Genomic DNA, 47223 nt, shown 5'->3' with positions numbered 1-47223 from the left:
GTTTAACATAAACTGATTTTTTAAGATGAAAACTTATATGCCCTTAAATGGGCTCAGGTGGAGTCGCAATAGCGGCTCTGCCAACTGTGATATGCCTCAAAGTGCCGTTTTCGGACGGCCTGGGGGGTACTTTTACGAGGTTTACCTTGTACAAGGAGCAACGCTGCTTGTTTGTCGTGAATGGATAACTAATGATTGGTTGTTTGTCATGTTAGGACTTATGGGTACAATTATTATGGCAAAAGGAATGAGCATGGTAAATAACTGGATAGTAAAACGTATTTGATTTTATGAAAGATAATCAATATGAAATATATTCCTGACGATATTGTAGTTAAAATTAATGGGCTTCCAATATTAAATGTTGCAGAGAAACTTGGACTTTCTGTAAACAGCAAAAGAACCACCCTTTGCTTTATGCATAATGACCGTTCTCCAAGTCTGCATTTCAATGTGAGAAAGAACACTTTTTATTGCTATGGCTGTTCAAGGGGAGGGAATGTTATATCTCTTGTCATGAATAGGTTAGGGCTATGTTTTGTGGATGCAGCACAATGGTTGATTCAAGCATATGGAATAGACGTTCCCTATGGCAGAAAAGATTATAGAAAGTTGAAAATTTCTGTTGCTTTACCAAAAGCCCAGAAGGTCAAATCCGAATATGTGCCTGACGTAGAATTGTTGTCATGGATAATGGATGTTGCGAAACTTTCTGACATCGCAAAGGATTTCCTCTTTCATGTCAGAAGATATAAAGAAGAGGTTGTAGAACAGAAAGGTATCAAATCTATTACCGATGCCAACAAATTTTATAAAGTTGTTGTTGATAGATTTGGACTCGATAGATGTAAAAAGGCAGGAATCGTAAAATGGAATTTCAAAGAGTATAGATATGAAACCGTCTTTGAATGTCCTTGCTTGCTGTTTCCGTTTTATGATGAACGTGGTATAATTTATACAATTCAAGGGCGCAGCTTGCGAGAATATCCAACCAATAGGTTTTCTTTTCCAAATCATTCAGATAGCTTTATTTTCAATCTGCAGGATGTTTTAAATGCTGATACCGAAACACCAATATTTATTGCTGAAGGTGGAACGGATTGTTTGGCTTTACTTTCGGAAGGTAAGAAAGCTATAGCAATACCAGGAGCAGGAGCGTTTAAAGAAGAATATATAAAGTATCTCAAGGATAAGAATCTGTTTATGTTTGCCGACAATGATGATTCTGGTAAGAGCTTATTTGCAAGAATAGATAAGGCCTTAAGAGTTTACGGCAATTATCTACATCAGATGATTTTGAATCCTAAATACAAAGATTATTCAGAATATTATGCAGAAAAAAGATAGCATCATATATGAAGTCGCCAATATTGAAAATCTTATATTGGCATGGAGAAAGGTAGAACAATCATTCCATCATGGTAATGTGTGGTTTGACGAAATCGAAATATCTAAGTTTAAGTTTTTGTTGATTGACAATGTAAGGAGAATACGACAGGACTTGTTAAATGGTACTTATAAACAGAAACCGCTTCTTCCAGCTCCGTTCCCTAAAGGTAACGATGTAGAAGGTAACCTTCAGGTAAGGCAGTCCTTTTTGGTGAGTGTTGAAGATCAGGTGGTCTGGATGGCTGTTGTTAATGTTATCGGTCCTGTTTTTGAAAGAGAAATGCCTGCTTGGAGCTATGGAAATAGATTAAACAACAAGGTCTGGAAGGAAGATGGAAAATGGAAAATAGGAGATGTTATGAAATCATCTACTCGTATTTATCGACCATGGAACCGTTCATGGCCATTGTATCGTAAGCAATTGGCTGCTTCTTTGAAGTGTATGGCTTTTGCTAATATAAAAGACATACCTGCTCTTACAGAAGAAGAACAACAAATAGCTGATGAAAATAATTCGATACAAGGAGAAAAATCTTATCTGAAACTTCCTTATCTTGAAAAGAATTATTTTGATATAAAAGCAGACAAGGAGAAAGGCGGGTTGTATTGGGCAGGTATAGACTTGGAAAAGTTTTATCAATATGCTACTATGCAGGAAATAAGTGGTATTATTTGTGACTATTATTCTGATGATGAAGATTTTTGTCGTCTCATAGAAGTACTCTCTGATTTTAAAATTGACACTCTAAATTACAGCCAAAAGGATCTTGAAAAAATCCAGTTAGAAAAAACCTTTTTAGGCTTGCCTACAGGCCTTGCTGTTGCAGGATTCTTAGCAAATGTTTTTCTTCTTGATGTAGATAAAAAAATTGTAGCTAAACTTGAAGGGAATAAGACCGTAATACATTTTCGATATGTGGATGATCATGTTTTTGTTTCTACATCCCCAATTGAGCTTTATAGATGGATAAAAGAATATGATGAACTAATCAAGAAAAAAGGTGTAAAGATTAATTTTGACAAACTTGAACCTAAAGAGTTGTCAAAAGATATATTTGTGCAAGAACTCTCTGACAATGAGATAGAAGAGAAGATGAAAAAGGCTTCTTTGGACCCATTTTATCCTTCTCCTCTCATTACAGAAACGCTCCAAAAAGTTTCTGAGATATCTGGGTTGAACTTGGATTTGCTTTCGGATAAAGAATTTGATATGGTATTCAAGGATTTGCAAATGTTGATGGTTGCTGATATTCCTGAGCAAGAAATTAAGAAGAATACTCGTGTTTCTTTTGCTTGTTCCATGTTGACCCGAATGGTTGCCGATTGGGATTGTGACTTGGAAAAGGTTTATGAACTCAGAAAGCAATGGATCGATCGAGTTAAGGTTTATGAAAAGAATTTGTCCGACAAAGAAAGAAAAGAGCAAAGTCAAAAAATAGATAGTATGTATCAGCTGGCCTTTTCTAATGGTACTATTGATAGATTTGATGAATTGATAGCTCAAATAAAGGGTTTACCTCTTGATTTGACGCCAACAACTGTTTTGAAAGATGTAATAAATAATGGAAGCGTTAAGTCTAATTCCAAAAAGGAAAAAATATATCGTTTGCTGACAAAGGCTATAATGGAGATACCTGATAAAAGTAAAATATGGTTGAGAGCATTTGATTATTGTACTTATAATATTCCTGAGAAAATTATAGATTTATATAAATTGCTTCGCCATATAGAAAATGAAAAGAAACTTCATCCCCTTGGATGTGAATATTTATATGCTATGCTTCACTTGCGGATGGCGCATAATCTGGTGAAAGCAATAAGTCGTCTATTGGAAGATCATTATATTACTCCTACTCAAAAAAGGAATGATAGATCTTTTATAGAGAGTGTTCTAAAAATTAAGCCAAAGGAATCAGAACATTATATAGTTATTGATTCTTTGGCAATTCTTAATACGACAAAGCTACTTTATAAGGCTTTCGTCAACAAACTTAATTTGTTAAAAATAGAAATAAAAGGTGATTTTGGAGATGATATTGTTTATCATGATGAGTCTTTGCCATTTAACTTTTGGTTGTTATGGGGATTAGATCTCATTAATTCTAAAGTGCCAACCTCTGACATGAAGATAAAGACTGTTTTTGGACAATATTTTAATAAAATTTGTCCAGAGAAGAGTTTCTTCTTACCTTTAATATGCAGATGTTTAATGGATTTCAAAGAGGCTGATTTTGAGAAAATACATTTTGCTAACCCACCATATTCTTTGCCAAAGGATTTTAATTCATTTGAGTTCTTTTATGTAATCAGCAAACTTCCAGAAGCTAAAAGTTTTGGAGAAAATTTTGAAGGATATGATAATTTCAAGACCCAAACTAAACCAGATGATTGTTCTAAAAACACTACTATATCTGTATGGTTAGATTTTTTGAATGGAGAATTGTTGAAGAATGAAAATTTTAGGCTTGATGTCAGATTCTCAGAATTAATGGCATCAAAAATTGCGTTGGCTATTAGTGAGGCTGCAAATAAAAAATTATGTGATGGAAAGAAAATAAAAATACATCCTCTTTCTGTTACTATCAGTACAAAGAAAAGAGATAAAAAATTTAGTGAATATGGTAGTTGGCATTATTGGAGAGACAATTCAGTACATGCTGAAATAAAAGATAAAACCTATATAGATGATACATGTTATTGTTATACAGACAAAGTTTTAGGAAATGTGTTGAGATCAGAAGAAGCTCTGTTATATGCTATTGGATTACTTTTCTTACAACTTCTTACAAAGCAAAAAGTGTTGCCATGGATATTTTATCGTCCAGAGTTTGGATTTGAATGGGATAGTGTATTGCTAAGAATACTTTATGATGGAGCAATTTCGACGAAAAACTATTTAATCGTTCGTTCCTGCCTTTCTGCTTATAATCGGGAAATTTTGAAGATGTTACATGATAATACAGGAGAAAACGATATTCCTCCTTTATATGGGGTTAAATGTCTTGGTTTACAGGATTTAATAAAGGAATTGAGAGATTCTGTCAGTATCTTGGAAGATAATTTAGTGTCTGTAGCAAATGAAGAGTCAAGACAATTGACTGAGATAAGCTTATATTGATATGAAAGAACATTTGAAATTGGCGATTATTCAACCTTCAACTGATGACAGCGTAGCTTGGAATTCGCATAATCCACGATATCCTTTTATGGATATATCGGAAGCTGCAAGAACTTGGCATCAGATTCATATAGCCCTATCGCAATATGAAAGCATGGTAGAGTCTGCTAAGCCTGATATAGTAGTGATTCCAGAATTGGTTGTCGCTAAGCAATATGAAAGGCAATTGAAGAAAATTGCGAGAAATATTGGGTCAATCATTATTGCTGGTCTTGATTTTAAGAAAGACAAACAAAAGATAAGTAACAAAGCAATGATTATTGTTCCAAGTCATTGGCCGCATAATAAGGGTACTTGTTTTGAAACAATACTCACTTTTGGTAAAAAATATGCGGCACGTAGAGAAATGAAATATGTGAATGGTGAATGGAATTCATGTGATAAATTTTATATTTTGGACACCAAGGAATATGGAAGAATAGGCTTTGCAATATGTGCTGATTTCTATGATATAGAAAGATATACACTATATAAGGGAAGAGTACAACATCTGATTATATTGGCTTTCAACCAAGATGTCAAGTCTTTCTATTTCTTGGCAGAGTCTATTTCCAGATTGGTATATTGTAATGTTGTAATCTGTAATACTGGTTATTATGGAGGCTCTGTTTGCTTTACTCCAGCAAAGGATGATTTTGAAAGATATTGTTATAAGCATGAGGGCAAGGAATTGTTTACTTCTCAAGTTGTAAAATTACCTGTCGAATCGCTTTGGAAGGCCCAAAACGAAAATTCCGATGCCCTAAAGAAATATAAAAGTCCTCCTCCGGGCTATAAATATTATAAAAAAGAAAATTTAAAAACAGAAAAGAAATGAATTATAGATGGCAAGAAACGATAAAAATCCTAATTCCTGGATTTTATCTTACAATTGGTATGTTGGTTTGTTTGCTTGTTGCGGATAACCCTTTGGGAAATGGTTTGTTTTTAGTTGCAGAAAAACTATCTGTATATGTATTAGTATTACTTCTTTTTGTCGCCTTTATTGTAGGTTTTGTGAATGAAGTAATCAGTGGCGAAATCGAATATTTAATGTATCGATTAGGAGTGCCTCGCCCTTCTCTTTTGATATTAAAAAATGTTTTTTGCAGGTATTGTGTTTATGATATTTCAAAATTAAAGGAAAAACTTAGCATAGACCATGACGAAAGAATTAATAATGAAAAGGCTGCTACCTGTTTAAGAAAAGCAAAGCAGTCTATAGACATGGAAATATGTAAAGAACTATATTATCAGTCTGTTTTATCCAGAAATCTTTTCGTCGCTCATTTGATAGTAGCTTTCTTGATACTTATCTTTGTTTCTTTCTCTTTCAAAATATTATTTTTTCTCTTAGTCTTATCTATTTTATTGGGGTGGCAATGGTGGAAGATGAATCTGGTTTATGTGAAGAATATCTTTGTTGAGTTTTTGAGAAGTAAGGATTAATTGCTTTTTAATAATATGAACATTTCCGACATCTTGATACTTCGCTTGTTCGTGTTGCGTATTGGTAAGAAAAATGCGAATCCGCTATATCGTATCTTCTATGGGGTGGTATCGCCTTCTGACGAGGTCATGAAGAAACCATCTGTGAGCGAATTTAATAAGTTGAAAAAATATTGTGATAAATGGTTCTTTGTGAGTACTGTCAAGATGGCAGGGGAGAAAACACGCATCTTAGGAGTGTATCAGGAACTTTTGCATGGTATTTCTATGAAAGATGCTTTTGCTCACATCGGTGTTGATACTTCATGTTTTGACTTTGATGTTTATTATCAGCAATCTTATGTTGAGGTTCCCTGGAATGTGGATAAGATTTCTTCGCAGATTATCTATTCCATGATGGCCTGCATGATGGAACCTGCTCGCTTGTTCGAATTGGACGGAAGGATACCAATATATGCTTCAAAAGGATTAAGCGATTTAGACAATTGGCTGCAAGAAAACACCCATCTCCCTTTCGGAAAGGATTATGACCATGTTGGTAATTTGGAAGTCCTTTTAACTCAAAGTCGGGATGCTTGTGGCAAACAGCTCATTAATTGCAGTCTCGTAGATGACAGGATGGGGCTACAAGTAGTGGTCAATAAAGAATTGTTGCATGGTGTTTCCCGTGTGGTGGTAAATGCTCGTATGATGTCTGATAATAAGGTGTTCTGTGATACGATTTCTTCTAAGGACACTGTCATGGGAAGTGATTTGAAAATAGATATACCTTCCAACATACCGATAGATTCTGTTTTTACAAAGGTGTGGCTTGGAGATGGTGCTACAAGTTGGTTGGTGTATGATTCGGCTCTTGCAATTATTAAGCAGATTTCCTTTACGATGACAGTTATCGGTCAGCAGATAAAAGCTTCTACAGACTGGTTGGAAAGATTAAAAAACAATCTTCCGGATAATAAAAAGTCTATCGTCAATAAAGCAGGAAGAATAGAGCATGGGGCAGAAGAAACACATATAGTAGGGAATAGGAAGAAAAGCTGGACAGATAGAGACAGGACTTTCAAGAAGATATTGAAAACTAAGGATATGTTCTTTCCTAAGGGCTGGAACTCTGAGAGTAATGAAATTGGGAAACTTTCTTTCTTAGAATGGTTCAAGGAACAATGTAAGGGCTGTTCTACTGTTTTCTTGCAAGATCCATATTTTGAGGATGTTGCCCTGTATTTCTTGGCATCTATCACAACAAGCCCTGAAATTGTTGTACTAACGCAAACTCGATTGAAAACAAATTCAGATAACACCAGCTCTTTTGTGCCAATCGATGAGGAGGGTGAGAGAAAGAAGAATATTTTGAATTACCTCAAGTCTTACCCAACTTTATTTGGAAGGATGAATCTAAAGATAATCGATGTTCCTGTGGGTAGTGCTATTCTGCATGATAGATATATGTTCTTTTATCGAGAAAATGGTAGTGTAGATGCTTTTGCATTATCCAATTCACTACAAGGGGCAACCAATAAGCAACCGCTGCTTGTTACTCAGATAGGAGGATTGGCTTGGGAACGCCTCAACGAATATATTTCAGAGCAGCTAAAACAATATAAAACGGAAATAATATATGATTCGCAGCAAAAGGAGAAATCACTTCCTGTAGATAAGAAAATCGCAGACAAAGGCTTCTATCTGTGGTTGAAAGGAATGTGCAAGGATGCCGATCAAATAGACTATAACAGAGTGCTGGAAGATATCTTGTACGGAAATACTTTAGAGAAAATCTCTACTGTTGGCTATTGTCTTGCAACGACATCTCATGAATATGACTTTGTCAAAAGGATAGTTGAAGTTTTCAAAAATGACAGAAGGCTGATAGATTTATTGAAAGACTACATTTTGGTGCATCATTATGAAGATTATCCTATTGGATTTATCGGATGTCGCATGGGGTATGCAAATCGAGATCTTTCTGAGTTATTAATAAAGGAGCAAGATGAACTACTGACTTTTTCATCAATGTATATGGTGAATAATTGTTGGGAAGAAATGTTTGGCTATGGAGTTTGGGGACAGTTCTTTGCCTGCAATATTCTTATAAAGATTTCAGGACGCGATGCTTTGGATGTTTTGAGACAATTACGCCCGACGTTGAAATCCATAAAGACGGATATTTCCATAGAGCCTGTGGCTAAGGTGTCTAACTTGTTGCTGCATGAAATATTTCAGTATGTTTTGTCGACTGATGGGGAAAGCCTCTTACAACTAATGCTAACTGATTATGAAGACTGGATGCGAGGTCTCGGTATGCTGGCTTTGGTGTCAAAAGAAGATGAGTCTTTTATACGTAAATGCATCGGCGTTCTGAATGAGGATGAGCAGATAAAACTGTGCCAGTTTGCGGTTATGAGCAATAGATCAAAATGTAAATTGTTGTATTATCAGAAACTTGTTAGTTTATTGTCTTCATGTTCTAAAGAAAAGTGCTTTGACATGTTTTGTCAGATTATGATGGCACCAACTGGAATAGATTCTAAATGCGGTTATGCAGAACATGTCGTCTCTCCATTGCTGTCAAAGGCTATTTTTAATAGAGATGAGGTAGGACGTTTGGTGTTTGATCAATTGTTCGACGGGGCTGTAGATTTAGATTCACATAAAAACAATCAAGATACGTTTGCAAAATTGTATTCCATAATAGGTGGAGATACAAAACAAGTTGTTGAAAAATCGCGGTCACTTTTGAAGAAATATTTGATAGCTAAGAATAAATATGTAGTCCATAGTTCGGATTCATTATATGATTATTCACACGCTTTGAAAAACCTGAAGTATATATTGGTGTCGGTGTGTCAAGGGTATCGTGAAAAATGGAATATTTCGTTACCAGAGATACAATCTGTAATTAACGATATAGATCAACGATTATCCAATGTGGGGATGATAGAGTAATCTTCCTTGAATAATACTTATGAATATATAAAAGTTATGAAACATAATCCAAGAGTTTTAGTTGTAGCCACTAGTAGAAAGACTCGTGGTGGTATTACTTCGGTAGTGAAAGCTCACGAGACTGGGGAACAATGGAAGAAATTTCATTGTCGCTGGATACAGACTCACAGAGATGGTCCAGCGTGGAGGAAAGTGTGGTATCTCGTTACTGCACTTATCGAATATATGCTGTTGCTTCCGTGGTATGATATTGTGCATATACATGTTGCTACGACTCAGTCTGCAAGGAGAAAAAAGATCTTCTTTGTATTGGCTAAGTTATTACATAAGAAGACTATTTTGCATTTTCATCCTTCAAATGAGAAATTCCTTTATGAGCCTAATAACCAGAAGCTGTATCGTAATCTCTTATCTAAAGCAGATCTGGTGCTGGTGCTATCTGAGCAATGGCGTAGATGGATAAAAGATGCTCTGGGCTTGACAGAACATATACAGGTGCTTTATAACCCTTGTCCGATAGTAGAACGTAAGCCAGAACTGAAGCAAAATGAAATTTTGTTTGCTGGAACGGTGATACCTCGCAAGGGATATGCTGACTTGATTCGGGGCTTCGCTAAGATCGCAAAAAAGCATCTTGACTGGAAAGTTGTGATTGCTGGCAATGGTGAGATAGATAAGGCTAAAGCTGTTGCAAAAGAGTGTGGTATAGAAGACCAAGTTGTGTTTTTAGGATGGGTGAATGGTCATGCTAAAGACCTTGCTTTCCAACGAGCTTCCATTTATTGTCTTGCAAGCGATGGCGAGGGCTTCCCAATGGGTGCGCTTGACGCCTGGGCCTATGGCATTCCTTGTGTGGTAACCCCAGTGGGTGGTTTGCCTGACATCGTGATTGATGGTGAGAATGCTTTGGTATTCCCTGTTGGCGATGTTGATGTTTTGGCAAACCAACTGGAAAGAATGATTAGTGATGATGCATTTCGTGAAAAAATTGCAAGTGCCTCTTTAGCGTTGGCACATACGACATTCAATGTCAAGAATCTTAATCGTGCTCTTGAGGATATTTACACTAAACTGTTGAAGTGATAAGAACACACCGCGAAAGATGAAATACAATAAAGATCATTGCAACATTCCCGGGTGCAACCATAGCATATATAGAAACTATATGTGCAAGGAGCACTATGACTTTTATTTGACCGATGATAAATGCAGGGAAATAAGTGATAATGTTATTGCGGTATATGAAGGAAAAGGTTCTTGGAAGCAAAAGGCATTGGCTTTTAGAGACAATGTCGTTCATCATGCTTTTGATTATCCTATGATACGGTACGAACATTTTCCGCTTGAACATGTGTTCTTGCTTGCTTTGCGTCGTTTTGACAAGCATGACAAGGAACGGTGTGCTCGCGTGATTGAAGATTTCGATATCCCTGCCAATGAAAATATTGCAATGTTCAAGAGGATTGTGAATGTACAAAATGTAGATGATGTGAAGATTAAACCTCTCGATTTTTACTTGCTTTCTAAGCAAGAATTGATATCGGTCGTTCCTTTCCTGATCTTTATATTTTGCGTTTTATCGTCTTATCTGTTGTTGCGTCTTGCACAGCCTTGGACAGGAGAGTTCTTTGGAATGACATATCAAGAAACAGTTTGTTTGTATAAACAGGTATTGCCTTATCTCTTGTTGTTGATGTTGGTTCTTTGGAGCGGAATTAGATTGGCTTCATTTTACAATTACTTTGCTCGTAGAGCTTACAATTTGAGCTTGTTTGAAAATGTTGATGGCAATATCAATATGCTAAGTCAGATAAAATATGTAAAGGACAGAAACCTAAAAGCTGGTTCTTATAAGTATTCTGTTTTGGGCAGCTTGATAGGAATCAGTTCGTTAGTTGTATACAACTATTTTTCTAACTCTTCTTTCCATATATGTTCTTTTGCATTTATGCTAAGTGGGGTGATGATGGTGGCATCGCTGCTTTATGTATACAACATGACTGTTTTGTATTTCCCTGTTTTTGAGGCATTAAAGCATCAAAAGTTAAAAATCGATTTATATAACCCTGACCACAATGGTGGACTTGCCAAGATTCACAACTTTCTTTTTAAGACGTTCGTTTATAATGAAGGCCTGATTCTCATAGTCTTGTGGCTCTGTTTTAAGTTCGCCAATTGGTGGGTTGGGTTTATTGTATCTCTGTTGTTCATAATGAGGGTAAACCATGCCAGATGGAGCGCAAAACTGTATATATCATCTCTGAAAGCTTTTTATAGAGCCAAAAAGGTTGAAAGAGAAAAGTTGCTCTTGCAGAATGATGACAAGGCTTTTGATAATGTTGAGAAGCTGGACAAATTGTATGGAGTCAAGGTCTTGAGATATGTATGGAACATTGCCCTTATCGTAGTGTTACCATATTTAACCAACAATGCTGATGACATAATTAAGTGGATAGGAACACAAATTCCTATTATCTGGAATGCAGTATTGATAAGATAATGTTTTTCCTAACTGAAAAAATATACAAAGTTCTTAATAAAAGCATGATTGTGTTATGGATATGATATTAAAATATGCAAGAGGTACATCTTATTCTCAACTATATAAAAATGAAGAGAATACAGTTAAATAGTTGATAAGTGGACTTCCTACATGTGAGTCTGTAATGTGATTGTCATTTTTAGTTCTCCAAAAGATAACATTCCGGCACTCTTAAATACTGTAATATCTCTTTTGAAGTGTAATAATCAAGAACATCGTAATTTAACCAAAGAGGCGAAGAGTAGAGGCTGTTTTTACAAAATTTCTAATCTTGCAAAAGAAATGATAGATGACGTGGTTTTAAAGATTGTAGCTAGCATATTAGTCAATAAAATAATATAATTGAATACAAACGAATCTGATAAAAAAGAGTTATAGTTATGTCAGTAGCTTCAACATTATATGGTTATCACGTCCAATATCTCTATACATTGTATCGGATATTGGAGTCTGCAGATTCTAAAGAGGTATTCATGCCTGAAGGAAGAGAAGATTTAGACATATATTTGTGTGGCAAAATTATTGAGACCGTACAGGTGAAATGTTATTCTGGGGCAATCGGGTATGCGGATCTGTTTTCCAAGGCAAAGTCCACTTCTTTGTTTTCTCGTGGCAAGGATAGTTTAGAAGCTAATTCTGAGGTTAAAATCTCGTTTGTGGCGGTAGGGCATGGCAATGACTGGGGGTTGATTTCTGATAAATTGACCAAGGCCTCGTCTCTTGTAAAGCTGCTCAAAAAAGAGGAAAGTCTTCATCTGGATTATGCTTCTTCCAAGAAACTGGCTTCCAAAATCCTATGGCAGTCTAAATCGGAAGCTGAGTTGGAAAACTGTGTTGAATCTGTCTTGAAGAATCGTTTTCCATCGATAGATCCTTTAATTGTAAAGGATTATTTGATTCAGTGGATTTGCTATCTTGTGATAAATCGGAAGTCTGCTACCTATGACGATTTGTGTTGCCAGGTTGGGCGGATTATTCAGCTTTCTGTGCGCCAAAAGGAATTCTTTACTCAATTTGGACTAACGGTGATTCCGCTTTTTCAGTCAGATTATCAAGAAGATGCTAATTCTGAAACATCTTATTATCAAGGTGTATCTGCAAAGGAATTTCATATTGCCAAGAATTATGATGTAGTAAGGGAAGAAAAGTTGCAACAGCTGTATGATAAGCTGAAAGACAATAGTCTCGTTTTCATAACGGGTGTCTCAGGTTCTGGAAAAAGCAGTTTGGCTTATCGCTTTTTGAAGATTTGTGGCTGTCCTTTACGATATGAGATTAAGTATGTAAATCAGAATAACATATCGCAGATTATTGCTACCATCAAAGACATTTCTAAAGGCTTGAAGAGTGAAGCTTTTGTATATTTAGATGTGCAACCATACGATACTTCATGGATTCAAGTGATAAATGAAATAGAGAATACTCCATATGTCAAATGCATAGTTACAATCCGACAAGATGATTGGAATAGATGTTTCAATAAGGTAAACACAACTCTTCATTTCTCTACTCTTGCTGTAGATTTAACTGAGTCTGAAGCAAGGGATATCTTTGATAATCTATGCGAAAGACGCTTGTGTCGTGTTGATATATTTGACGAGGCATGGAATGATTGCGGTCACCCTCAAACATTGCTCGAATATGTGTATTTCCTGACACAAGGTGTTCCTCTTAGATCAAGAATATCTGGACAGATAGCCAGTCTGGATAAAGATAATGCCTTCCTCCTTCAGTATGTAGCTGTGTCAAATGTCTTGCAGGGTAATATTTCTGTGGATGTCATTCGTAACTTGTGTCATCTTTCCCCAATAGAGTTTTCTCGATGTATAGACCAGATGAAAGGTGAATTTTTTGATTATAATGATGATGGGTTTTCAGATGTTCACCCCATTAGAACTCATATCATAGTTGAAGAGGTGTTTAGGAATTCTAACAATGGGTTATGGGAGATTGGTATGGAATTGTTTGAGCATATAAATGAAAACACCAATCCTTTGTTCCTTATGACCCTTTTAGATGAAGGTAAATATACGCCGGATTCTCTTTTAAGGGAACTGGATGGAAAGAAGATAAACTCTATGCAAGCGTATATTGTGGCAAGGACATTGGTGTGGTGTGGAGTGAAGTATTATATTGAAAACAATAAAGCTGCATTTGATTGGTTAAGGCAAACTGCGCCTCTGTGTTGGCAGTACTTGGTGCCTGTTAACTTCACGGAAATAGAACTTGATGAGTCTGTAGATAAAATGTTTGGTATCCATATTGGAATTACTATGGATGATGTTAGTAAAAGATTTTCATCGCAAACTGAAGTCTTTTACTTTTTACGTAGATGGCTTGATAGTTCTATTTTCTTGGAGAAACCTAACGAGTGGCGTGACTATTATTGGTTGGCAAAATTCTTAATAATATGTAATCTACAGCTCTCTTACAAGCCTGATTTCTCAGAGTTTATGATAGAGGCTGAAAATTCGAATGATTTGGATGAGATGGCAGATGTACTTCTTGGTCTTAAACTGGCTGGTTATGATTCTACCACATATAATCAACTTGAAGAAAACTTCGTTAAGCAATTTCGAATCCAAAATAATATCTTGGAGTTTGGTATTTATAATAATGAGGTCAAATGTATTTCTTTCTTCGATTATTTTACTGCGGGAGAACATTATGGAAATGGGGATATGATGCATAACATTAATATGCATCATATTGATTTGCTTAGGAAAGCCTTTACTAATGCAGATGTATATCATTCAGAAATTATAAAAGATGATATTTTTAAAGATATAGATTTGCCTTTTGAAAAACATATAAGTAGAGGAAACCTGCCGCTTGACGAGATGCAAGAACCACGCATAATGATGGTGCATCTATATGAAAGAAGCTATGTTCTTCCGTCCAGAAAGGCTTATTGTGACCAATTAATTACTTTGCGTAAACTATTTGTTGATGTTATAAAAGAATATTGGCAGGCTATAGATGAGATTCACAGGGTTGATAAAGCGCACAATGTCAAAATGGACTTTGCTTATAAAAATGTGTGTGATAAGATTTTAAATGTTAACATAGAGTTGCCTGTATCTGAAATAAATAGATTCGGATTAGGTTATGAAAAAAATAAAGAGGAGAATGATGATGTCAAACGTTCAAAAGATAATTTGAAGGAATTAAACTCCTTTTATTCACATTATTCTACTTGTTTGACAATCTTCTTCAGACAGTGCTACCAACCCTCACTTGGGTTTATCAATGAAGTACAAAGAATGACTATGTTATTGTCGGATGCCCAGGAAAAGATGAGAAAAATGCAAAACTTATTTCATCAGGTCTTTGATGGTTATGTTGACGGCGTTGAGATCAAACAACTTGATGAGAGGGAAAATTATCAGATGTTGTGCCTTATAACTGTTTATCAATGGTTGGCTCATAAGAAGCCTTATATGTCTTGCAGACAATTATTAAAGCAGATAAAGCCTAAGAAGCTGGCGGATTGTCAAACATTTGATTTGAATGATAGTGTAAGCGAGAACGAGTCTTCGTCAATTGCTGAAGCTATCGAAAATTTAGAGCTGCTACGGAACCTTCAGTTGAATAATATTTATAGTAGATGCTCTCATCTTGATGTCTTGGCAACACAAATCGTTGACAAGTATCTTCAACGATATGATGATACGATAGAGAGTATGAGAAATATATAATAATTTGCTGTTTATTTCAAAGGATGATTATAAATTCTCATTTCTTTACCTTTTTGCACGAAAGTTATGACGGTTATTATCTTTGTTATCTAAAAAGAAATTCATGTTGGAAATCTTATGAAAAAAACTAATGTATGAAAATCTTAATCAATGCATACGCTTGCTCTCCGGGTATGGGGAGTGAGCAGGGAATGGCATGGAACTGGGTGAGCAATCTCGCCAGGTTCTGTGAGTTGTATATTATTACCGAAGGGGAGTTTCGGGACAAAATAGAGGAGGTGGTGCCTACCTTGGAACAGGGGAAGAACATGCACTTCTATTATAATCCGGTATCGGAGGATATCAGAAAGATGTGCTGGAACCAGGGTGACTGGCGTTTCTATAAGTATTATCGGGAATGGCAGTGGAAGACGTATCTCTTGGCTAAGGATATCTGTAAGGTGGAGAAGATTGATGTACTGCATCAGCTCAACATGATCGGATTCCGTGAGCCAGGCTATCTCTGGAAACTGTCGCAAGAGAATGGGGTGCCGTTTGTTTGGGGTCCTATAGGTGGCCTGAAACAGTTCCCTACGGCTTACCTGCAGGGTGCTGGCTTGAAAATGAAAGTATTCAACCGCTTGAAGAACTTCCTGAATATCTGGCAATTGAAGCATGATAAAAGGGTAGGTAAGGCTTTCAAGACAGCTAAGGTGCTGGTTAGTTCCATCCCTGACTCTTATCGTGCTATCAAGAAGTATAAAGGGTTTGAGTCTGTTGTCATTCCAGAAACCGGTTGCTTCTTGTCGGATAATGTCTCTATGGATAGATTCGATGATCAAGAGTTTCATGTAATGTGGGTCGGAAAATTTGATTTCCGTAAGCAGTTGCCGTTGGCATTAAGAGCAATTGCCATAGCGAGTAATCCAAATATTGTCTTAGACATTTTTGGTGGTGGTTCAGATGAGCAAATAGCTTCGGCAAAAAAACTTGCAGATTCTATCGGTATTAAAGAAAAGGTTGTATGGCATGGCAATCAGCCAAACGATGTTGTTAATACTGCTATGCGAAATGCTCAACTTTTCTTTTTCACAAGTGTTAGCGAAGATACTTCTACCGTAGTGTTGGAGGCTATAAGTAACCATGTGCCTGTGGTTTGTTTTGATGCTTGTGGTATGGCGGCAGTTATTGACTCCAATGTCGGCAGAAAGATTCCTCTGTCCAATCCGGCACAATCCGCCAACGACTTTGCCCGCATCCTTAACGAACTGGAGCATGACAGGGGCTTGCTTAAACAGCTGTCAGCAAACTGCAGGCAGAGACAAATAGAATTGTCTTGGGAAGAGAAGGCTAAGACAATGATGGAGTGGTATGAGAAAATTTTAAGGAAATAATAAGATGTTCAGACTTAAAGAATTAGATATTTTAGGCAGCAAGGCGGAGCTTGCCTCGCTGCCAGAGGGCAAGTTGCTTATCAACACGATAAATGCCCATTCTTATAATACGGCCCGCAAGGACTCGCTCTTTGCTGAGGCGCTGACAAATGGTGATGTGCTTATTCCTGACGGGGTGAGCATAGTGAAGGCCTGCCGATGGATAAAGGCGAAGAGCTTGCCCAAGGAGCGTATAGCAGGATGGGATCTTTTCGAGTTTGAAATGGGGAAGTTGAACGATAACCATAACGAAAACCATAACGAAAAAAAGAAGAGGGTTATGTTTATGGGTAGCTCGGAGAAGGTGCTGGAGCTGATTCGCAGGAAGGCAGCTGAAGTATATCCGAACATCGAGGTGGTGACTTATTCTCCTCCTTATAAGCCGGCATTCACGGATGAGGACAACAGGGCTATCGTGGAGGCTATCAATGCTGCTGCCCCAGACTTGCTTTGGATAGGCATGACTGCTCCTAAGCAGGAGAAGTGGACTTACTCGCATTGGAATGAACTGAACATTCATTGCCATGTGGGTACCATCGGTGCGGTGTTCGACTTCTTTGCCGGAACGTACAAGCGTGCGCCGCAGTGGTGGCAGGATCACTCGTTGGAATGGCTGTATAGATTGATAAAAGAGCCGAAACGCATGTGGAAACGGTATGTATTGGGCAATCCGTTGTTCTTATGGAATATTACGCTTGAAGCAATTGGTATAAGGTGAATTGTGATGAGACTTGAATTTGAGTTTATACAAGTGGCCATGGGATTGAGGGAACGGCTATCGGCTGTTCCTTCTGTCCATGAATGGCAGGTGTTGTTTGAGTTTTGCAAACGGCAGTCTTTGCTTGGTATTGGCTTTGCTGCTGTGGAGAAATTGCATGAGGTGGGTGTGGAATGTCCTGCCGATATTCGTTTGCAATGGTACGGATATGCCTTGAAAATTGAGCGGATGAATGAAAAGCTCAATATGCAGTGTGTGGAGATTACCAAGCAGTATGAACATGATGGATTGCAATGCTGCATACTAAAAGGGCAAGGGAATCTGTTGAATTATCCTGAAGGGTTAAGTATAAGACGTATGCCTGGGGATATTGACGTGTGGGCAACACCGATTAAGTATTTAATTCACACGGAAAACACGGAGGGGCACGGATGTCCGAAGGCAGACGATGTGGGAGAACGTGAATCATCGGAATTTAAACAGAATTTAAACGGATGTCCGCAAGCGGACGATGGAGGAGAACAAGAGTTGATTAATGATGATCGATTATTCACACATAATATATTTTCAGCGGTGTTCATCAAGCTACGCAAGTTCTTGATTACTGATGGTGTTCACACGGAAAACACGGATGGGTACGGAGGTCCGCAGGCGGACGGGGGAATTAAGATTGCGGTTCAAACGGGGAAGAACAAGGTAGAATATCATGGTCATAAGGCGATTCGTGAGTATGTGAGGATGCAGTATAGGCTTCACGGGATTGATGCAAAGCCTAAGGTTTACTATCATCATATCGAGGCTCCATCAATGGATGGCACGGAGGTGGAGGTGCATTACCGTCCTGCATTTCTCAGGTCACCACTGAGGAACTGGAGGATGCAAAGATGGTTTGAGCATCATACTGACGAGTGTATGAAGAATAAGACTCATCTCGGCTTTTCTATGATGACCTCTTCTGTAAACGTGGTATATCAGATGTGTCACTTATATACTCATGTTTTTGAAGGAGGCGTTGGCTTGCGCCAACTGATGGATTATTACTTCGCTCTACGTGTGTGGCATAACGATGTGATGGGGTGCAAGGACGTGCAGACGAAAGAGATGTGGAACGAAGGGCTGGGAACGCCTGTGATGTCGAAGGAGGAGGTGATGGCGGTGATACGGTCGTTTGGGATGGGGAAGTTCGCAGGGGCCGTGATGTGGGTGCTCAACGAGGTGTTTGGTGGGGCTAACGAAAACGATAACGAAAACGAAAATGGTCCACGGAGGACACGGAGGGAAGCGGATGGAGGTCCGCAAGCGGACGGGGGAGGTGAACAGCAATTATCAGAAATTGGACAGCAATTAAAAGAAAAAATCGTTTTTGCGCCTTGGATGATTTGTGAGCCGAATGAGAAGGAGGGGAAGAAATTGTTGGAGGAGATAATGAAAGGAGGGAACTTTGGGCAATATGACACTCGGGATGCTGCGCTGAAAAAAGGTGGAATGATGAAGCACGGAATTTGGAAACTGAAGCGGGTGATGAGACTCGTGAGAAGTTATCCAGAGGAGGCTCTGTGGGAGCCGGTGTTTAGGGTGTGGCACTTGGGATGGAGATTGATGAATGATTAATGATGAATGATTATTGATTATTCGCAAGCTCATCAAGCTGCGCAAGTTTCTGATTACTGAGCTTGAGCAATCTTCAGGTGATGAACATAGATACAGCAGTCGGCATACTGTCTCAGATGCAGTTTCTTAGTAAAAAGCGAAATGCGTTTCCTGAATTTGACGAAGTCAGTCGCCTTGTCCAATGTTGTATTGGGCATGGTTATTTGTGGTGGAGAGAAACGAAAAATAAGTGTGAAATATTGTAGTGGAAGGTTATAAGCCGCAGGACTTTAGCTTTTTTTACCGCAGAGAAAAATTAGTACAACGAATAGAAAGATATTTATTATGAACTTAAAAATTAAGGTGTCAAATCCGTTTTTGCCCAACTATGTTAAAGAAGTTGATTTCGAAGACTTCGAGCGTATTGATGTGGGAATAAAAGGAGAAATGGATTCAAACCACTTTTTGTGGAAACTTTGGCATTTATTTGACTTGCAATATGCACCTTCTAATGGTAAAGGTTTTGCTCCATGGGCTTATCTACCACAAAGGTATATTGGAAAGAAAAATCAAATATTGGTTTTGGGAAATATCAATACTGCTTTGGGTAATTTCCATGTGGCGATTTCTTATGTTACAAAAGGTGATATCGATAGTATTTGCTTTTATTCTGGCATTCATAATGATAAACCTACATATAAGAAACTTCGTGCTATTGTTTTACAAGCTAAGAATGAAATAAATCAGTTGGAAACATTCCATTATCAAGTGGAGCTGTTTAGTAAGTTTGACAAACTTAATTTCCATACATATATAGGTAATCACTTTAAGCTGTATTCTCAAAATGAGAAAATATATGTTTCTTTTGATGTAACTTGTGCAGACAAGTATGAAGCTTATCATATAGGAATGGAAAGAATGAAATATTTGGTTGCATTCTTGGCTGTTGAGACAAATATTTTATTTGATTATCCTTTTATAGAAAATTCTTCTATGGTAGATAACATAACGGAAGAACAACCTGTATTTATGCAGAACTATATAGATGGTTATTCTATTTCGGGTGATACTGTTCTTTTGTCTAAAGAAGGCTTTCAATTCTTAGATCAATTTATCTTTGTTGAGAGAGACTTGTGTCTGACACATTTGGTTAAGTATTTCCTATTGGGGTGCATACATGTTCAAGATGGCATGAAAGAGCAAGAGGATTTTGATGATGTTGTAAAGGTTACATTCCCAACTTTGACTTATGCAGCCATCAGAAAGCAAGTGAAAAACAGGCAAGAAAAATATACTCATTGTATTATGCATTATTTATCAGCCGTTGAAACTGCTTCTTTTGAGGATGGCGACCATGAGACATGTGCTTGTTGTGGTGCTGTTAAGTATAAAATTGGAGCAAGAGTGAAGGATTTTATTACTAAGTATTTTAACGAGAAATTGGGAAATATTTACAAAGGATTGTATAATATACGATCTAAGTATTTACATACAGGAATACTTTCTACAAGTGGCGACTTCTTGAATGTACGCCCTCTTTTGGATATTGGTACGGATTTGGGACTTTTTGATGCTTCTTTTGTATCAGTTAGAGCCAATGGTTATGTTTCTTTGGTGTCAGCAATGAATATAAAAGAATGGACAACTTTTGGTATGCGTTGCTTTTATCATGAAAAAATGTATGGTAATAAAAATTATGAAGTAGAAGAGTCCTATAACAATAATTCAGAAGACTATATCAAGCATTTTTCGGATATCGTTTTGAAATCCAATGTGGAAGGTCTTGAAATAACAGGTATAGAACCAACGTAAATAATGGTATAAAACTTTAAAGAGGGTCAGGGGACAGGTACCTGAACCATCTTCTGATTGGACTGATGTCCGCAAGCGGACGGGGGAGGGGAACAAGTTTTGATTAATGATGAAAGATTATTGATGAATGATGGTGTTCATACGGAAAATGCGGAGGACACGGAAATCCGCAAGCGGACTTTGTGGGGAAACGTGAATCATCGGAATTTAAACGGAATTTAAACGGAGGTCCGCAAGCGGACGATGGAGGGAACAAGTTTCGATTAATGATGAACGATGAATGATGGTGTTCACACGGAAAATGCGGAGGACACGGATGTCCGCAAGCGGACGGGGGAGAACATGAATCATCGGAATTTAAACGGAATTTAAACAGAGGTCCGCAAGCGGACGGAGATGGGGAACAAGTTTCGATTAATGATGAAAGATTGTGGATTATTGATGATTGATTAATAGGTTTAAAGAGTAAATAATGCAATGAAAAAAGAATTATTTGGTTATATATTGATGCTGCTTGCTGTATGTATTATTATTGGTTGTACAGCTGAAATTGATGCCTCGGCAGCTTCATCTTCATCAGCAAATTTAGCTGTGCTACTTGAATATTGTTTGGGAGCTCTCTCACTTCTTCTGGTTTTGGCGATAAGAATCGTTGGTATCACTTTTTTTTCGCTCGGTATTATTGAGATGATAAATGACCAATATACTTTCGTAATACCTCCTATAGTATTTATGATTATAGGTACTCTTATTATTTTTATTGGTTATCGATCAAAGCCTTATGAACCTTTAGTGAGAATAGGTAAGCTTAAAAGGATTCCATGTGAGAAGACTGATAAGAAAAAGCATATTTTGCAAATCGCATTAGAATGGGCTGTTGGAGTTAGTGCATCGTTGTTTGCTTCTTGGCTTTTGCAATGATGTCAATGATAGTGCAAGATAAGATAGGCTTCGTCTTGCCTGTATGGCGATATGTACTCTACATCGGTCAATGTTTCCGGCACATAATACATAATCCTTGACCATAAAAAAGTAATCTCGTAAATGCAGAAAAAAGGGGGGCGTTATAATGGTCGTTTACGGTTCAATCGAGAACTCACCGAATTTTGAGATATTATATAGTATATGATTAACATAGATAAAACAAACATATGGATTCGCATCAATGTGAATTCTTATAGTATTTTGGAAGGAACAGATGATTTAGTGAATGAACTAAAAGAGAATTGTCCTGTTCAATTTAGAAAAGAGTGGCATCCTGCAGCTTGCGAGGGAACAGAAATTATATTCCAATTCTTTGCGGACATTAATTTACGCTCATTCTTATCAAATGTAGTGTTGCCAGGAGTGGCGTTTGACATAACAAAAATCATCTTCAAGAAAGTTTGGAATGCACTTCAACGTTTTATTGAATGTAATAGGGCTATAGATATTCAAAGTCTTGAGTTTCTTTTCAATGATATAACAATTAGTATTGAGAATGTAGGGAAGAATAATTACCTCAACTTAATTCAACTGTTTCAAGAATTATATAGGCATATCAAAATACTGGAATCTAAAGGTATCAAAGAAATCAGTTTGATTAGACTTCCAGTAGTAGGTGAAGAATCTGTTGGATTAGACGTACAAGAAGAAGTGAAAAGCGGACAAAAGTTCACTGATTGTATTTGGTTCGTTCAATTTGGTTTAGGTTGCGAAAATTGTTACTATAACAGTAATACTGAAGATATTATTAATGACTAGTTGATTGAGTTACAAAAATGAAGTTACTCATCCATACGTTTCAATTCTACCTGTGTCTTCTTGCCATAGGCTTCTCCTCGGGGGACAAGATATCTGAAGAATACAGTGTCATTGACGATTTCAATATGGAATGTAAAGAATGCACGATAGTCGCCTATTCGGATGCGATAGACGTTGCGATAGCCGACAAGTTTCTTGCAGTTGGTAATGTCTTTAATGCTTTCGGCACTCTTGACTTCCGCAATGACTCTTCGCACGGAGTCAAGCATCTTGCCGGAAAGTTTCTTAACGGACTTTTTGAAGTCCTTGGAGTAATCTACATTCATACGCCTAACCAATCTTCAAATTCTGCCTTTTCCTGTTCGTTGAGCATGACGTGTCCTTCGGGACGTTCCTTACTCAGCTTGGCATATAGACGTGCGTCCTCGTAATTGTCTGCTATATCGGAAAGCAAATGTTCAATATAGTTCTTAAGGTTCGTTCCGTTCTCAATAGCCATGATGGAGAGGGTCTTGAAGGTGGACTCATCAAGATTGATGATCTTTCTTTTGGATGGTGTTAATGTCTCTGTTTTCATAAGTCATATGCTTTAATTCAGCTGTAAAGATATATAATATATTTCGTATATACGGCATATATGCCCAAATAATTAACGTTAATTACATAAATCATGTAGTACTGATGATTGATGACTGATTACTGATTACTGATGATTGATTATTGATTGTCTTCACACGGAAAATGCGGATGAAACGGATGTCCGCAGGCGGACTATGTGGGGGAATGTGAATCATCGGAATTTTAAACGGAATTTAAACGGAGGTTCGCAAGCGGACTCTTTTTGAGAACGGCAATTAGAAATGATAAATATCCACAGATGACACAGATGGACACAGATTTTTTTGTCCGCAGGTGGATGGGGGAAGGAACAAAGACTTCGATGTGATGAAATTGCTGATAATTATCAAAAACAAGGGTGAAATATGAAAATATGGTCAAGTCTTGACCAAAATTCAAAATGTAATTGTATCTTTGCAGCGAATTTGCGATGAATCTGGTTAACTCTTAACCAAATCCTAGCAGATTAACATGGGGCACTTGACCAATATGAATATATGAATAAGGAACAGATTTTAGAAATAATAAGGTGTGGAGAGAATAGCCGCGTGCAATTCAAGGAGCACTTTACTACCCAAAAGCAGATGGCAGAAGAGCTCGTGGCCATGGCTAATGCCAAGGGTGGAATGATAATTATTGGCTGCAAAGACAAGACGGGTGAGATTGTGGGGCTGAGTTATGATGAGGTTCAGGTGGCAAGTCGAGAGTTGGGAAATACGGCGCAGGAACATGTGAAACCAACTATCTACCTGCAAACGGAGACGATTCCGGTTAATGAAGACAGGTCTATATTGGTGGCGTATGTTGATGAAGGAGTTAACAAGCCATACAAGAATCTGTCGGGCGACATCTATGTGAAGCAAGGAGCTGACAAGCGCAGAGTGACAGAGAATGCCGAGATTCTGCGCCTGTTCCATCAGTCAGGTACGTATTATCCTGACCATGAAAAAGTGAGAGGAACGAACATGGCTGATGTTAACCGTAGTTTGGTGGAAGAGTATTGCACGAAGAATTTCGGCAAACCTGTGGACGATATGGGAGTGCCTTACGAGCGGTTGTTGGAGAATCTGCATATCCTGGCATCAAATGGCGAATGTACCTTGGCTGGCCTGCTGTTTTTCGGACTCGCACCTCAGCAATATATGCCTTCGATGATGATCAAGGCTGTGGCGTTCTATGGCAACGATATGGGTGGGCTGGAGTATCGCGACAGCAAGGATATTGTGGGAACGGTGCCTCTGCTATTCGAGCAAGGTATGTCGTTCCTAAAGGCGAATCTGCATAGTGTACAGGCTGGTCAGGGATTCAACTCTGTGGGGAAATTGGAGATTTCGCAGATTGCTTTGGAGGAAATCCTTCAGAACGCCTTGGTACACAGGGAGTATATAGCCAATGCACCTATACGCATCCTGATTTTTGACAATAGGGTGGAGATAATCAGTCCGGGTACATTGCCTTCAGGGATGACGGTGGATGACCTGAGGTTCGGTAATACGTTGCAGAGGAATCCGCTGATGGCTCAGTTTTGTTCACGCACCATGCAATACAGGGGCATCGGAACAGGTATCCTGCGTGCTATCAAGGAGGGGGCACAGATGGAATTCGACAACTCTGAATCGGGCAACCAGTTTGCAGTGAGGTTCAGACGACCTGTGGTGGGAGTCGCCACTTCTGCCATGGAGGGCGCCAAGGGTGTGAATCTGATGGATTTGTATCCCGACTTGACAGAGCGATGTCCGAAGCTGCCAAAGACGGAGCGGAACAATGCGCGTGTGGTGCTTCACCTGTGCGAGCTGCCGAAATCAGTGGTGGAGTTGATGGAGGCCACGGGCTATGAGAGCCGCACTTCATTCCGTCGCAAAATTCTCACCCCACTGTTGGAGGCTGATCTGCTTAAACCCGTGCTTGGAGATAAGAACAGCCCTAAGCAGAGGTATATTTTGCAAGACTCTGCTTTGATGTCTTGAAAAACAATCTATCATCGGGACAGGTCGCTGTACCCATAATGAATAGCAATTAATGTCATATGGACTATAAGAATAAATCCTATTGGACATTCCAGATTGAGACAAGTCGATTTGGCGGCGTGATGGGAGCAAGTTGCGATTATGTCACAGAGGAGAATCGGGAGGCATGGCAGAAAATCATGGAGACGGAATGTCATCAGGGCTATGGGATATTCAATAAGAAAATGCTATAGGAATGACCGAAACAATAGACCAATGTTTTCGATATGAAAGGACAGGATTCGATAAGTTCAGCTAAAAAAGATGAGATGAGACGTTATTTTTGCTGTAACCACGGATAAAGATAGTATGAAAGATTAAATTATACCCGAGGGCAAGCTTTTGTACCGTCTGTCGTCATTTGACAGATGTCCCCAGAAATGAGGGATAAAAAATGTTTGTTTGTTACGCTTACGCTCTCGCTTGGCGATCATCTATACAAAGAAGAGTAGCCCTCGGGTTTTAACATAAAAAGGATGAAAGATATAAGCACACTTCGATGTGAAATCAAAAAGATGCGAACTCATTTAGACCTATTTTATGTTCTGAATGAGGTGAAGAAGCACTATGCCGAAACAGAAGGCATCTCTTTCTATCCAATCAACAGAAGCAACTTTGAGTATTATATTAGCTCTAAAACGAACAGGAACCAGTATTATAAGGAATTTGACATCAGAAAAAAATACAATGATGGCAAAAGGCATATCATAGCCCCCTTCATGGGACTGAAGGATATCCAAAAGGCGATATCGTTGATGCTTCAACTCATATATACTCCATATAACAATGTGAATGGCTTTGTGCAAGGGCGTTGTATCATGCAGAATGCTTATCCGCATGTATTCCAGAATTACATATTCAATATTGACATCAAGGACTTCTTTCCGAGCATTCATCAGGCACGTGTATGGAAGAAATTGCAGTTGCCGCCGCTGAACTTTCCTGTAGCCATAGCTAATGCTATCGCAAATGTGTGTTGTTATGAGTTGATAAATGATGATGATACTAAGATAGGTGTATTACCGCAAGGGGCACCTTCTTCTCCTATCCTGTCAAACATCGTATGCGAAAGGCTGGACTGGAAGTTGAGAAAGCTGGCAAGGGAGAATAATCTGATATATACGAGATACGCTGATGACATGACATTCAGCGGTATGTATAACGCTTTCTCGCCAAAGTCGGAGTTTATTATAAAACTATATGCAACCATTCATGAAGAGAACTTTGTCGTAAACGAAAGCAAGACTTCTCTGATGAAAAGAGGTGCTCATCAGGAGGTGACAGGCTTGGTTATCAGTGATAAAGTGAATGTTCCGAGGAGTTACATAAGAGAAATCCGGTCTTTGCTCTATATCTGGGAGCGTTTTGGCGAAAAAACCGCAAGTTACAGGTTCGCTCTCCACAATTCGAATCGTAAGGACAAGACCCTATCTGAAATCGGCACTCTTGAAAACGTCTTGTTAGGAAAGATTGAATATGTCAAGATGGTGAAAGGTGCTAATGATTCTACCTATCTGGCTTTAAAAGGCAGATTGGATAAATTATTAGGTGCTGAGTTAAGCAAGAAAGAAAAAAGGCGGGAATCAAGAGAGAAGAAATTGCGGAAGGTTGTTCCTCACAATCTCGAAGAAACACAAAAGTTCTTTCACTTGTTTGATTATCCTGAGGGCTTTAAATATCTGACCCATGACTTCCCTGAGGGTGAGGAATGGTCAGTGGACAAACTGAAAGAACAGTGTATCGGCATTTTAAAGAATTATTCGAATTATAGCCAGATTCCAACGTCATTGTGGGCTCTTGTCAATGTATTTGTTATTGGAAAATATTACAAAAAGACAGATTGGATTGACTACGAAGGACATGATCAAAGGATAACCTATAGTGATTTCGTGGGTGGTGAAGGACATCCTATTCTTGGTGACCACAAGGAAGTAATTGAAAGATTTAAGAATACTATTCGTGTCAGGATGCGGTGTTTGTATAATCTGTGCGTTTCTTGGAATGACCCGAAATATGGGCTGAACATTACTATGGATAAAAACGAGCTTAATAAGGCCGATTTTTATACAAATGTGTTTATTCTCAAGAAAAGCGTACAGAGAATTTTCCAAATGTTTGCATCCCGAAATGACAAGAAAGATGTAAACATTCATTATCATAAGGAAGACATCAAGAATAGGAGGTGTCATATCTTGACAATAACACAACAGGATTCTTATTCGGAAAAGGGAGTAGATGAGTTGCGACCAAAACTACATGGAGGCGGGGGCGACTTTGCTACGCTAAAACATGACCTCAGTGGATATTGCAATTGGTCGGTTTTATCAGTTTGGAACGAAAAGCCTGCAAAATGGAATATTCTGAGAGAAAGTGATGTGGATGAAATTGAAGAAGTGACTGATAAACCTGTTGGATTTACACATATATTAACTTTTTATGGAAACAAACTTGAAGAAGATATACATCATTGATGATGACCAATATGGCGAGATGACAACTCATTGCCCCTATATAGTTGATGGAAAATACAGTAGCGTTGTCGAATGGATAAGACCAGACAACTCTTTTGATAAGAGTGTTTTGGAAAATGCGTCTTGTATATGTATTCATAGCTCATTGAGGATATTGTCTGACAATAAATATGTTTCTGGTGATAACCTTCTGCAGGATATTATTTGTGACATTTGTGAGATGGGAGGACGCATTCCCGTAGTTAAATATTCCAAAGGTACGACTGAAACGGATATTGATGATGGTTACGTCGAATGTTCAAAGGATATATTTTACAACAAACTTCCGGTATTAATCACAAACTATATGGAAAAAGATGTGATAGACCTTGCCCTGATTGAAGAAACTGAGAAGAATCGTATAAAGAATGTAATTGTCATAGGTGACGGCTCCATTATAAATAGCTCAGCTATACTACCGTCTACAAATATTTCCGTCATTGAATCCTTTGGGAGTGAGGAGTTGGTGCACAAATTGACTCCGTTTGAGGATAAGGACATAGATACTATCATATTCTCATTATTATCTCCTGAATATAATTGTTTGGATTATGCAATGACCATTCGCTTGTCTGTTGAGGAACTGGGCAAACTTGCCATTGCCAGAATAATTGTTGTTAACAACAATGGGCTATCAATAGAGGAGAGAAAAGAACAATCTGCCACTCTGTTGATGACAGACGGGTTCGCTGTAGGAAAGATGGATGAGATAGACTCTTTGCTGAGGTCAACAAAGCGGTTGGATTCTATGTCTTATAAGGAAGGATTCCTTGACGCTTTATCCATTAGCCCAATGCCTCAGTATGGACATCATTCGTTAGCCAATGAATGGGGCCTGATGGTACTAAACAGGTTCTTGTGTGAAAATGACGAAAATATCCGTCAATACATAGAGGGGGCTAAAAACAATCAGTTGTTCAAATATGCTTCATTGTCGTGCATGGATTGGAGTGGCAGTTCTGATGGCAGTATCATTCCTAAGAGAGAAATAATCAAACAGAGTTTAAAGGCCAAGGGAGGGCGTTACCTGATTATTGATGACAAGGCTGATGACGGTTGGAAAGAGGTGATTTCCAGATGTATCAATAAGCTGGATTCCATGGATGTGATTTCTAAGGAGATTGCAGGGTATGAGGATATACCAACGGCATGTCGTGAACATATAAAGGAAGGCTATTATGATGTCATATTTCTTGATTTCAGATTATTGTCCTCGGAAGAAATTGAGAATAAGGAAATTGATCTGTTCTCAGGTATGAAAGTGCTGAAGGGTATCAAGACATCCAATCCGGGAAATCAGGTAATCATGTTGACTGCTACAAATAAGTCATGGAATCTTAAAGCGCTGATTGACAATGGTGCGGACGGATATTATCTGAAGGAGTCTCCTTTTTATAGTTTTAGTAACGAAGTGTCATTATACAATGCCTTGAACTTGGTCGAATGTATAAGGAAATGCAGGCAGAAGGGTTATTTGAGTGAATCATTTATGAGAATCCAGACCATCAAAGCCAACATTTCCAACAATTCCAATGGAATACTTACAGAAGAAACAAGAAACTCCCTAAAGGTGCAATTGGACATTTCTTATAACTTGATTTCCAAGGCGAATGGAGTGGACAATAAAAACTGTACGGCTTTTGCATTCGTGGCTTTGGAAATGTTTATTGCCATTCTTTGCGATAAATTTGGTCGAGGAACAACAAATCCTGATAAACTAAGAGATTTACTTGGTACTATTTTCGGGATTTCCGATTCTACTGTTATTGATGAAGGTATTGAAATGATACGTGCCCGTAATGAATATGTCCATCAATATAATGTTGACGGTACCTCTTATGAGTATATCTATAGTGGAAAGAATGGCTATCTACGTCTTGTGAAATGTATTGAAAGCATATCCAACTATTTTTGAAATGTATGTCACGAAAGATTATTAACGCATATCCACGATTCAAGGAGTTTAATGACTTGGCTATGGCGGGCGACAATGTGGCTGCCGTGCGCAAGGGTTTGGACTTTTTGCGTTTCATGGGATGAGAGTATGAACGGAAGCAGGTGTATGACCATTTCGAATGGGACGGAGATGACTTCTATACTCGGGAGGCTGAATAAAGGATTGATTATTGATGATTGATTATTCACACATTATAAATTTTCAGCGGTGTTCATCAAGCTACGCAAGTTCCTGATTGCTGATTATTCGCACATCGTTTATATTAAGCAGAGCTCATCAAGCTACGCAAGTTCCTGATGACTGATTGTCTTCACACGGAAAATGCGGAGGACACGGATGTCCGCAAGCGGACGGGGGAGAACATGAATCATCGGAATTTAAACGGAATTTAAACGGAGGTCCGCAAGCGGACGGAGATGGGGAACAAGTTTCGATTAATGATGAATGATTATTGATTATTGATGATTGATGACTGATTGTTGATTGTCTTCACACGGAAAATGCGGAGGACACGGATGTCCGCAAGCGGACGATGTGGGTGAACGTCTTTCGATTACTGATTATTGATGACTGATGATTAATTGTTGATTGTCTTCACACGGAAAGTACGGATGAAACGGAGGTCCGCAGGCGGACTGTTTTGGAGAACGGCAATTAGAAAATAATAAATATCCACAGATGACACAGATGGACACGGATGGAGGTCCGCAGGCGGACGGGGGAAAGGAATGTGAATCATCGGAATTTAAACAGAATTTAAACTGATGTCCGCAGGCGGACGGAGGAGGGGTCAGTGTCCCGCCTCCTCAAATTTTTTAAAACATTTGAGATTATTTTTTGTCTATTCCTGCGGGACAGTGTCCTGTCCCCTGTACCTTAGAAATTGCTTAATCAATAAATTTTTAATCGATGAATAAGTTAAATCAAAACGAAATGATTATGTATGCAAGCAAATGGAATAAATTGATGATAGTCCTATCTGTCATTGTTTTAATTATCGAAGTTTCCCTTGTAGTATATCTGTTTGTGTTTGACAGATTCGTATGTCCTGATGAAGTGGATATAAATGCCTTTTTGGGTACATTCGTATCCATTTGTACTACTTTTATTGTAGGTTTTCAGATTTGGAACTTCATTTATGCTTCTGAGAAGCTAAAAGAATTTGAGAAAGAGAAGAATATCTTGACACAAGAAATACAAGAACTCAAAGAAGCAAAATTCGAGTGTCTTTATTTTAACGCATATACAATTGGTAGGATGAGATACCAAATGGCAAAAGGGTATCATTATGAGGAAAAGGACAAAAGATACTATTGGAATGCTCTTCGTGCTTTTACCAACGCACTACTATATGCTAAAGCAGGAGGGCATGATTTTGAAGACACGTATGATGCCATCTCGGAAATGGTCTTTGCTGCTATTGATTCAATTTCAAAAAATAAAGACCACATGATAGGGTATTTTGATGAAAATTCAAAATGCCTTATCATGATGGAAACAATCAATGCTAACATGCAGGAAATACAAATGTATATTAAAAAGAAATATACTCATATTCATAAATATGCGGTTTTCTCAACATACATGAAGAAATGGACAAGCATATACACATCAATTCTTCAAATTGAAGATGGCAAAGAAGAATATTAACACATTCTATCATTACAAAGAATCCAAGGCCTTGACAAAAGAAAGAGCACAGGCAAGGTTAAGCAAGACCATGCGGTAATAATATAAATGAATGGTAACAAACTTGTTGCATCTGTAAAGCAGAGCATTATTGCGTCCAGGCTATATGAACAAGGTCAAAATATAATCTGACAGGGCGAATTTATAGAACCCACATAAACAGAAAGCAGCAGGAGCCTTCTTGAGGTCCTGCTGCTTTCTGTTTATTCGCTATCCACTACAATTTTCTTGCCGTTATAGACATATACACCTTTGGAGAGTCCGGCTGTCGATGAGGCGTTGCGTCGCACGAGACGGCCGTCGATGCTGTATATGTTGCCCGATATGGCTGGCTTCGTGGCTGTCGCTGCCTGTATGCCGTTAGTCTTGCCGTTGATGTTGTAGTATGCTCCGTTGACGAATGTCATGTCGTCGGTTTGCGGAGAGCCGTTATTGCTGAAGATGATGCCCGTCGGTGGAGTAGTGATATCACCGTAGTAGCACCACTGCCATACGTACTCGTTGTTGCCGTTCTTCCTTATCTTGTAACATTTGGTGCCTGGCCACGTGCCGCCAGTGTAGTTCTGCGTGGATGTCCATGCCCAGCAGAGGATGTCCTTCTTCCAGGTGGTTGGTGCCACGAAGTATGCGTGGAAGGTATATCCTGGTGCAGGAGTATCGAATACGTCGGGCACGTCCTCGACAACCTTTATTACATAGTCGCGCGAGATGATGCCCTTGACCTTGCCTGCAGAGAGTATTCCCACTTTCAGCGTGCAGTTGTCAGAGACGGTAATCTCCGTCCCCGATGTCACGGCGGTGCTCTGTGCCGTAGGATCTGTTCCGTCGGTGGTGTATACCACCTTTGCGGCAGCGTCGTCAGTTACGGCATAGAGCCTCACCTTGAATGCGCCGTTCCTTATGCCCGATGCCTTGTCGGCGAATGCCGTCTCGAGAGTGTTTGCCAGATAGTAAGCGTAATGGTATCCGTCGAGCACCTTCGTCCACCCGTTGCCCGGTGCCGTCATCATGTCGGTCTTTCCCATGGCGGCATAGAGGTTGCCGTTTACCACCACGGCGTAGTAGTTCTGGTTGATCTGTTTCTTCACGTAGTTGCTCATGTTGGTGATGCCAGCAGCCTTTCGTGCCGCTATCATGGCTCCAATCTCATCCTTGTAGTCCATCCAGTGCTTCAGGAACACGCACGGTGTGCCGGGCATAGCCAGCAGGTAGGCGTTGGCGGCGAGCGTGTCCTTCTTTATCGGGTCCTGTGGCGATGATGCTGAGCGGTACTCGGTGTCGTGGTTCTCGACGAATGTCACGGCATACTGCCTGAGCGTGGCATCGTGCATGAGGTTGTTGGTGCTGTTGAGCAATGTCCAGTTGCCGCCATTGGCAGCGTCGCGTACATTGTACCGGAACTGGAAGTCGAAGGCAGCGCTGTTCTTGCCCGTGTTCTCTATCCAGGACTTGATATTGGCGTTGCTGTCCCAGTATTCGCCCACGGAGAACTCTATTCCCGCTGCCTTGTTGTAGTCTGCCACGTGGGATGCCGCGAAGCCCTTCACCATATCATATCTGAAGCCCGTGTATCCGAGGTCATCCTTGAGGTACCTGACATAAGCCTTGATGATGTTCTGCACGTTCTGGCTCTTGTGGTCGAGGTCGCGCATGCCTCCCCAGTCCTCGCCCTCGTCGTTGTTGGTACCGAGCGCAACGCCCTGCCTGGCAGCCTCCTGGGCAGTCTTGCCGCCGTCGTCGTTGGCCGTGATATCAGTAGGCAGCAGCTGGTAGGTCACCCCATTGTAGGTCTCGGCAGGGAAGGTGAACCATCCCGTGGTGTTGTGATGGTTTACCACCACGTCGGCCACGGTACCTATTCCTGCAGCCTTGAACGACGATATGAGGTCGCGCAGCTCGCTCTCTGTGCCGAAGCTCGAGTTCTGGTTGAAGTAATAGTATGGCGTGTAACCCATGGTCTGGTAAGTCTCCAGACACTTGCCGCTCTGCGGAATCCATACTAATGAGAAGTTGCCTGCCAGATCCTTGGTCTGATCCTGCAGATTTTTCCATTGTGTATCGTCAAAAGAGTCCCAGTAGAACCCCTGGAGCATCACGCCGTCGTAGTTGGCGGGCCATCCCTGTGCGCTCATCCCCTGTGGCAGGGTGGCAAGCGCAAGAAGTAGTGAGTAAATATGTTTCATACTGTTGTAGGTAAGATTTGTTTTCGTGCTCAAAATTACAACTATTTATCAAGTGTACGATAAGAGGTGCCTGCTGTTTAGTCTTTTTTAGCGTGCAATCGATTGCATGGCTGTCTGTCCGTATGGCCTTCTTCCTATTCTTTAGCTTCTTTAACAACTTCTTTTTGTGTAACCAATGTAAAAGATTTACTTTTGCACCATATGATTATGGAAGACAACCACACACCAACCTATAGAGACCTTTGCAGCCGTCTGTCAACGGTATATGGTGACAGTGAGGCTCGCGCCATCGTGCGCCTCGTCCTTGAGACACGGTTCGGCCTCTCGTATGCCGACATTATCTGTGACGGCACCGCCCGTCTAACGGCAGACCAGCAGGCTTGCCTTGCCGACATAGCGTCGAGGCTGCAGAAAGGCGAGCCCGTGCAGTATGTCCTTGGCGAGGCTGAGTTCTGTGGCCGTACCTTCCATGTGGAGCCAGGAGTCCTCATCCCACGCCCCGAGACAGCCGAGCTTGTGCAGACAGTATGCCGTGACATTGGCAGCGATGTGGGCAGCGTCCTCGACATATGCACGGGCAGCGGATGCATTGCCATTACCATAGCCCTTGACTGTCCCGGCTGTAGCGTGGAGTGCTGGGACATATCAGACACTGCCCTGTCGGTGGCGCAGCGGAATGCCGATGCTATGGGAGCGCAGGTGGGAGTTGTCAGGCAGGATGCCCTGTGCCCGCCATCCGATGTGGAGCGCTGGTCGGTCATAGTATCCAATCCGCCATACGTCCTTGATAGCGAGCGGCAGTCGATGTCGCATAGTGTCCTCGACTACGAGCCCCATCTGGCACTCTTTGTCCCCGACGCCGATGCCTTGCGCTTTTATGTTGCCATAGCCCGGTATGCCATCAGTGCCTTACGTCATGGCGGCAGGCTCTATTTCGAGATTAATCCCCTGTGTGCATCGTCCATTACGGAACTTCTCTGCACCATGGGGTTCGAGCAGGTTGAGGTCATCGATGACCAATTTGGCCGTCAGCGTTTCGTGAAAGCAATAAGATTATGAGAGAGATAAGTGAAGAGAAAGCCCTCGCCCTGTTGGCCACAGAATGTTCGAAGGCCGAGCATTGCAGTGGCGAGATGATGCAGAAGATGGAGAAATGGGGACTGTCTGCCGATGCCCGCCAGCGTGTGCTGTGCCGTCTTGTTGATGACCGTTATGTCGACGACCGCCGCTTTGCCACCCTCTTCGTGCGTGACAAGCTGAAGTTCAACAAATGGGGCCGTCGCAAGATAGCCGAGGCCATGTGGCAGAAGCGTATACCTGCCGACATACAGGGCGAGGCCCTTGCCGTTATCAGCGATGACGACTATGCCGAGGTGCTGGCGCCACTGCTCAAGGCAAAGGCACGGTCGGTAAAGGGCAGCTCCGACTACGAGCGGTCGATGAAGCTTGTGAAATATGCCCTTGGGCGTGGTTTCGACATGCAGGTGATAAGGAGATGCCTCGGCGATGCCTCGGTACAGGATATAGACGACTATGACAGTTAGCCTCCTCGCACGTCTGGCAGACCTAATAAGTCCTCGTGCGTGTGCCGTCTGCGGCTGCCGCATAGAGGCGCCTGGCCACGTGATATGCGCGGCCTGCAACATGATGCTTCCCCGCACGTCGTTTGCAGAACATCCCTATGACAATGTCATGGCAAAGAATCTCTGGGGAATTGTGCCCTTGGAGAAGGCTGTCGCCCTGATGAGGTACGAGCATGGCTCGCAGGCCTGCAACATCGTCTATGGCATGAAATACGGGAGCCATCCCGACTTCTGCTACCAGATGGGAAGGCTCATGGCCATGGAGCTGATGGCTACCGACTTCTTCGGTGACATAGACGTGCTGATGCCTGTGCCGCTGACAAGCAAGAGAATGGTTGTGCGTGGCTACAACCAAAGTGAGGAGATGGCTCGTGGCATAGCCGATATCACAGGGCTTCCCGTGGTGACAGGCGTCGTTCGCCGTACCGTCTTCAAAGGAAGCCAGACAAGTCTTAACCGTTGGGAAAGACAGGACAATATGGAGGGAGCATGGGAGCTTGCCGATGGACATAAGGTTGCAGGCAAGCATGTGGCTATCGTTGATGATGTGGTGACAACGGGCGCTACTATCATGGCTTGTGCCAGCCAGCTGATTAAGGTGAGAAACGTAAGAATCAGCGTTGTGTGCCTGGGGTATGCGGGGAAGGCTCCTTAGTCCTTTGACCTTGGCCCTTAGCCCTTAGCCCTCTTGCCCTTATTCGCTCAGGAAAGTTTTAAATGCCTTTACGCAGAATTCGTGGTCTGCCACACTGCCTGTCTCGCGGCAGCTGTGCATGGCAAGAATAGCGTTGCCCATGTCTACGCCCCGAAGAGGTATTGACGAGGCAAGAATGTTGCCAAGGGTGCTTCCACCTGCCACATCGCTATGGTTGACGAACCGCTGGCATGGCACTCCAGCCTTACGGCATATCTCTGAGAATACTGCCGCCGACACGGCATCGCTGGCATATTTCTGTGCAGCGTTGAACTTTATTACAGGGCCACCACCAAGAACGGGATGGTTCGTCGGGTCATACTTCTCGCTATAGTTGGGATGCCATGCGTGTGCGTTGTCAGCAGAGACCATGAAGGCTTTCTCTACCGAGCGCCAATATGCCTCCTCGCCTCCTCCCTGAGCTAAGGCTATCCGACGTAACAGCGACGAGAGGAAAGGACTTCCTGCACCCTGCTTGGTCTGCGAGCCAGTCTCCTCATTGTCGAAGATGGCCAATACGCTCGTTACCTCGCCATCCGGTGTTCCCGTTAGTGCCTCAAGACCAGCGTAGCACATCGACAGGTCATCGAGACGGCCTGATGAAATAAACTCGTCATGCACTCCGAAGAGGCAGGCTGGTGTAGCATCAGCAAGATAAAGGTCGAAGTCGAGAATCTCTTCCTTACTTATGCCAAGCTCATCACAAATGACACCAATGAGCATATTGCCCTTCTCCAGCTGGTCTGTCACCATACCCAGCAGAGGAAGCATGTCTTTCTGACGGCTTAGCTTTACCCCGTCGTTCACCTGACGGTTGAAATGTATGGCAAGATTGCTTATCTGCAGAAGAGGCCTGCGTACATGCATGAGCAATGTGCGGGGCTCCATGGGGCTGTCACCCCTTGTTATCACACGACCGGCAAGTGTTAGCGGACGGTCAAACCATGTCGACATTATAGGACCACCATACACCTCGGTATTGAGTTTCACGATACCACCCTCGCAGAGCATCTCTGCATTGGGCTTTATACGGAACGTAGGAGAATCGCAGTGGGCACATATCATGCGGAAGCCTGCTTCGGCAAGTGGCTTACTGCCTATGCGGAAAGCATACACCGACGAGTCGTTCTTCGTCACAAAAAACTTACTACCCGGCTGAATATCGGTAAGGGACTCGCTGGCATCGAAACGTGTGTAGCCCGACTGCTCGAGTTCTGCAACAATGTTTCTTACTGCCAAGAAATTGACTGGAGAGGCATCCAGAAATTGTAATAGACGGTTTATCATATTATATTATGGTCTTATAAAAATATATATAATACATGCGGGATTATCCGAAGATATGCTCAAAGAGGACTCTCACACCGATGGCTATAAGCACTATGCCTCCGATAAGCTCAGGCTTCATACGTTTTGCCACGCCCTTTCCGAAGCGTATGCCAAGGATGCTGCCTGTGATGCTGAAAACAAGAGATACAACACCGATGACGACAAGAGGCATGACAAGCGTGGACATGGATGTATAGCCGAGGCAAGCCAGAGAGATGCCCACGGCGAGTGCGTCGATGCTCGTTGCTACGGCAAAGGTCAGCTGCGTTTTCAGACTACGGGGATTGAAATGGTGGTCGGCGTCATCATCCTTGAACGACTCTACTATCATTCTTCCACCAAGAAAGGACAGTAGGCCAAATGCCACCCAGTGGTCGACGCTCTCAACATACGAGCTCAATTTTGCCGTACATAGCCAGCCCGCCAATGGCATCAGTGCCTGAAAGAGTCCGAAGAGGAAGGCTGTGGTGAGAATGGTGCGCCAATCATAACGACGGAGCAGCACACCGAACACTATCGAGACGGTGAAGCAGTCCATGGCAAGGGCTACTGCCAGCAAAAATATTTCAACGATAGTCATATATGCTATGATTATTGTGATAAAAAACTATGGCTCTACAGTCGGCCATCCATCGTCAGTCCAGCTGATTTTTCTCTGCACTAATATTGCCGCGCCATCGTGTGCCACGCTGTAGCCATGGCATATGAAGATGTCACCATCAGGGAAGGAGTATGCGGCACAATGTCCGGCAGCCTGCAGCGATACCCCATCGCCACCAAAGAACGGTGTTCCTCCACCTGTAGACATATCCTTGCCATTGCGGTCGAGATATGGCCCGGTAATCTTGCGGCTCCGTCCTACGGCCACACGGTATGTGCTCTTCTCGCCACGGCAGCAATAGTCCCAGCTGACGAACAGGTAGTACCAGCCGTCCTTATGGAATATGAACGGTGCCTCTATGGCGTTCTCGCCAGCGTATTCGGAAGTGGGGTTGCCGCCATGAGGGAGGTTGTCACCCCATCTGCGTGCTATTGTCCTTGGACTGCCGACAGCGTGCATGGTGCTGTCAAGAGGTATAATCTGTATGCCGTCCCAAAAGCTTCCAAATGTCATCCATGGCCGTCCATCGGCATCAGCACAGATGTTGGCATCAATGGCATTCCAGTTGTTGCGGTCCTGCCTGCTGGTAATGACACATCCCTCATCAGTCCACTGAGGTGTGGCAAGGGTGGGGGAGCTTATCAGTCCTATGGCCGAGGTGTTCCTGCCGAATGTCGAGCAGCTATAGGCTATCCACCATCTGTTGTTGAAACGGAAGATGTCGGGTGCCCACACGTGGTTGCGGAAGCCAGGAACACTATCATGAGTCCATGCAGGGATGCCTTCGCGTCCCATGACGCCGTCCGGCTTGAATGTCCATGAGCGGCGGTCGGAAGATGTCATAAGCTGAATGCCCATACCCGTAGAGAACATATAATATACGCCATCCTCGTAGGCCATGACGGGGTCGTGGACCATGGCGGTGTCGGTAGTGAACTCCGTCATAGGACGTCGGGTACGTCCTTGGGCTGTCATAGTAGTGACGCCCATCTCAATAAAGCAGAACAAGACCAGCAAACGCAGCATAGCAAATCATTTTTATGGGGTTTATCTTTATATAATAGGTACCCACGAAGGTGGATACAAACAGGGCAATGCTGATAAAGAACTGCCATGGACTATCATACATGGAGCCAAAGTTCTCACGGTTCATAAGCATCAAGGCAGCAGCAGCAAGCAACCCCACTACCGTCGGGCGCAGTCCGAGGAATATGCTCTGTACGGCAGGCGTATTCATATAGCGCATGAACATCTTGCTGATGAGAACCATTAGCACGAACGAGGGCAGCACCAGGGCGAAGGTGGCAGTAGCAGAGCCAAGAACAGCCATGGCCTCGCCATATCCGGCATTATGCACCGCGGCATATCCGCAATATGTTGCTGAGTTGATGCCTATGGGGCCAGGTGTCATCTGCGATATGGCCACAATATTTGTGAACTCTGCCGTTGTAAGCCAATGGTGTATGGAAACCGTCTGCGTCTGTATGAGCGACAGCATACCATATCCGCCTCCAAAGCCGAAAAGGCCGATGACGAAGAATGTGTAGAATAGTTCGAGGAATATCATATATATTCTGTTACTGCTCTGTCGGTTTTATGAATTGTCCATATAGATAGCCTGCCACTCCCGCCACCACAATAATATATATAGGGTTTACACCAAGTGCTGCGATGAGCAAGGCTGTGATTATGGGTATCCAGCAGTTGTACAATCCTATATGCGCACTCTTGGCCAGATTGAAGGTTGGGGCTGCAATGAGGGCAACAACGGCCGGGCGTATGCCACGGAACATAGCAGCTACCCATGGCACATCCATGAAACGGTGGAAGAAAAGGGCTATGACAAGGATGATGACGAACGAGGGCAGAGCAGTCCCAAGGGTGGTACACAATGCGCCGCGCTTCTTGCGTAGCTTATAGCCAATAAAAGTGCTGATGTTGATAGCGAAGACTCCCGGGCAGCTCTGCGCTACGGCAATAAGGTCGAGCATCTCCTCACGGGTGGCCCACTTGTGCTTGTTCACCACCTCCTCTTCTATAATAGGTATCATGGCGTATCCACCCCCGAGGGTGAATGCGCCAATCTTAAAGAAGGTTTTGAACAGTGTCAAATAGAGATTCTGCATAGTAAGACCCGTAAGTGTACCTACTTCCTGTCCTCAATCCACTTACGTGCATTGACGAAGGCCTCTATCCACGGAGTCACCTCGTCGTTGCGGTGTGATGCCTCCTGCCATCCAAGCTGCCATGGGAAGATGGCACGCTCAAGGTGTGGCATCATTGCCAGGTGACGGCCGTCGGCGGAGCAGATGCCCGCAACGTTATAGTCGGAGCCGTTGGGGTTGCCGGGATAACTGCTGTAGTTGTATTTGGCAACCACATTGTACTTATCCTCTGTCTCGGGCAGTTCGAAACGTCCCTCTCCATGGGCTACCCACAGACCAAGCTTGCTGCCGCTAAGCGAGCCGAAGAGCACGCTGCTGTTCTGAGGTATGGCCAACGAGAGGTATGCACTCTCAAACTTGTGCGAGCGGTTGTGGAGCAGGTGTGCGCGATGCTCGTGCTCTGGATTGATGAGATTTAGCTCTACCATCAGCTGGCATCCGTTGCAGATACCAAGTGACAACGTATCCTCACGGGCATAGAACTTGTCGAGTGCCTCCTTGGCTTTAGGATTATAGAGGAATGCTCCTGCCCATCCCTTGGCTGAGCCAAGAACGTCAGAGTTGGAGAAACCGCCACAGAATACTATCATATTAATGTCCTCAAGCGTCTCGCGGCCATTGATAAGGTCGGTCATCATGACATCCTTCACGTCGAAGCCTGCCAGATAGAGCGAGTATGCCATCTCGCGCTCGCCATTGGTACCCTTTTCCCTGATGATGGCAGCCTTAACACCACTGGGCTGCCTGCGGTCTGCAGAGATGCCGTATTGTGAGAGCTTGCCCGTGAAGGCGGCAGGATAGCTAAGCTCAACAGGCTGGTGCTTGTAGTTCTCGGCACGTTGCTTGGCCATGCCATTCATGCTCTGCTTGCGGTCGAGAAGATAAGAGGTCTTATACCACTTGTCGCGAAGAGCATCTATGTCGAAGCTATGGCTCCACTCGCCCTTGACAACCTTCAGGGTGCGTCCGTCCGTAACAGGATAGCCTATCTTGGCATAGCCGATGCCGTTGTCCTCAAGATACTCCCTAAGGTCATTCTTGTGCTCGTCGGAAACCTGAATGACAACACCGGGGTTCTCAGCCATGAGGTTCTTTACGACATCATCACCTGCAAGGTCGTGAAGGTTGATGTTCAGGCCGCCCTTGGTATTGGCGAAAGTCATCTCAAGGAGGGTTGTCAGCAGACCACCGGCAGAGATGTCATGTCCGGCCATTATCCACCCGCGGCGGATAAGCTCCTGAATGGCATTGAAGCAGTCGGCAAAATACTCAGGGTTCTTGACGGTAGGTACATCGCTACCAACCTTGCCGAGACTCTGAGCGAATGCAGAACCGCCAAGACGCTGCTCGTCGAAGCTGAAGTCTATATGGTAAAGGCTTGAATTCTTGTCATTGACGATGACTGGAGAAACCACTTTCCTGATGTCCTCAACCTCACCGCCACTTGACACAATCACAGTACCGGGAGAAACTATCTTCTCACCATCGGGATATTGCTGCGACAGTGACAGCGAGTCTTTTCCTGTAGGAACATTTACTCCAATGGCGCAGCAGAAGTCGCTCAGAGCCTCAACGGCAGCATAGAGACGCGCATCCTCGCCCTTCTGTGAGCGGCAAGGCCACATCCAGTTAGCCGAAAGACTGATATTCTCAATTGGCGAGGGATTGTTGGCATCGGTTGCCATCGGTGCCCATACGATGTTGGTCAGTGACTCTGCCACAGAGAGCACGCTGCCTGCCTCTGGACTTGCGAGTCCAGCCTGTGGCGCATGTCCGAGAGCTGTTGCGATACCCTTGCGGCCACGGTAGTCGAGAGCCACCACACCACAGTCGCTCAACGGCAGCTGCAGCTGTCCCTGACATTGCTGGCGTGCCACCTTGCCCGTAACGGAGCGGTCAACCTTATTGGTGAGCCAGTCCTTGCATGCTACAGCCTCCAGCTGAAGCATACGTTCTGCATAGGCATCTATCTCGTCGAGGCTGTAGGTGACATCCTCGTATTTTCTCTCTACAGTCTCGTCCACCATCACCGTCTTGGGAGAATGTCCAAACATCTGAGCCACGTCAAGGTCGAAAGGCTTCTTGCCATCAGACTGTACGAAGCTGAAGTGGGCATCGCCGGTTGTCTCGCCTACAACATACATCGGGGCGCGCTCGCGCTCGGCAATCTTCTGCACATGCTCAAGGTGCTTCTCGTCAATGAGCAGTCCCATGCGCTCCTGCGACTCGTTGGCGATAATCTCCTTCGCGCTCAGCGTCTTGTCACCAATCGGCAGCTTTGACATATCTATCGAGCCTCCGCACTCCTCGACAAGCTCCGACAGACAGTTAAGGTGGCCTGCCGAGCCATGGTCGTGGATGCTCACTACCGGATTGTTATCCTCCTCAACCAGTGCTCTCACAAGGTTGTAGGCACGCTTCTGCATCTCCGGGTTGGCACGCTGCACGGCGTTGAGCTCTATGCCGTTGCTGTAACGGCCTGTGTCTACCGACGACACCGAGCCACCACCAAGACCGATACGGTAGTTGTCACCGCCGACAACGACAACCTTGTTGCCCTTCTGCGGTTCTTTCTTCAGGCAGTCGCGCTTTGTGCCATAGCCAACACCACCTGCAAGCATGATTACCTTGTCGTAGGCATATTTCTCGTTGTTCTCCTGATGTTCGAAAGTGAGCAGCGAACCTGTGATGAGTGGCTGGCCAAACTTGTTGCCGAAGTCGCTGGCGCCATTCGAGGCCTTGATAAGAATCTGCTCAGGGCTCTGGTACAGCCACTTCCTTACGGGCAGTATGTCCTCCCAGTCGCGTGAGCTGTCGGCATGGCCATTGTCGTCTGTCAGACGCGGATAGGCTGTCATGTATACAGCTGTTCCTGCTATAGGCCAAGAACCTACGCCGCCACCCATACGGTCGCGTATCTCACCACCTGTACCGGTAGCCGCACCATTGAAAGGCTCTACCGTGGTTGGGAAGTTGTGGGTCTCGGCCTTGAGAGAGATGACGCTCTCTATGTCCTTCACCTTGAACCAGTCGGCAGTTGACTGGTCGGCGGGAGCAAACTGCTCAATGACGGGACCTTGGGCAAAGGCCACATTGTCCTTGTAGGCAGACAATATCTTTCCGGGATGCTGCTGGGTGGTCTTCTTGATGAGGGCGAAGAGGGAACTTTCCTTCTCCTGTCCATCGATTATGAATGTGCCACCGAATATCTTGTGACGGCAATGCTCGGAGTTAATCTGTGCGAAACCGAATATCTCGGAGTCGGTGAGCGGACGTCCGTTCTGTTTCTCCATGTTGTGGAGATACTCTATCTCCTCTGGCGACAGGGCAAGTCCCTCCTCCTCGTTGAACTTCTCCAGATTGTCTACAAACTTGATGGGCTCAGGAGTATGGCTGACGGTGAAGACCGTCTGGTCGAGGCCATCGTACATTCGCTGGAGCATGGGGTCATGGTCAGCATCCTTTGAGCCAACGGGGAAGTACTCCTCTATACGTGTAACACCAGCAAGTCCCATGTTCTGGGTAATCTCAACGGCATTTGTACTCCATGGGGTAATCATCTCACGTCGTGGGCCTACGAAGTAGCCTCCGAGGGTGTCGGAGTCCAGACACTCTGCATCGCCAAAAAGCCAGCAAAGCTCGTTGACCTCGTCTTGGCTGGGCTGGTGATTGATCTCAGCCGCAATAACATTCTCCTGGGAAGTCTTAAAGAACAAAATCATAAAAAAGTCTTTTTTTATTCGGTAACTAAACTAATTATTCTCTATAACTGGCAGCAGAGAACGGCAGATGCGCGCACGCACATACATTACAATCTCTATTTGCCACTGCAAAGGTAATGCAATCAAGTGGAATAACAAAACAAAAAACAGATTTTGTGCTTATTGACGGCAACTGCCACACCGTCGTACAAAGCCACAATAAGCGAAACTTTGATTATTGCTTGCATAATCAGACAGAAATGTTTATATTTGCAAACAAAACAGATATTTCTATGAACAGCAAGATTACTGTTGCGGCACTCATGGCAACTACACTGACTATAGGAGGCTGCAAGACACAAGAGAGCAACATGACAACAGCAGGTGAGGCAGGGCACACAAATGCGCTGCTGGAAAAAAGCAAGAACATCCACGGCATTGAGTCTTTTGACAAGCTGACTGTCGATGACTACCGAGAGGCAATACTCGAAGGTGTGGATGAACAGAAGAAAAATGTGGAGACCATAGCCGGAAACAAGGCTAAGCCCACGTTTCAGAACACCATCGCCGCACTCGACCGCAGCGGCGAGGCTCTGAACCGAGCGTCTGCTACGTTCTGGCCACTGTCAAGCAGCAATTCCACTCCTGAGTTTCGGGCTCTTGACAAGGAGCTGTCGCCAATACTCTCTGCACACAGTGATGACATATACATGAACGACAAGCTCTTCAAGAGGGTGAAAGCCGTATATGACGAGGCCGACTCAACAACGCTGTCGAAAGAGGAGATGAAGGTAACGGAGAACATCTACAAACGATTCGAGAGAAACGGGGCGAACCTCTCAGATGAGGACAAGGAGAAACTGCGCCAGCTGAATTTGGAGATCTCCGACCTACAGGTGCAGTTCTCACAAAACCTGCTCCATGAGACCAACAACACCTTCGTCACCGTCGACAAGCTTGAAGACCTTCAGGGACTTCCACAGTCTGATATCGACAGGGCGGCGGCAATGGCTGCTGCACAGGGGCAGACGGGGAAATGGATGTTCAACATGCAGAGGGCATCGTGCAATCCTGTCCTGCAGTATTGCAGCAACAGGGAGCTGAGGCGAAAAATATACCAGGCATATTGCAACCGTGGCAATCAGGGCAACGACTACGACAGCAAGGAAATCTGTGCAAAACTGGTGAAGCTGCGCTTGGAAAGGGCAAAGCTTATGGGCTTCAAAAACTGCGCCTCGCAAATTCTCGACACACGCATGGCAAAGACACCAGAGGCTGTCTATGCCCTGCTCGACCAGGTGTGGACGCCTGCCGTAGCAAAAGCCAACGAGGAGCTTGAAGACATACGCGCCGAGATGAAGAAAGACGGACTCGACTGCGAGCCGGAGGGATGGGACTACCGATACTATCTGGAACGTGCCCGTAAGGCAAAGTTCAACTTTGACGAGAGTAAGCTATCGGAGTATCTTGAGATAAACAACGTACTGAAAGGGGTATTCTACGTTGCCAACAAGCTCTATGGCGTATCGTTCAAGGAAATCACTGATAAGGCTCCTGCCTATGAGCCCACGGCACAGGCATGGGAGGTGTACGATGCCGACTCCACCCTACTCGCCATATTCTATAGCGACTACATGCCACGCGACGGCAAGAGAGCCGGAGCATGGTGTACATCGTTCAGGGGACAGCGGTACGACGGTGGCAACAGGGTTGAGCCCGTAGTTGTCAACGTTTGCAGCATGACCCCGCCAAGTGCTGACAAGCCAGCTCTTCAGACCATCGACAACGTGGAGACAATGTTCCATGAGTTCGGGCATGCCCTGCACAGCTTTATGCGCGATGTCCACTACAGCAGCGTGGCAAACGTAGAGCGTGACTTTGTGGAGCTGCCATCGCAGATAAACGAGCATTGGGCCTTCGAGCCTCAGGTGCTTGACGTCTACGCCAAGCATTATGTCACGGGCGAGAAGTTGCCACAGGAACTGCTCGACAAATATATTGCCGCAAGCAAGTATGGACAGGGATTTGCCACTGTGGAATATCTGGCAGCATCATACTCCGACATGGACCTTCACGTGCTCACTGAGGTGCCCGACGACTTAGACGTGATGAAATTCGAGGAGGAGAAACTGAGGCAAAGAGGTATACCCAGGCAGATACAGCCCCGATATCGCATAACGAACTTCTCACACACCATGGGTGGAGGATATACCGCCGGATACTACAGCTACCTCTGGGCTGAGGTTCTCGATGCCGACGGCTTCGAGGCATTCAAGGAAACAGGCGACATCTTCAATCAGGAAGTTGCATCCCGCTTCCGCAAATACGTCCTCACTCCCGGTGGCATCGACGATGGTATGACTATGTACCGCAACTTCCGAGGCGCTGAGCCCAAGATTGATGCCCTGCTCAAAAACAGAGGACTGGCAGAATAGGAAAACAACCACAAATAATAGGGGCGCAACAATGCGCCCCTATATTGTTTCCTATCCTCTCCCTCCCCTTTAAGGTTGTCAGGGGAAGTAGGGTGTACAGTTTGATGTGCAAAATCAGTAGCAAAGAAGGGGCAACCTGCGCATAGCCCAGGGTAGAGCGTAGCGACACCCTGGGTTATTTCACGTAGTTGATGGTCGCCCTGCTAAGGGCAAAAGCGTAGATAATGGCAGGACAGATAACGCTTTTGCGCTTACAGCGCGCAGGGACAACAACCCGCTACACCCAGGGTGCCGCTTCGCTTTACCCTGGGCTATGTGCTTTTGCGCTTACAGCGCGACAATTACCGACATGAACTTCAGAATTAGGATATTCAATTTTTGCACATCAAACTGTACACCCTACCTTACCCCTCAAAACCCTATTTTCCTCTTGGGTTCTTTCTGTGCATATTTTGCCGCTACGGCCTTCATGTCAGCGTCCGTCACCTCCCATATTGCAGCCTCACTATCATATGTGGCTGAGAAGATACGCTCAGAAACGGCAGGGATGATGTCTGTGTCAACAAGTTGTTCCATCCAGCGGGCATTACTGAAATCACGGCCCTTGTTGGCAGTCTGCCCCTCAACAAGCTGGCGCATAGCGGCGGCAGCATCAGGTGTTATGGCAAGCCCGTTGGCAGAAAGGTAGTTGACACTAATCTCCATAAGTTCCTCAACACTGTAGTCATCGAAGTGAAGATGATGTGGGAACCGACCCCGCAGTCCGGGATTGGCATCCAGCATCCTGTCCATGTCCTTGGCATATCCCGCCATGATGACCACCATATCTGGATTCTTATTCGAGAGCACGGTGAGCAGGCATTCTATGGCCCTGTAGCCGTAGTCCTTGCGGTCATCGGAAGTGTCGACGAGGGTATATGCCTCATCGATGAATAGCACGTTGCCGCGCGCCTGCTCCAGCAGACGCTGCATGTTCTGCTCCGTCTGCCCGATGTAGCGTCCGACGATAGTGCTCCTCTCGGCCACCACGACATTTCCCTTGGAGAGAATACCCAGCGCATGGAACACCTTGCCGAGTTTCTTTGCCACGGTGGTCTTTCCAGTGCCCGGATTGCCTGTGAATATCAGATGATGGCAATTGGCAGCACGCATGCCTCCCACCTCCGTACATCTGTTGTCAAACATCGCTTTCATGGCGATGTTCCTGATGGTAGTCTTCACGCTCTTCAGTCCCACCATTCCGTTTATATCCTCCAGGCTGTCGGCAATATTGCTGCTGCCACATCCCATGGGTGTCCA

The 47223-nt window shown here is 43.1% G+C and carries 33 protein-coding genes (1 of these 33 cut by a window edge); 23 read left to right on the top strand and 10 right to left on the bottom strand.

The window, feature by feature from the left end:
• The first annotated feature begins 306 nt into the window (after positions 1 to 306).
• The 14 genes from CIL02_RS01205 to CIL02_RS01140 all read left to right on the top strand — a co-directional run bounded on the left by CIL02_RS01205 (position 307) and on the right by CIL02_RS01140 (position 22453).
• On the top strand, positions 307 to 1347 hold the full coding sequence (locus tag CIL02_RS01205) for a CHC2 zinc finger domain-containing protein (protein ID WP_094398664.1): 1041 nt from the start codon (positions 307 to 309) through the stop codon (positions 1345 to 1347).
• The gene (locus tag CIL02_RS01200; protein ID WP_094398663.1) at positions 1331 to 4507 is read left to right on the top strand and encodes an RNA-directed DNA polymerase; all 3177 of its coding nucleotides are present in this window, start codon (positions 1331 to 1333) and stop codon (positions 4505 to 4507) included. The genes CIL02_RS01205 and CIL02_RS01200 overlap by 17 nt, the downstream gene beginning before the upstream one ends.
• A gap of 1 nt (position 4508) precedes the next feature.
• Complete coding sequence (locus CIL02_RS01195; protein WP_094398662.1) at positions 4509 to 5384, top strand: hypothetical protein; 876 nt, start codon at positions 4509 to 4511, stop codon at positions 5382 to 5384.
• Positions 5381 to 5995, top strand: coding sequence for a hypothetical protein (locus CIL02_RS01190; protein ID WP_094398661.1), 615 nt, complete (start codon positions 5381 to 5383; stop codon positions 5993 to 5995). Before CIL02_RS01195 ends, CIL02_RS01190 begins: the two co-directional genes overlap by 4 nt.
• A gap of 15 nt (positions 5996 to 6010) precedes the next feature.
• A complete protein-coding gene (locus tag CIL02_RS01185) occupies positions 6011 to 8938 on the top strand; it encodes a VPA1262 family protein (protein ID WP_094398660.1) in 2928 nt (975 codons plus the stop codon).
• 36 nt (positions 8939 to 8974) lie between these two features.
• The gene (locus CIL02_RS01180; RefSeq protein ID WP_094398659.1) at positions 8975 to 10021 is read left to right on the top strand and encodes a glycosyltransferase family 4 protein; all 1047 of its coding nucleotides are present in this window, start codon (positions 8975 to 8977) and stop codon (positions 10019 to 10021) included.
• A gap of 19 nt (positions 10022 to 10040) precedes the next feature.
• Positions 10041 to 11438, top strand: coding sequence for a hypothetical protein (locus tag CIL02_RS01175; protein WP_141210074.1), 1398 nt, complete (start codon positions 10041 to 10043; stop codon positions 11436 to 11438).
• A 422-nt stretch (positions 11439 to 11860) separates the two neighbouring features.
• The gene (locus CIL02_RS01170; RefSeq protein ID WP_141210073.1) at positions 11861 to 15178 is read left to right on the top strand and encodes a hypothetical protein; all 3318 of its coding nucleotides are present in this window, start codon (positions 11861 to 11863) and stop codon (positions 15176 to 15178) included.
• 134 nt (positions 15179 to 15312) lie between these two features.
• The gene (locus tag CIL02_RS01165; protein WP_094398656.1) at positions 15313 to 16551 is read left to right on the top strand and encodes a glycosyltransferase family 4 protein; all 1239 of its coding nucleotides are present in this window, start codon (positions 15313 to 15315) and stop codon (positions 16549 to 16551) included.
• 4 nt (positions 16552 to 16555) lie between these two features.
• A complete protein-coding gene (locus tag CIL02_RS01160; RefSeq protein ID WP_094398655.1) occupies positions 16556 to 17308 on the top strand; it encodes a WecB/TagA/CpsF family glycosyltransferase in 753 nt (250 codons plus the stop codon).
• Positions 17309 to 17314: 6 nt separating this feature from the next.
• On the top strand, positions 17315 to 18919 hold the full coding sequence (locus CIL02_RS01155) for a nucleotidyltransferase family protein (RefSeq protein WP_094398654.1): 1605 nt from the start codon (positions 17315 to 17317) through the stop codon (positions 18917 to 18919).
• Positions 18920 to 19243: 324 nt separating this feature from the next.
• Positions 19244 to 20710, top strand: coding sequence for a hypothetical protein (locus CIL02_RS01150; RefSeq protein WP_094398653.1), 1467 nt, complete (start codon positions 19244 to 19246; stop codon positions 20708 to 20710).
• Between the two features lie 477 nt (positions 20711 to 21187).
• On the top strand, positions 21188 to 21631 hold the full coding sequence (locus CIL02_RS01145; RefSeq protein WP_094398652.1) for a hypothetical protein: 444 nt from the start codon (positions 21188 to 21190) through the stop codon (positions 21629 to 21631).
• Between the two features lie 204 nt (positions 21632 to 21835).
• Positions 21836 to 22453, top strand: coding sequence for a hypothetical protein (locus CIL02_RS01140; RefSeq protein WP_094398651.1), 618 nt, complete (start codon positions 21836 to 21838; stop codon positions 22451 to 22453).
• Positions 22454 to 22476: 23 nt separating this feature from the next.
• Here CIL02_RS01140 and CIL02_RS01135 read toward each other — a convergent pair whose 3' ends face one another.
• Together CIL02_RS01135 and CIL02_RS01130 are read right to left on the bottom strand one after the other, a co-directional pair.
• On the bottom strand, positions 22477 to 22779 hold the full coding sequence (locus CIL02_RS01135; RefSeq protein WP_094398650.1) for a type II toxin-antitoxin system RelE/ParE family toxin: 303 nt from the start codon (positions 22777 to 22779) through the stop codon (positions 22477 to 22479).
• Positions 22776 to 23030, bottom strand: a complete 255-nt coding sequence (locus CIL02_RS01130; protein WP_094398649.1) for a hypothetical protein — start codon at positions 23028 to 23030, stop codon at positions 22776 to 22778. Before CIL02_RS01130 ends, CIL02_RS01135 begins: the two co-directional genes overlap by 4 nt.
• A gap of 538 nt (positions 23031 to 23568) precedes the next feature.
• Between CIL02_RS01130 and CIL02_RS01125 the strand changes: the two genes are divergently transcribed.
• The 5 genes from CIL02_RS01125 (at position 23569) to CIL02_RS01110 (ending at position 31194) form a co-directional block, all read left to right on the top strand.
• Entirely contained in the window at positions 23569 to 25038 is a 1470-nt protein-coding gene (locus tag CIL02_RS01125) for an RNA-binding domain-containing protein (protein WP_094398648.1), read from the top strand.
• 59 nt (positions 25039 to 25097) lie between these two features.
• Positions 25098 to 25271 (top strand): hypothetical protein, encoded by a 174-nt coding sequence (locus CIL02_RS16195; protein WP_170934977.1) that lies wholly within the window; start codon positions 25098 to 25100, stop codon positions 25269 to 25271.
• Between the two features lie 282 nt (positions 25272 to 25553).
• Positions 25554 to 27548, top strand: coding sequence for a reverse transcriptase family protein (locus CIL02_RS01120; protein WP_094398647.1), 1995 nt, complete (start codon positions 25554 to 25556; stop codon positions 27546 to 27548).
• Positions 27526 to 29502, top strand: a complete 1977-nt coding sequence (locus CIL02_RS01115) for a hypothetical protein (RefSeq protein ID WP_170934976.1) — start codon at positions 27526 to 27528, stop codon at positions 29500 to 29502. Before CIL02_RS01120 ends, CIL02_RS01115 begins: the two co-directional genes overlap by 23 nt.
• 951 nt (positions 29503 to 30453) lie before the next feature.
• Entirely contained in the window at positions 30454 to 31194 is a 741-nt protein-coding gene (locus tag CIL02_RS01110; RefSeq protein WP_094398645.1) for a hypothetical protein, read from the top strand.
• Positions 31195 to 31436: 242 nt separating this feature from the next.
• On the opposite strand, the gene CIL02_RS01105 is transcribed toward CIL02_RS01110, so the two are convergent.
• Entirely contained in the window at positions 31437 to 33416 is a 1980-nt protein-coding gene (locus CIL02_RS01105; RefSeq protein ID WP_094398644.1) for an alpha-amylase family glycosyl hydrolase, read from the bottom strand.
• A gap of 207 nt (positions 33417 to 33623) precedes the next feature.
• On the opposite strand from CIL02_RS01105, the gene prmC reads away from it, so the two are divergent.
• From prmC to CIL02_RS01090, 3 genes are read left to right on the top strand one after another with little or no spacing between them, the layout of a single operon-like run.
• Complete coding sequence (prmC, locus tag CIL02_RS01100) at positions 33624 to 34475, top strand: peptide chain release factor N(5)-glutamine methyltransferase (protein WP_170934975.1); 852 nt, start codon at positions 33624 to 33626, stop codon at positions 34473 to 34475.
• Positions 34472 to 34960, top strand: a complete 489-nt coding sequence (locus CIL02_RS01095; RefSeq protein WP_094398642.1) for a regulatory protein RecX — start codon at positions 34472 to 34474, stop codon at positions 34958 to 34960. The genes prmC and CIL02_RS01095 overlap by 4 nt, the downstream gene beginning before the upstream one ends.
• Positions 34950 to 35654, top strand: coding sequence for a ComF family protein (locus CIL02_RS01090; RefSeq protein ID WP_094398641.1), 705 nt, complete (start codon positions 34950 to 34952; stop codon positions 35652 to 35654). The genes CIL02_RS01095 and CIL02_RS01090 overlap by 11 nt, the downstream gene beginning before the upstream one ends.
• Positions 35655 to 35693: 39 nt before the next feature.
• Here CIL02_RS01090 and CIL02_RS01085 read toward each other — a convergent pair whose 3' ends face one another.
• Genes CIL02_RS01085 through purL form a run of 6 tightly spaced genes read right to left on the bottom strand, consistent with a single transcriptional unit; the run spans position 35694 to position 43510 of the window.
• Positions 35694 to 36980, bottom strand: coding sequence for a M18 family aminopeptidase (locus CIL02_RS01085; protein ID WP_094398640.1), 1287 nt, complete (start codon positions 36978 to 36980; stop codon positions 35694 to 35696).
• A gap of 43 nt (positions 36981 to 37023) precedes the next feature.
• Complete coding sequence (locus tag CIL02_RS01080; protein ID WP_094398639.1) at positions 37024 to 37602, bottom strand: manganese efflux pump MntP family protein; 579 nt, start codon at positions 37600 to 37602, stop codon at positions 37024 to 37026.
• 27 nt (positions 37603 to 37629) lie between these two features.
• The gene (locus tag CIL02_RS01075; protein ID WP_240513484.1) at positions 37630 to 38598 is read right to left on the bottom strand and encodes a family 43 glycosylhydrolase; all 969 of its coding nucleotides are present in this window, start codon (positions 38596 to 38598) and stop codon (positions 37630 to 37632) included.
• A gap of 16 nt (positions 38599 to 38614) precedes the next feature.
• Complete coding sequence (locus CIL02_RS01070) at positions 38615 to 39190, bottom strand: chromate transporter (protein ID WP_094398637.1); 576 nt, start codon at positions 39188 to 39190, stop codon at positions 38615 to 38617.
• A gap of 10 nt (positions 39191 to 39200) precedes the next feature.
• Positions 39201 to 39749, bottom strand: a complete 549-nt coding sequence (locus CIL02_RS01065) for a chromate transporter (RefSeq protein ID WP_094398636.1) — start codon at positions 39747 to 39749, stop codon at positions 39201 to 39203.
• 20 nt (positions 39750 to 39769) lie between these two features.
• A complete protein-coding gene (gene purL / locus CIL02_RS01060; RefSeq protein WP_094398635.1) occupies positions 39770 to 43510 on the bottom strand; it encodes a phosphoribosylformylglycinamidine synthase in 3741 nt (1246 codons plus the stop codon).
• Between the two features lie 272 nt (positions 43511 to 43782).
• On the opposite strand from purL, the gene CIL02_RS01055 reads away from it, so the two are divergent.
• Entirely contained in the window at positions 43783 to 45924 is a 2142-nt protein-coding gene (locus CIL02_RS01055) for a M3 family metallopeptidase (RefSeq protein ID WP_240513483.1), read from the top strand.
• 411 nt (positions 45925 to 46335) lie between these two features.
• Here CIL02_RS01055 and CIL02_RS01050 read toward each other — a convergent pair whose 3' ends face one another.
• On the bottom strand, positions 46336 to 47223 hold the end of the coding sequence (locus CIL02_RS01050) for an AAA family ATPase (RefSeq protein ID WP_170934974.1). The gene runs 1614 nt beyond the window's last position; 888 of the gene's 2502 nt are visible here — the last part of the coding sequence; its start codon lies beyond the right edge, outside the window — the gene reads right to left on this strand; its stop codon occupies positions 46336 to 46338.

The sequence above is a fragment of the Prevotella sp. P3-122 genome (assembly GCF_002251365.1).
In the GTDB taxonomy this organism is placed as follows: Bacteria; Bacteroidota; Bacteroidia; order Bacteroidales; family Bacteroidaceae; genus Prevotella.
Note: the sequence above shows the minus strand (reverse complement) of the source record. Positions and strands in the feature narration are given on the sequence as shown.

Coding starts and splice junctions, on each gene's coding strand:
- CIL02_RS01180 (WP_094398659.1), top strand. CDS start 8,975: ATGAAACATAATCCAAGAGTTTTAGTTGTAGCCACTAGTAGAAAGACT.
- purL (WP_094398635.1), bottom strand. CDS start 43,510: ATGATTTTGTTCTTTAAGACTTCCCAGGAGAATGTTATTGCGGCTGAG.
- CIL02_RS01155 (WP_094398654.1), top strand. CDS start 17,315: ATGAGACTTGAATTTGAGTTTATACAAGTGGCCATGGGATTGAGGGAA.
- CIL02_RS01120 (WP_094398647.1), top strand. CDS start 25,554: ATGAAAGATATAAGCACACTTCGATGTGAAATCAAAAAGATGCGAACT.
- CIL02_RS01170 (WP_141210073.1), top strand. CDS start 11,861: ATGTCAGTAGCTTCAACATTATATGGTTATCACGTCCAATATCTCTAT.
- CIL02_RS01075 (WP_240513484.1), bottom strand. CDS start 38,598: ATGACAGCCCAAGGACGTACCCGACGTCCTATGACGGAGTTCACTACC.
- CIL02_RS01165 (WP_094398656.1), top strand. CDS start 15,313: ATGAAAATCTTAATCAATGCATACGCTTGCTCTCCGGGTATGGGGAGT.
- CIL02_RS01190 (WP_094398661.1), top strand. CDS start 5,381: ATGAATTATAGATGGCAAGAAACGATAAAAATCCTAATTCCTGGATTT.
- CIL02_RS01160 (WP_094398655.1), top strand. CDS start 16,556: ATGTTCAGACTTAAAGAATTAGATATTTTAGGCAGCAAGGCGGAGCTT.
- CIL02_RS01175 (WP_141210074.1), top strand. CDS start 10,041: ATGAAATACAATAAAGATCATTGCAACATTCCCGGGTGCAACCATAGC.
- CIL02_RS01065 (WP_094398636.1), bottom strand. CDS start 39,749: ATGCAGAATCTCTATTTGACACTGTTCAAAACCTTCTTTAAGATTGGC.
- CIL02_RS01140 (WP_094398651.1), top strand. CDS start 21,836: ATGATTAACATAGATAAAACAAACATATGGATTCGCATCAATGTGAAT.
- CIL02_RS01125 (WP_094398648.1), top strand. CDS start 23,569: ATGAATAAGGAACAGATTTTAGAAATAATAAGGTGTGGAGAGAATAGC.
- CIL02_RS01135 (WP_094398650.1), bottom strand. CDS start 22,779: ATGAATGTAGATTACTCCAAGGACTTCAAAAAGTCCGTTAAGAAACTT.
- CIL02_RS01200 (WP_094398663.1), top strand. CDS start 1,331: ATGCAGAAAAAAGATAGCATCATATATGAAGTCGCCAATATTGAAAAT.
- CIL02_RS01070 (WP_094398637.1), bottom strand. CDS start 39,190: ATGATATTCCTCGAACTATTCTACACATTCTTCGTCATCGGCCTTTTC.
- CIL02_RS01085 (WP_094398640.1), bottom strand. CDS start 36,980: ATGATAAACCGTCTATTACAATTTCTGGATGCCTCTCCAGTCAATTTC.
- CIL02_RS01205 (WP_094398664.1), top strand. CDS start 307: ATGAAATATATTCCTGACGATATTGTAGTTAAAATTAATGGGCTTCCA.
- CIL02_RS01105 (WP_094398644.1), bottom strand. CDS start 33,416: ATGAAACATATTTACTCACTACTTCTTGCGCTTGCCACCCTGCCACAG.
- CIL02_RS01095 (WP_094398642.1), top strand. CDS start 34,472: ATGAGAGAGATAAGTGAAGAGAAAGCCCTCGCCCTGTTGGCCACAGAA.
- CIL02_RS01080 (WP_094398639.1), bottom strand. CDS start 37,602: ATGACTATCGTTGAAATATTTTTGCTGGCAGTAGCCCTTGCCATGGAC.
- CIL02_RS01185 (WP_094398660.1), top strand. CDS start 6,011: ATGAACATTTCCGACATCTTGATACTTCGCTTGTTCGTGTTGCGTATT.
- CIL02_RS01110 (WP_094398645.1), top strand. CDS start 30,454: ATGAATAAGTTAAATCAAAACGAAATGATTATGTATGCAAGCAAATGG.
- CIL02_RS01195 (WP_094398662.1), top strand. CDS start 4,509: ATGAAAGAACATTTGAAATTGGCGATTATTCAACCTTCAACTGATGAC.
- CIL02_RS01145 (WP_094398652.1), top strand. CDS start 21,188: ATGAAAAAAGAATTATTTGGTTATATATTGATGCTGCTTGCTGTATGT.
- CIL02_RS01090 (WP_094398641.1), top strand. CDS start 34,950: ATGACAGTTAGCCTCCTCGCACGTCTGGCAGACCTAATAAGTCCTCGT.
- CIL02_RS01130 (WP_094398649.1), bottom strand. CDS start 23,030: ATGAAAACAGAGACATTAACACCATCCAAAAGAAAGATCATCAATCTT.
- prmC (WP_170934975.1), top strand. CDS start 33,624: ATGGAAGACAACCACACACCAACCTATAGAGACCTTTGCAGCCGTCTG.
- CIL02_RS16195 (WP_170934977.1), top strand. CDS start 25,098: ATGGACTATAAGAATAAATCCTATTGGACATTCCAGATTGAGACAAGT.
- CIL02_RS01055 (WP_240513483.1), top strand. CDS start 43,783: ATGAACAGCAAGATTACTGTTGCGGCACTCATGGCAACTACACTGACT.
- CIL02_RS01150 (WP_094398653.1), top strand. CDS start 19,244: ATGAACTTAAAAATTAAGGTGTCAAATCCGTTTTTGCCCAACTATGTT.